Annotated in this window: 53 protein-coding genes and 3 tRNA genes (1 of these 56 only partly in view); 33 read left to right on the top strand and 23 right to left on the bottom strand. The window is 70.1% G+C overall.

Annotated elements, in window-relative coordinates:
- The 3 genes from ACS5PM_RS31505 to ACS5PM_RS31495 all read right to left on the bottom strand — a co-directional run.
- On the bottom strand, positions 1 to 2256 hold the 5' portion of the coding sequence (locus ACS5PM_RS31505; RefSeq protein WP_439392043.1) for an ATP-binding protein. The gene continues 51 nt to the left of window position 1, outside the view; only the first 2256 of its 2307 coding nucleotides appear in the window; its start codon is at positions 2254 to 2256; its stop codon lies off the left edge, out of view.
- 304 nt (positions 2257 to 2560) lie between these two features.
- Positions 2561 to 2845, bottom strand: a complete 285-nt coding sequence (locus ACS5PM_RS31500) for a BTH_I0359 family protein (RefSeq protein WP_439392042.1) — start codon at positions 2843 to 2845, stop codon at positions 2561 to 2563.
- A gap of 157 nt (positions 2846 to 3002) precedes the next feature.
- Positions 3003 to 4196, bottom strand: a complete 1194-nt coding sequence (locus ACS5PM_RS31495; protein ID WP_439392040.1) for a DUF3108 domain-containing protein — start codon at positions 4194 to 4196, stop codon at positions 3003 to 3005.
- A gap of 56 nt (positions 4197 to 4252) precedes the next feature.
- On the opposite strand from ACS5PM_RS31495, the gene ACS5PM_RS31490 reads away from it, so the two are divergent.
- The 6 genes from ACS5PM_RS31490 to glcF all read left to right on the top strand — a co-directional run bounded on the left by ACS5PM_RS31490 (position 4253) and on the right by glcF (position 11195).
- On the top strand, positions 4253 to 5239 hold the full coding sequence (locus ACS5PM_RS31490) for a fumarylacetoacetate hydrolase family protein (RefSeq protein WP_439392039.1): 987 nt from the start codon (positions 4253 to 4255) through the stop codon (positions 5237 to 5239).
- Complete coding sequence (locus ACS5PM_RS31485) at positions 5236 to 6228, top strand: TraB/GumN family protein (protein WP_439392038.1); 993 nt, start codon at positions 5236 to 5238, stop codon at positions 6226 to 6228. The genes ACS5PM_RS31490 and ACS5PM_RS31485 overlap by 4 nt, the downstream gene beginning before the upstream one ends.
- Before the next feature lie 95 nt (positions 6229 to 6323).
- The gene (locus ACS5PM_RS31480) at positions 6324 to 7037 is read left to right on the top strand and encodes a PhaM family polyhydroxyalkanoate granule multifunctional regulatory protein (RefSeq protein ID WP_439392037.1); all 714 of its coding nucleotides are present in this window, start codon (positions 6324 to 6326) and stop codon (positions 7035 to 7037) included.
- 239 nt (positions 7038 to 7276) lie between these two features.
- Positions 7277 to 8791 carry an FAD-linked oxidase C-terminal domain-containing protein gene (locus ACS5PM_RS31475; protein ID WP_439392036.1) on the top strand — a complete coding sequence of 505 codons (1515 nt, stop codon included), beginning with the start codon at positions 7277 to 7279 and terminating at the stop codon, positions 8789 to 8791.
- A 5-nt stretch (positions 8792 to 8796) separates the two neighbouring features.
- The gene (gene glcE / locus ACS5PM_RS31470) at positions 8797 to 9891 is read left to right on the top strand and encodes a glycolate oxidase subunit GlcE (RefSeq protein ID WP_439392052.1); all 1095 of its coding nucleotides are present in this window, start codon (positions 8797 to 8799) and stop codon (positions 9889 to 9891) included.
- Between the two features lie 8 nt (positions 9892 to 9899).
- Entirely contained in the window at positions 9900 to 11195 is a 1296-nt protein-coding gene (gene glcF, locus ACS5PM_RS31465) for a glycolate oxidase subunit GlcF (protein WP_439392035.1), read from the top strand.
- A gap of 3 nt (positions 11196 to 11198) precedes the next feature.
- Here the strand turns inward: glcF and aac(6') are convergent, their stop codons facing one another.
- Genes aac(6') through ACS5PM_RS31450 form a run of 3 tightly spaced genes read right to left on the bottom strand, consistent with a single transcriptional unit; the run spans position 11199 to position 12878 of the window.
- Positions 11199 to 11747, bottom strand: coding sequence for an aminoglycoside 6'-N-acetyltransferase (aac(6'), locus tag ACS5PM_RS31460; protein ID WP_439392034.1), 549 nt, complete (start codon positions 11745 to 11747; stop codon positions 11199 to 11201).
- Complete coding sequence (locus ACS5PM_RS31455; protein WP_439392033.1) at positions 11744 to 12145, bottom strand: MAPEG family protein; 402 nt, start codon at positions 12143 to 12145, stop codon at positions 11744 to 11746. Before ACS5PM_RS31455 ends, aac(6') begins: the two co-directional genes overlap by 4 nt.
- A 28-nt stretch (positions 12146 to 12173) precedes the next feature.
- Positions 12174 to 12878: a 5'-methylthioadenosine/adenosylhomocysteine nucleosidase gene (locus ACS5PM_RS31450; protein WP_439392032.1), complete on the bottom strand. Its 705-nt coding sequence runs from the start codon at positions 12876 to 12878 to the stop codon at positions 12174 to 12176.
- A 101-nt stretch (positions 12879 to 12979) separates the two neighbouring features.
- Here ACS5PM_RS31450 and ACS5PM_RS31445 point away from each other — a divergent pair, with 101 nt between their 5' ends.
- Complete coding sequence (locus tag ACS5PM_RS31445; RefSeq protein ID WP_439392031.1) at positions 12980 to 14143, top strand: outer membrane protein assembly factor BamB family protein; 1164 nt, start codon at positions 12980 to 12982, stop codon at positions 14141 to 14143.
- Positions 14144 to 14341: 198 nt separating this feature from the next.
- Positions 14342 to 15550 carry an alanine transaminase gene (gene alaC, locus ACS5PM_RS31440; RefSeq protein WP_439392030.1) on the top strand — a complete coding sequence of 403 codons (1209 nt, stop codon included), beginning with the start codon at positions 14342 to 14344 and terminating at the stop codon, positions 15548 to 15550.
- A gap of 54 nt (positions 15551 to 15604) precedes the next feature.
- Here alaC and ACS5PM_RS31435 read toward each other — a convergent pair whose 3' ends face one another.
- Both ACS5PM_RS31435 and ACS5PM_RS31430 read right to left on the bottom strand, forming a co-directional pair.
- Positions 15605 to 16984 carry an MATE family efflux transporter gene (locus ACS5PM_RS31435; RefSeq protein ID WP_439392029.1) on the bottom strand — a complete coding sequence of 460 codons (1380 nt, stop codon included), beginning with the start codon at positions 16982 to 16984 and terminating at the stop codon, positions 15605 to 15607.
- 57 nt (positions 16985 to 17041) lie between these two features.
- Entirely contained in the window at positions 17042 to 18277 is a 1236-nt protein-coding gene (locus ACS5PM_RS31430; protein WP_439392028.1) for a glycoside hydrolase family 5 protein, read from the bottom strand.
- A 158-nt stretch (positions 18278 to 18435) separates the two neighbouring features.
- Here ACS5PM_RS31430 and ACS5PM_RS31425 point away from each other — a divergent pair, with 158 nt between their 5' ends.
- Together ACS5PM_RS31425 and ACS5PM_RS31420 are read left to right on the top strand one after the other, a co-directional pair.
- Complete coding sequence (locus ACS5PM_RS31425) at positions 18436 to 19179, top strand: expansin EXLX1 family cellulose-binding protein (RefSeq protein WP_439392027.1); 744 nt, start codon at positions 18436 to 18438, stop codon at positions 19177 to 19179.
- Positions 19176 to 20786 carry a hypothetical protein gene (locus ACS5PM_RS31420; protein ID WP_439392026.1) on the top strand — a complete coding sequence of 537 codons (1611 nt, stop codon included), beginning with the start codon at positions 19176 to 19178 and terminating at the stop codon, positions 20784 to 20786. Before ACS5PM_RS31425 ends, ACS5PM_RS31420 begins: the two co-directional genes overlap by 4 nt.
- A gap of 7 nt (positions 20787 to 20793) precedes the next feature.
- Here ACS5PM_RS31420 and ACS5PM_RS31415 read toward each other — a convergent pair whose 3' ends face one another.
- From ACS5PM_RS31415 to ACS5PM_RS31405, 3 genes are read right to left on the bottom strand one after another with little or no spacing between them, the layout of a single operon-like run.
- Positions 20794 to 22065, bottom strand: a complete 1272-nt coding sequence (locus ACS5PM_RS31415; RefSeq protein WP_439392024.1) for an alanine racemase — start codon at positions 22063 to 22065, stop codon at positions 20794 to 20796.
- Between the two features lie 45 nt (positions 22066 to 22110).
- Entirely contained in the window at positions 22111 to 23079 is a 969-nt protein-coding gene (locus ACS5PM_RS31410) for a DMT family transporter (RefSeq protein ID WP_439392022.1), read from the bottom strand.
- 52 nt (positions 23080 to 23131) lie between these two features.
- The gene (locus tag ACS5PM_RS31405; RefSeq protein WP_439392021.1) at positions 23132 to 23785 is read right to left on the bottom strand and encodes a LysE/ArgO family amino acid transporter; all 654 of its coding nucleotides are present in this window, start codon (positions 23783 to 23785) and stop codon (positions 23132 to 23134) included.
- A 70-nt stretch (positions 23786 to 23855) separates the two neighbouring features.
- Between ACS5PM_RS31405 and ACS5PM_RS31400 the strand changes: the two genes are divergently transcribed.
- Together ACS5PM_RS31400 and ACS5PM_RS31395 are read left to right on the top strand one after the other, a co-directional pair.
- A complete protein-coding gene (locus ACS5PM_RS31400) occupies positions 23856 to 24767 on the top strand; it encodes a LysR family transcriptional regulator ArgP (RefSeq protein ID WP_439392020.1) in 912 nt (303 codons plus the stop codon).
- Positions 24768 to 25077: 310 nt separating this feature from the next.
- Positions 25078 to 25998, top strand: a complete 921-nt coding sequence (locus tag ACS5PM_RS31395) for a LysR substrate-binding domain-containing protein (RefSeq protein ID WP_439392019.1) — start codon at positions 25078 to 25080, stop codon at positions 25996 to 25998.
- Between the two features lie 201 nt (positions 25999 to 26199).
- Here the strand turns inward: ACS5PM_RS31395 and ACS5PM_RS31390 are convergent, their stop codons facing one another.
- The 7 genes from ACS5PM_RS31390 to ACS5PM_RS31360 all read right to left on the bottom strand — a co-directional run bounded on the left by ACS5PM_RS31390 (position 26200) and on the right by ACS5PM_RS31360 (position 34257).
- The gene (locus ACS5PM_RS31390) at positions 26200 to 27171 is read right to left on the bottom strand and encodes a DMT family transporter (protein WP_439392018.1); all 972 of its coding nucleotides are present in this window, start codon (positions 27169 to 27171) and stop codon (positions 26200 to 26202) included.
- Complete coding sequence (locus ACS5PM_RS31385) at positions 27153 to 27929, bottom strand: aspartate/glutamate racemase family protein (RefSeq protein ID WP_439392017.1); 777 nt, start codon at positions 27927 to 27929, stop codon at positions 27153 to 27155. Before ACS5PM_RS31385 ends, ACS5PM_RS31390 begins: the two co-directional genes overlap by 19 nt.
- Positions 27916 to 28833 carry an iron-containing redox enzyme family protein gene (locus tag ACS5PM_RS31380; RefSeq protein WP_439392016.1) on the bottom strand — a complete coding sequence of 306 codons (918 nt, stop codon included), beginning with the start codon at positions 28831 to 28833 and terminating at the stop codon, positions 27916 to 27918. The genes ACS5PM_RS31385 and ACS5PM_RS31380 overlap by 14 nt, the downstream gene beginning before the upstream one ends.
- 1 nt (position 28834) lies before the next feature.
- Positions 28835 to 29800 (bottom strand): fatty acid desaturase family protein, encoded by a 966-nt coding sequence (locus ACS5PM_RS31375; RefSeq protein ID WP_439392015.1) that lies wholly within the window; start codon positions 29798 to 29800, stop codon positions 28835 to 28837.
- A 178-nt stretch (positions 29801 to 29978) separates the two neighbouring features.
- Positions 29979 to 30821 (bottom strand): AraC family ligand binding domain-containing protein, encoded by an 843-nt coding sequence (locus ACS5PM_RS31370; RefSeq protein ID WP_439392014.1) that lies wholly within the window; start codon positions 30819 to 30821, stop codon positions 29979 to 29981.
- 9 nt (positions 30822 to 30830) lie between these two features.
- Entirely contained in the window at positions 30831 to 31460 is a 630-nt protein-coding gene (locus ACS5PM_RS31365; protein WP_439392051.1) for a pyridoxamine 5'-phosphate oxidase family protein, read from the bottom strand.
- A 67-nt stretch (positions 31461 to 31527) separates the two neighbouring features.
- Positions 31528 to 34257, bottom strand: a complete 2730-nt coding sequence (locus ACS5PM_RS31360) for a TonB-dependent receptor (protein WP_439392013.1) — start codon at positions 34255 to 34257, stop codon at positions 31528 to 31530.
- A gap of 190 nt (positions 34258 to 34447) precedes the next feature.
- Between ACS5PM_RS31360 and ACS5PM_RS31355 the strand changes: the two genes are divergently transcribed.
- The 8 genes from ACS5PM_RS31355 to ACS5PM_RS31320 are packed head-to-tail and all read left to right on the top strand — an operon-like array spanning position 34448 to position 41111.
- Complete coding sequence (locus tag ACS5PM_RS31355) at positions 34448 to 35806, top strand: cyanophycinase (RefSeq protein ID WP_439392012.1); 1359 nt, start codon at positions 34448 to 34450, stop codon at positions 35804 to 35806.
- Positions 35807 to 35865: 59 nt separating this feature from the next.
- A complete protein-coding gene (locus tag ACS5PM_RS31350) occupies positions 35866 to 36666 on the top strand; it encodes an ABC transporter substrate-binding protein (RefSeq protein ID WP_439392011.1) in 801 nt (266 codons plus the stop codon).
- 23 nt (positions 36667 to 36689) lie between these two features.
- Positions 36690 to 37376, top strand: coding sequence for an ABC transporter permease (locus ACS5PM_RS31345; RefSeq protein WP_439392009.1), 687 nt, complete (start codon positions 36690 to 36692; stop codon positions 37374 to 37376).
- Between the two features lie 4 nt (positions 37377 to 37380).
- Positions 37381 to 38070 (top strand): ABC transporter permease, encoded by a 690-nt coding sequence (locus ACS5PM_RS31340; RefSeq protein WP_439392007.1) that lies wholly within the window; start codon positions 37381 to 37383, stop codon positions 38068 to 38070.
- Positions 38071 to 38085: 15 nt separating this feature from the next.
- The gene (locus ACS5PM_RS31335) at positions 38086 to 39210 is read left to right on the top strand and encodes a succinylglutamate desuccinylase/aspartoacylase family protein (RefSeq protein WP_439392006.1); all 1125 of its coding nucleotides are present in this window, start codon (positions 38086 to 38088) and stop codon (positions 39208 to 39210) included.
- Between the two features lie 7 nt (positions 39211 to 39217).
- Positions 39218 to 40000, top strand: a complete 783-nt coding sequence (locus ACS5PM_RS31330; protein ID WP_439392004.1) for an ABC transporter ATP-binding protein — start codon at positions 39218 to 39220, stop codon at positions 39998 to 40000.
- A gap of 27 nt (positions 40001 to 40027) precedes the next feature.
- A complete protein-coding gene (locus ACS5PM_RS31325; RefSeq protein WP_439392002.1) occupies positions 40028 to 40489 on the top strand; it encodes a BON domain-containing protein in 462 nt (153 codons plus the stop codon).
- Between the two features lie 31 nt (positions 40490 to 40520).
- On the top strand, positions 40521 to 41111 hold the full coding sequence (locus tag ACS5PM_RS31320; protein ID WP_439392000.1) for a hypothetical protein: 591 nt from the start codon (positions 40521 to 40523) through the stop codon (positions 41109 to 41111).
- Between the two features lie 4 nt (positions 41112 to 41115).
- Here the strand turns inward: ACS5PM_RS31320 and mltA are convergent, their stop codons facing one another.
- Positions 41116 to 42321, bottom strand: coding sequence for a murein transglycosylase A (gene mltA, locus ACS5PM_RS31315; protein WP_439391998.1), 1206 nt, complete (start codon positions 42319 to 42321; stop codon positions 41116 to 41118).
- On the opposite strand from mltA, the gene ACS5PM_RS31310 reads away from it, so the two are divergent.
- The gene (locus ACS5PM_RS31310; RefSeq protein WP_439391997.1) at positions 42320 to 42472 is read left to right on the top strand and encodes a hypothetical protein; all 153 of its coding nucleotides are present in this window, start codon (positions 42320 to 42322) and stop codon (positions 42470 to 42472) included. The genes mltA and ACS5PM_RS31310 overlap by 2 nt on opposite strands.
- Before the next feature lies 1 nt (position 42473).
- Here the strand turns inward: ACS5PM_RS31310 and tlpB are convergent, their stop codons facing one another.
- The gene (tlpB, locus tag ACS5PM_RS31305) at positions 42474 to 44582 is read right to left on the bottom strand and encodes a transporter-like protein TlpB (RefSeq protein ID WP_439391995.1); all 2109 of its coding nucleotides are present in this window, start codon (positions 44580 to 44582) and stop codon (positions 42474 to 42476) included.
- A complete protein-coding gene (gene apaG / locus ACS5PM_RS31300; protein WP_439391993.1) occupies positions 44582 to 44956 on the bottom strand; it encodes a Co2+/Mg2+ efflux facilitator ApaG/CorD in 375 nt (124 codons plus the stop codon). The genes tlpB and apaG overlap by 1 nt, the downstream gene beginning before the upstream one ends.
- A gap of 83 nt (positions 44957 to 45039) precedes the next feature.
- Here apaG and rpe point away from each other — a divergent pair, with 83 nt between their 5' ends.
- A complete protein-coding gene (gene rpe, locus ACS5PM_RS31295; protein WP_439391992.1) occupies positions 45040 to 45723 on the top strand; it encodes a ribulose-phosphate 3-epimerase in 684 nt (227 codons plus the stop codon).
- A complete protein-coding gene (gene gph, locus ACS5PM_RS31290) occupies positions 45720 to 46367 on the top strand; it encodes a phosphoglycolate phosphatase (RefSeq protein ID WP_439391990.1) in 648 nt (215 codons plus the stop codon). Before rpe ends, gph begins: the two co-directional genes overlap by 4 nt.
- Before the next feature lie 13 nt (positions 46368 to 46380).
- On the opposite strand, the gene ACS5PM_RS31285 is transcribed toward gph, so the two are convergent.
- Positions 46381 to 47142 (bottom strand): energy transducer TonB, encoded by a 762-nt coding sequence (locus ACS5PM_RS31285; protein WP_439391989.1) that lies wholly within the window; start codon positions 47140 to 47142, stop codon positions 46381 to 46383.
- Between the two features lie 179 nt (positions 47143 to 47321).
- Positions 47322 to 47948 (bottom strand): chalcone isomerase family protein, encoded by a 627-nt coding sequence (locus ACS5PM_RS31280; protein ID WP_439391988.1) that lies wholly within the window; start codon positions 47946 to 47948, stop codon positions 47322 to 47324.
- A gap of 392 nt (positions 47949 to 48340) precedes the next feature.
- On the opposite strand from ACS5PM_RS31280, the gene trpE reads away from it, so the two are divergent.
- From trpE to ACS5PM_RS31230, 10 genes are all read left to right on the top strand, one after another.
- Entirely contained in the window at positions 48341 to 49828 is a 1488-nt protein-coding gene (gene trpE, locus ACS5PM_RS31275) for an anthranilate synthase component I (RefSeq protein WP_439391986.1), read from the top strand.
- Between the two features lie 11 nt (positions 49829 to 49839).
- Positions 49840 to 50439: an aminodeoxychorismate/anthranilate synthase component II gene (locus ACS5PM_RS31270; RefSeq protein ID WP_439391985.1), complete on the top strand. Its 600-nt coding sequence runs from the start codon at positions 49840 to 49842 to the stop codon at positions 50437 to 50439.
- Positions 50436 to 51497, top strand: a complete 1062-nt coding sequence (ltaE, locus tag ACS5PM_RS31265) for a low-specificity L-threonine aldolase (protein WP_439391984.1) — start codon at positions 50436 to 50438, stop codon at positions 51495 to 51497. The genes ACS5PM_RS31270 and ltaE overlap by 4 nt, the downstream gene beginning before the upstream one ends.
- 11 nt (positions 51498 to 51508) lie before the next feature.
- A complete protein-coding gene (gene trpD / locus ACS5PM_RS31260) occupies positions 51509 to 52546 on the top strand; it encodes an anthranilate phosphoribosyltransferase (protein ID WP_439391983.1) in 1038 nt (345 codons plus the stop codon).
- Between the two features lie 14 nt (positions 52547 to 52560).
- Positions 52561 to 53352 carry an indole-3-glycerol phosphate synthase TrpC gene (gene trpC / locus ACS5PM_RS31255; RefSeq protein WP_439392049.1) on the top strand — a complete coding sequence of 264 codons (792 nt, stop codon included), beginning with the start codon at positions 52561 to 52563 and terminating at the stop codon, positions 53350 to 53352.
- A complete protein-coding gene (locus tag ACS5PM_RS31250) occupies positions 53349 to 54128 on the top strand; it encodes a uracil-DNA glycosylase (protein ID WP_439391981.1) in 780 nt (259 codons plus the stop codon). Before trpC ends, ACS5PM_RS31250 begins: the two co-directional genes overlap by 4 nt.
- A 28-nt stretch (positions 54129 to 54156) precedes the next feature.
- Positions 54157 to 54242, top strand: a tRNA-Tyr gene (locus ACS5PM_RS31245).
- 58 nt (positions 54243 to 54300) lie between these two features.
- A tRNA-Gly gene (locus ACS5PM_RS31240) sits at positions 54301 to 54374 on the top strand.
- A gap of 85 nt (positions 54375 to 54459) precedes the next feature.
- Positions 54460 to 54534 (top strand) — tRNA-Thr (locus ACS5PM_RS31235).
- 54 nt (positions 54535 to 54588) lie between these two features.
- Positions 54589 to 54993, top strand: a 405-nt coding sequence (locus ACS5PM_RS31230; RefSeq protein ID WP_439391980.1) for a GTP-binding protein, incomplete at its 3' end; no start/stop codon positions are given.

Below are 54993 nucleotides of genomic sequence, written 5' to 3'. Positions count from 1 at the left end.
CACCCGGTGCTCGCTCTCGAGCTGGGCCAGGAACTCGTCCGGCTCGAAGCCCGCGCCCAGCACCTCGACCTGCCGTTGCACGGAGGCAAAGTCGCCGGGAGTCAGCTCGTCCAGTCCGGCCAGGCGCTGCCGTTGCTCGGCGGTCAGCGCGCTGTCGTCGCCGGCCAAAGCTTCGGCGATGAACATGGCGGCCCGCTGCTCCGGCCGCAGGGCCTTGAAGCGGATCTTGAAGGTGAAGCGGCGCAGGGCGGCCTCGTCCAGGTCCTCGAACAGATTGGTGGTGCAGATGAAGACGCCGGGGAATCGCTCCATGCCCTGGAGCATCTCGTTGACCTCGCTGACCTCGTAGTGCCGCTCGGCATAGCGGCGGCTGCGCAGGAAGCTGTCGGCCTCGTCCAGCAGGAGCACGGCCTCTTCCACGGCGGCCTCGTCGAACATGCGGGCCATGTTGGCCTCGGTCTCGCCGACGAACTTGCTCATCAGGTCGCTCGCCTGGCGCACCAGCAGCGGCCGGCCCAGCGATGCCGCGATGTGCTCGCCCAGGGCCGTCTTGCCGCTGCCGGGCGGGCCGAAGAAGCACAGCGCGCCATGCGGGCGCCGCTGCAGGGCCGAGACGATCTGAGGGATGCCGAAGCGCGACTCGACGTTCAGCAGGCCGAGGTCGTATCGGGTCACGGTGGCACGCGGGCCGCGCTCGCGAGCGCCGAAGCCGCCCAGGGCCAGGTCGGCATGGGCGAGCTGCCGCTCGATCAGGGACTCGGTCGCCTCGGCCGGGCCGGTCAGCTCGGCGAAGCGGACCGCGGTGCGGATCTGCGCCGGCGTCAACCCGCGTCGCGCGGCGAGCTTGGCGGCGAAACCCTCGCTGACCTGCGAACCCGCCAGCGCCCGCGTCACCAGCGCCTCGCGCGCGCCGGGCGGCGGCGACTTCAGCTCGAGGTGGTACTGGAAGCGGCGGCGGAAGGCCGGGTCGATCTGCTCGATGCGGTTGGTGATCCAGATCACCGGCACCGGGTTGGACTCCAGGATCTGGTTGACCCAGGCCTTGCCGCTCACGCTGGCCGAGGACGCGCCGTCGCCGGCGTCCAGCCGGGCCATGAGCTGGGCCGTGTCGTTGGGGATGGCTGGAAAGACGTCCTCCACCTCGTCGAACAGCAGAGCCACGTTGGTGCTGCCCTTGAGGAAGACCTGGCTGATCTGCAGCGAGCGATAGCGGTCTCGCCCGGTCAGCGAGTTGCCGTCGCGGTCGGCGTACTCGACCTCGTACAGCTCCAGCCCCGCCGCATGCGCGCAGACCTTGGCCAGCTCGGTCTTGCCGGTGCCCGGCGGGCCGTACAGCAGCACGTTGACGCCGGCGGCCTTGCGATCCACCGCGCTTTGCAGCAGCGCCTTCAGCACCTCCACCTCTTCGAGCACGAACTCGAAATCCGCCACGGCCAGCTGCGTGGGCGAGGCAGGACGGGTGAACACGGCCATCAGGTCGCTGGGGTCGCGGTACTCTCGCATCAGCACCGGCGGCAGCTGCTCGCTGACCTTCATCAGGTCGGCCAGGTCGGTGATGTTGTGCTCGGAGATCAGGTTCTCGACCATGCCGATGCGCTCGAGCCGCGAGCCCGCGCGCAGTGCGTCGGCCACCTCGCGCTCGTCGACGCCGGCCACCCGCGCGAGCATGGCGAAGGCCTCCTGCGCGTTCGAGACCTTGAACTCCACCAGCAGCCCGCGCAGCTCGCGCTGGTAGCGGGCGAGGGTGCCGTACAACAGCAGCGCGCGCTCGGCGGGGTTCAGCTGCAGCAGCTGGGCCAGCGCGTCGATGTTCTTCTCGACCAGCGTGGCGTGCTTGCGCAGGTCGCGCTCCAGCCACTCCGCGGTGGCGTTGAGCATGGCCAGCAGGTCCTTGGGCGCGTCCTTGATGTACTCGTCGATGTAGAAGAACAGCGAGCTTTCTTCATACGGCCCGCGCCAGGCCCCGTGGCGGTCCACGAAGGCCGCGTCCGACAGGCGCTCGTGGCCGGCCCAGTGCTCGTTGCTGGCACAGCGGCGGGCGAGGAACTCGCGCAGGCGGCGCAGGACTGGCAAGGGCCACACCAGGTGGCGACCGGTCAGGCCGAGCAGGCCGCTCCAGTCGCGGCGAGGATTGAAGCGCCCGGCCTGGGCGAGGGTGAGGGTGAGCACGAAGTGCGTGCACAGGCGATCCAGCACCGGCGCATCGGCCAGGCCGGGGGACAGCACGACGCGCACATCGGCTTGACGCTTGGCCACTTCGGCTCCTTGCCGGCGGCGGCGGGGAACGCGCGCCCGGTCCCTTCACCAGGCGGGGGCGATCTGCCGTCGCCGAAGTGGCGCCGATCTTGGCCCAGGCGCCGCGCCACGGCAAGCCCTGGAAGGAATGCGGCCCCTCGGCTGACGGGTACGTCAGCCGATCCCCCAAGGGGATGCGGGCCGGCTAGGGAGCGGCCCGTCGCTCGGCCCGAATGCGGCCCCTCGGCCGACGGGTACGTCAGCCGATCCCCCGAGGGGATGCGGGCCGGCCAGGGAGCGGCCCGTCGCTCGGCCCGCGGGTGGCTCAATGGACGATCAAAGGTTGCTGGCCCAGCTGCGTGTAGCCGGCGATGTAGTCGTCGATTTCCTCGACGCTGGGCTCGTGTCCCTCGGACAGGGCCTGTACGCCCTGGCGAAAGCTCTGGGCCAGCGCGCCGTCGAGGTAGATGCCCTTCTTGGCCAGTTTGTCGACGATCTCGAAGCCGGTGATCGGCGGTCGGGGGCCGGTGTCGACCGGCGTGGGAGTGTCTTCGCCATCGAACGTGATCTGCACGACAGCAAAGGCGTCGGAGTTGTAAACCAGGTTCATCGCGTCATGCCTCCTGCGCATTGCGGGGGGCCGGATGACCCCATGGGATGCATCTGGGGCGCTTGAGGTCGATTGCAAGCTCCTGGATCCATGGGGTTCGCCACTTGACTCCACCTCATTGGGGGTGGCCCGGACGGCGGCCAGCCCTGGGGCGCAGTCAGGGGCGGGAAGCGGCGGCCGAGGCCGCCTCCGGGGCCGGCAGCGGGCTCGACAGCCAGAACGCCTCGGATGCCCGCCCGGGCACCTGGGTGAAGCGCAGGCCGACCGGCAGGTGGCCGGCCTCCGGCGCCAGCCAGACCTCGACCCGCTGGTCGTAGGGCTGCGTCGGCTCGCGCTGCAGGTGGACCGCCCTGAGCGGCGTGCCGTGGGGCTCGACGCGCTCCTCGCCCAGCACCTCGAACACCCATTCGGTGGCCTGGCCGCGCGCATTGGCCACCTGCAGGCGCAGCGACTGTCCGGCCTGCAGGCCGCCCGGCTGGGCCTGGGCGATGGCCGCCAGCTGCAACAGCAGGCTGACCCGGTCCTGCGCGCCGGCGAACAGGGACAGGGCCCGGGTCGAGCCGGAGAAGCTGATGACGCCCTTGTCGCGCTGGAAGTTCACAGCCCGCACCTCCACGCCGCGCTGGCGCTCGACCATGCGCAGGGGCGCGATGCCGGCCGCGTCGACCCGCCCGCGCGACACCCAGTCCATCAGCGCCTTGTTGCCGATGGCGCCGGCGAGCCGGGCGCGGTACTCGCCGTCGGGCAGGAACTCGAGACTGAAGCTGCCGGTGCCGGCCTCGTCCCCGCGTTCGATCCGGTACTCGAGCTTGAAGGCCCGGGTGGGCGGCTGGCTGGTGTAGAGCGGCGGGTGCCCGCCGCCATCTTCCGGCGCCTGGGCGCTGGCGACGGGGCCGGGCACCGGCGCAGCAGGGGCCGAGGCCGCGTCTTCGGCCGGGGCCGGCTCGGTGCCGGCCACGGCTTCCGGGGCCAGTGCGCCGGCGGTCCAGTCGATCGGTTGGTCCGGGGGCGGGTGCCGGGTGGGGGGAATGGTGGGCGTGCCTTGAGGCAAGGGCTCGGGCGCCGTGAGCAACGCGGGTGGCTCGGGCGGCGTCTGCGGTGCCACCGGCTCCGGCCCGGCCCTATCGGGGGCCGGCTGCGGCGCGGCTGGCGGGGGCAGCGTCACCACCTCGATCGCCGGCGCGCGGGCCGGCGCGTGGCCCAGCGGTTCGCGCATCGGGCCGATCAGCCAGGCATGCACCAGCAGCACGCCGAGTGCCACCGAGGCCAGCTGGCCTCGCCGCCGCCAGTCGGGCCGGTGCGGATCGCGGGATGGATCACCGGGTGTGTGGCCAGGGGCGGGCGAGGGCATCGGACGACAATGGTGCCATCAGTCATGGGCGGTCCGCCCTCGAACACCTCCACCGAATGAAGCTCGCCACCTACAAGGACGGCTCGCGCGACGGCCAGCTGGTCGTCGTCTCGCGCGACCTCTCGACGGCCCATTACGCCAACGGCATCGCCACCCGCCTGCAGCAGGTGCTGGACGACTGGAACTTCCTGTCGCCGCAGCTCGAAGACCTCTACACCACGCTCAACCACGGCAAGGCGCGCCACGCCTTCGCCTTCGACCCGGCGATGTGCATGGCGCCGCTGCCGCGCGCCTTCTGCTGGGCCGACGCCTCGGCCTACCTGAACCACGTCGAGCTGGTGCGCAAGGCCCGCGGGGCGGAAATGCCGGAGTCCTTCCGCGCCGACCCGCTGGTCTACCAGGGCGGCAGCGACGACTTCCTCGGCCCGCTCGACGACGTCTACTTCGCCAGCGCAGAGCACGGCATCGACTTCGAGGCCGAGGTGGCCGTCATCACCGGCGACGTGCCCATGGGCGCCACCCCGGCGCAGGGGCTGGAGAGCATCCGCCTGCTCCTGCTGGCCAACGACTGGACCTTGCGCAACCTGGTGCCGGCCGAGCTGGCCAAGGGCTTCGGCTTCTTCCAGAGCAAGCCGGCGACGGGCTTCAGCCCGGTGGCCGTCACGCCCGACGAGCTGGGCGATGCCTGGGCCGGCGGGCGCGTCCACCTCACGCTGCAGACCAGCTGGAACGGGCGCAAGGTCGGGATGGTCGAGGCGGGGCCCGAGATGCACTTCCACTTCGGCCAGCTCATCACCCACCTGTGCAAGACGCGGCGGCTGCGGGCCGGCGCGATCGTCGGCTCGGGCACGGTCAGCAATGCCGATGCCGCCAAGGGCTACAGCTGCATCGCCGAGAAGCGGGCCCTGGAGATGATCGAGCACGGCGAGGCCAGGACCGCCTTCATGCAATTCGGCGACGTGGTGCGCATCGAGATGAAGGGCCCGGACGGCCAGTCGATCTTCGGCGCGATCGAGCAGGCGGTGGTGGAGGCTGGGACATGAGGCGGCTGCTGGGTGTGATGGCGAGCGCCCTGGCGATCGCGCTGGCCATGTGGGGGAGCGTCTCGGCCGCTGAACCCTGCCCCCCGCAGCCCGCGCCGCTCACGGCGGCGACGGTGGAGCAGGGCCTGCGCAGCGCGGTCGACCGCGGCCTGCTCTGGCGCATCAGCAAGGGCGGTCGCGTTTCGTGGCTGTATGGCACGCTGCACGTCGGCCGCCAGCCGTGGATGTTCCCCGGCCCGCAGGTGCGCGAAGCGATGCAATCGGCCGATCAGGTTGCGCTGGAGCTGGACCTGCTGGATCCCGCCGTCATGGGCAAGGTGACGACGCTGATGCTGGCCGGAACGCAACCCGTGCCGCTGCCCGAGGCCCTGGACCGGCGTCTGAAGACGCTCGCCGACAGCTCGTGCGCCGGGCCCGAGCTGGCGATGCTCCGGCCCGAACTGCAGGCCGTTTCGTTGACGATCGCCGCGGCTAGGCGCGCCGGCCTGGAGGCGGCGTACGGGGCCGACCTCTTCCTGGCGCTGCAGGCCCGGCGCGTCGGCAAGCCTGTCCTTTCGCTGGAGACGCCCGAGTCGCAGATCGGGCTGCTGCTGCAGGACACGCCGGCCGAGACGGCGCGCTTCGTCGACCATGCGCTGGGCGAGCTGGAGAGCGGCCAGGCGCTGCCGACGCTCGAGCGCCTGGCCGAGGCCTGGGCCCGCGGCGACTGGAACGAGCTCAGCCACTACGCCGATTGGTGCCGCTGCCTGGACACCGAAGAGGACCGCGCGCTGATGCGCAAGATCAACGACGAACGCAACCTCGCCATGGCAGCCAAGGTGGCGGCGCGCCACGAGGCCGGCGAGCGGCTGTTCGTGGCGGTCGGGGCGCTGCACATGATCGGGCCCGAGGGACTGCCCTCCCTGCTCGCCGCGCGGGGCTTCGAGGTGCGAAGGATGGAGCCCGGCGCGGCCCCCTCCGCCGCGCCGCCGAAGCTGGTGTCGCCCTGAGCCGACAGGCGGGCCGCGCGCGGGTTCGCCCGACCCAGGCCGGGCCGGGGCCCGTCGTACCATCGCCGCCATCCGAGGCAAGCAAGGGGCGGGCGATGGCAGATGCGGCAGCCAGTTTCACCAAGATGGTTCCGGGCTTCGATTTCCTGCAGGGCCTGGTCAAGAACGCCGGCGCAGCCCTGCCGAACATGGGCCAGTGGATAGCGCCGACGCTGAATCCGGAAGAACTCGAGAAGCGCATCGAGGAGCTGCGCACGGTGCAGTTCTGGCTCGAGCAGAACGCCCGCATGCTGGGCGCGACCATCCAGGCGCTGGAGGTTCAGCGCATGACGCTGTCGACGCTCAAGACGATGAATGTGCAGATGGGCGAGTTGCGCGACTCGATCAAGCTGACCGTGCCCGGCATGGAGCCGGCGGCCGCGCCCGAGCCGCCGCCCGAAGAGCCCGCGCCCGCCGCGGCCCCGCCCAGGGCGCCGGCGAAGAAGGCCGCCGCCAAGACCAGCGTCGACACGCCCATGGGCACGGTCGATCCGATGCAATGGTGGGGGGCGCTGACCAAGCAGTTCACCACCCTGGCGGCCAGCGCGATGAAGGACACCGCCACCGACGCAGCCAAGAACCTGGCCGGGGCGATGGTCAAGCAGAGCTTCGACGCCGCGGGCGAGACGATCAAGCGCGCGGTCGAGCTGGGCGCGCAGGTGCCTGTGAAGGCCACGAAGGTGGCGGCCAAGGCGGTCGGCGGGGGCGTGAAGGCCGCTTCGCGTGCCGCGGGCACGAAACGCTCGTCGCCACCCCGCAAGCGCAGCTAGTCTGCGCTCGAAGCGCGAACACGCGGGACCGCCGGGCGGTCGCGCCGGTTTGTCAAGACATGCTGGAGCCTCCCTCGCGGAGGGAGGCTGGAGGGAGCGGTCTGACTGGCTGGAGCCCCTTCGTGGAGGGGGCTCGGGGGAGCCCAACATTCGTCAACCGGCAGGCGCCCGCTCGGCAGAAGCCGAGCGGGCGCCTGCCGGTTCAGCGTGGATTCAGCGCCGCTTGCTACAGTGTTCCGATGTCCGCGCTGCCCGCCTCGACCCCGCCGGCCACCGATGAAGAGCGGGCCCGCCGCTCGGCGCGCCAGCGCGAGGTGATCGCAACGCTCGGGGCCGTCCTGCCCCCGCATGCGCTGCTGTGGCAGGCCGAGGACACCACCCCCTACGAATGCGACGGCCTGACGGCCTACCGCCAGCGCCCCATGGCCGTGGCCCTGCCCGAGACCGAGGCGCAGGTCAGCGCGGTGCTGCGGGCCTGTTCGGCCTTGAAGGTGCCGGTGGTCGCACGCGGCGCCGGCACGGGCCTGTCGGGCGGTGCCATGCCGCACGGCGAGGGCGTGACGCTGGGGTTGGCCAAGTTCAACCGCATCCTGAAGGTCGATCCGATGAGCCGCACGGCGGTCGTGCAGTGCGGCGTCCGCAACCTGGCCATCAGCGAGGCGGCGGCGGTGCACGGGCTGTACTACGCGCCCGACCCTTCCAGCCAGATCGCCTGCACCATAGGCGGCAACGTGGCCGAGAACTCCGGCGGCGTGCACTGCCTGAAGTACGGCCTGACGCTGCACAACGTGCTCAAGCTGCGCGGCTTCACCGTCGACGGCGAGGCGGTGGAGTTCGGCGGCGACGCGCTGGATGCGCCGGGCCTGGACCTGCTGCCGCTCATCGTCGGCAGCGAGGGCATGCTGGCGGTGGTCACCGAGGTGACCGTCAGGCTCACCCCCAAGCCGCTGCTGGCGCGCTGCATCATGGCGAGCTTCGACGACATCCGCCGAGCCGGCGACGCGGTGGCCGAAATCATCGCCGCCGGCATCATCCCCGCCGGCCTGGAGATGATGGACAAGCCCATGACGGCGGCCGTCGAGGCCTTCGTCCATGCGGGCTACGACCTGAACGCCGCGGCCATCCTGCTGTGCGAGAGCGACGGCACGCCGGAGGAGGTGGACGAGGAGATCCGCCGCATGATGGACGTGCTCACCGGCTGCGGCGCCACGCGCATGGAGGTCTCGGCCAACGAGGCCCAGCGGCTGAAGTTCTGGAGCGGCCGCAAGAACGCCTTCCCCGCCTCCGGCCGCATCAGCCCCGACTACATGTGCATGGATTCGACCATCCCGCGCAAGCGCCTGGCCGACATCCTGATCGCCATCGCGGGCATGGAATCGACCTACGGCCTGCGCTGCTGCAACGTCTTCCATGCCGGCGACGGCAACCTGCACCCGCTCATCCTGTTCGACGCCAACGATGCCGACCAGCTGCACCGGGCCGAGCTCTTCGGGGCCGACATCCTCGAGACCAGCGTCGCCATGGGCGGCACGGTGACCGGCGAGCATGGCGTGGGCGTGGAGAAGCTCAACTCGATGTGCGTGCAGTTCAGCGGCGAGGAGATCGCGCAGATGCAGGCCCTGAAGAGCGCCTTCGATCCGCCCGGCCTGCTGAACCCGGGCAAGGTGCTGCCCACGCTGCAGCGCTGCGCCGAGTACGGGAAGATGCACGTGCGGCGCGGTCTGCTGCCCTTTCCCGAGCTGGAGCGGTTTTGAGCGCCGTGGTCGAGGACATCGCGCTGCAGCAGGTCGCCGATGCCGTGCGGCAGGCCGCGGGGCGGCGGCGCCCGCTGCGCCTGGTCGGCGGCGGCACCAAGGATTTCTACGGCGGAGCGCTGCAGGGCGAGCCGCTGGACTTGAAGCCGCTCGCCGGCATCAGCGCCTACGAACCCAGCGAGCTGGTGGTGACGGTGCGTGCGGGCACGCCTTTGGCCGAGCTGGAGGCAGCGCTGGCCGAGAAGTCGCAGTGCCTGCCTTTCGAGCCGCCGCGCTTCGGGCCGGCCAGCACGGTCGGCGGCATGGTCGCGGCGGGCCTCGCCGGGCCGGCTCGCGCAGCGGTGGGCGGCGTGCGCGACTACGTGCTCGGCGCGACCATCGTCAACGGCCGCGGCGAGGTGCTCTGCTTCGGCGGCCAGGTGATGAAGAACGTGGCGGGCTACGACGTCTCTCGCGCGCTCGCCGGCTCGATGGGGCAACTGGGCGTGATCGCCGAGGTCTCGCTCAAGGTCCTGCCCATCGCGCCGGGCCGGCTCACGCTGCGTTTCGACATGGACCAGGGCAATGCCCTGCGCCACCTGAACGAGTGGGCCGGCCAGCCGCTGCCCCTGTCCGCCAGCGCCTGGTGGGACGGCGCGCTGATCGTGCGGCTGCAGGGTGCCGAGGCGGCGGTGGCCGCCGCGTCCAGGCGCCTGGGCGGCGAGCCGATCCCGCCCGAGCTGGCCGACCGTTTCTGGGATGAACTGCGCGACCAGCGCGACGAATTCTTCCGCCTGGCCGGGCAGGCCATCGGCGAGGGCGCCCGGCTGTGGCGGCTTTCGGTGGCCTCCACGGCGCCACGAATCGAGCTCGCCGGCGACCAGCTCGTCGAGTGGGGTGGCGGCCTGCGCTGGCTGGTGAGCGATGCGCCTCCGGCCACGGTGCGCGCCGCCGCCGTCGAGGCCCTCGGCCATGCGACCGTCTGGCACGGCGACAAGTCCTGTGGCGCCTTCCACCCCCTGCCGGCGGTGCAGCAGCGGTTGCAGCGCGCGCTGAAGGCCGCGTTCGATCCCGAGGGCGTGTTCAACCCGGGCCGCCTGGACAACCTGGCCGCGGCCTGAAGCCCCCGATGCAGACCCATCTCGCTCCCGAATTCCAGGGCACGCCCGACGGCGATGCGGCCGAGGCCATCCTGCGCGCCTGCGTGCATTGCGGCTTCTGCACGGCCACCTGCCCCACCTACCAGCTGCTGGGCGACGAGCTGGACGGCCCGCGCGGCCGCATCTACCTGATCAAGCAGGTGCTCGAAGGCGCCGAGCCCACGCCGGCCACGCAGCTGCATCTGGACCGCTGCCTCACCTGCCGCAACTGCGAGTCCACCTGCCCGAGCGGCGTGCGCTACGGCGAGCTGGTGGACATCGGCCGGCGCGTCGTCGAGGCCAAGGTCGAGCGCCCGGCGGGCGAGCGCGCGCGACGCTGGCTGCTGAAGGAGGGCCTGACTTCGCCGCTGTTCGCACCGGCGATGAAGCTCGGGCAGCTGGTGCGGCCCTTGCTGCCGGCTTCGCTCAAGGCCAAGGTGCCCGCCCGCGCAGGGGCCGGAGCCCACCGCTGGCCGACGCGCACGCACCCGCGCAAGGTGCTCATGCTGCTGGGCTGCGTGCAGCCGGCGATGATGCCCAACATCAACTCGGCCACCGCGCGCGTGCTCGACGCCGCCGGCATCCAGACCCTGGTCGCCGACGAGGCCGGCTGCTGCGGCGCGATCCGCCTGCACCTGGCCGACCACGAAGGCGGCCTGGCCGACATGCGACGCAACATCGATGCGTGGTGGCCGCTGGTCGAGGGACTGACCGATGCGGGGCGCGTCGAGGCCATCGTGATGAACGCCTCCGGCTGCGGCGTGACGGTGAAGGAATACGGCCTGGCGCTGGCGCACGACGCCGAGTACGCCGACAAGGCCCGGCGCATCAGCGAGCTGACGAAGGACCTGAGCGAGCTGCTGCCGGACATCGTGCCGGCCCTGCGTGCGAAGTTGCAGGCTCTCCCCCGCTCGGCGGGGGAGCGGGGAGGGGGTGCCACGGACGCACCCGCCCAGCGGATGAAACGCTTGGCGTTTCATCCGCCCTGCACGCTGCAGCACGGGCAGCAACTGCGCGGCGGCGTGGAGAGCCAGCTCGCCGAACTGGGCTTCGACGTGCAGACCGCGCCGGCGGAAAGCCACCTCTGCTGCGGCTCGGCCGGCACCTACTCGGTGCTGCAGCCCGAGCTCTCGCTGCAGTTGCGCGACCGCAAGCTCAAGGCCCTGGCCCCGGTCCAGGCCGACACCATCGTCTCGGCCAACATCGGCTGCATCCAGCATCTGCAGTCGGGCAGCCAGCGCCCGGTGCGGCACTGGGTCGAGGTGCTGGACGAGGCGCTGGGCTGAAGCTCAGTGGCCGCGCGAACGCTCGCACAGCATGTACAGCGCCGGCCCATCCGGCGTGACGATCTCGCGCAAGGCGCGAAAGCCCGCCTTCTCGTAGCAGCGGATGGCGCGTGCGTTGGCCGGATGGGGGTCGGTCTGGACGGCGGTGACCTCGGGATCTTCGAAGAGCCGTTGGACCAGTGCGGCAACCAGGCGCGTGCCCAAGCCTTGCCCCAGGTCGGCCTCGTCGCCGAGGGACTGGTCGATGCCCCGCACACCGGGGTCGGTCACGTCCTCCCACCAGCCTTCGCCGCTGCCCATGGCGACATAGGACTGCGCATAGCCGATCGGCCGGCCATCGAGCATGGCGATGTAGGGCGTCACCCCCTCTTCGGCCAGGATCCGCGGCAGGTAGTTGGCGCGGGTCTCGGCCAGGCTCTTCGGGCGTTCCGCCTCGCCACCCCACCATTGCACGATGTGCGGCCGCTGCAGCCAGGCATGCAGCAGCGGGAGGTCGCCCTCGGTCATCGGGCGCAGCTCGACGACCGCTGCTTCGAAGCGGCCCGGCGTCATGCTGCCAGCAGCGCGAGCGCCATCATGCCCAGCCCGACCACGCCGACCAGCCAGACGGCCGTGCGCAGGTAGGTGATGCCGGCCCAATACACGGGCAGGTAGGCGACACGGGCCCAGAAGAAGATCTGGGCGCCCAGCATGACGGCAGAGCGCTGTCGGCCTATGGCCATGGCCGTCAGCGCCAATGCGGCGAAGAAGACGAAGTTCTCCATCGTGTTCTTCGCGGCACGGTCCGCCCGGCCGGCGAGCGGTGTCGGCTCGGGCAGGTCGTCGCGGTTGCCGAAGGCCAGCGCCATCCCGCGGGGTGTGATGCCGCCGGTGCGCAGCAGGCTGGCGACCATCAGGCTCGCCCAGGTCAGCAGGGCGGTGTAGACGAGCAGGTGCGGCAGGTCGTTCATCGGCAAGCCTTTCAGTCGAGGCAGGAGCCTACGGCGCGAGCGCCCGCTGCACGATCTCGAGCCCCAGCGGGCCGGCCACCTCGCGCAGGAAGCGGCCGAAGTCGACGTGGGCGGTGTCGTCGGCGCGGTCCGAGATGCTGCGCACCACGGCCAGTGGCGTGCCGAAGGCGTGGCAGACCTGCGCCACGGCGGCGCCTTCCATCTCCACCGCCAGCGCGGCCGGCAGCGCCTCGCGCAGCGCGCGGCTCTCGTGGGCGGTCGAGACGAAGCGGTCGCCGCTCACGATGAGGCCACGGTGCACCCGTGCCTGCGAGCCAGCCAGCGCCGCGCGCGCCCCGCGGGCCGCCGCCTCGCTGAACGCCGTGTCGACCGGGAAGCGCGACATCCCGGTCAGCGGCACCTCGTGTTTCGGGAACAGCGGCGAGGCATCCATGTCGTGCTGCAGCAGTGCATCGGCCACCACCACGTCCCCCACCTTGACGCCCTCGCCGAGGCCGCCGGCCACGCCGAGGAAGAGCATGCGGTCGACCTGGTAGTGGTCGATCAGCAGCGTGGCCGTGATGGCCGCGGCGACCTTGCCGATGCCCGACAGCACGGCGACCACCGGCTCGCCGGCGAACTGGCCGAGCCAGAACTCGCGGCCACCGCAGTGGCCGGTGGTGGCTCCTTCGATGGCCGGCAGCAGGGCGGCCAGTTCTTCATTCATCGCGGCGATCAGGGCGGTGCGGGGCATGGTGTCGATTCTGGGGGGTGGTCGTTGGCGGGCGTGAAGCATTTGCGCAGAATCGTCCGGCTTCGTCACGGACCCTGGCTTCCACAGCCGAGGAGGCATCGATGAGCGTCTCGCGCCGGCAGATCCTGGCCGCCACCGCGGCCACCGCCCTGAGCTCCTGGCCCGTCGCCTCCAGCGCCGGCTTCGCCTCGCCGATGTGGCGCCAATGCAAGGGCGACGCACGCCGCACCGGCCGCTCGCGCTTCCACGTGCCGCTGCACCACAAGCCGCTTTGGAACACCAATCGGACCCACACGCTGCAATCGTCCATGAGCGTAGGCGCCGACGGCTTGATCTACACGGCCGGCGACAACGGCATCCTGCGCGCATTCGAGCCGACGGGCGAAGTGCGATGGCTCGTCGGACTGGGCGCCTACGTCACCGCAGGGACGGCCATCCTGCTCGACGGTTCGATACTGGCGCTGCCCGAGAGCGGCGTGGCCCAGTGCTTCCGCCGCAGCGGCGCCTTTCGCTGGACATTCGACACCGGAGACTACACCGGGCCTCATTCCGCCCCGCTTGTCGCCGGCGACGGCAGCATCTACATCGGTCACCGCTCCGCGCTGCTGTCCTTGCGGCCCAACGGCCATCTCCGTTGGCGCCTCGACGGGCTGCCGGTGGACGGGCCACCGGCGGAGGGGCCCGACGGCACGATCTATCTCCCTTCGCGCGAGGACCTGGTCGCCGTCTCGCCCGCGGGCAAGGTGCTGTGGCGCTGCGACAGCGGGGTGGGGACCTATGGACTCGCCTCGGCACCGGCCGTGGGCGACGACGGCACGATCTACGTCAACGGCCGCCAAGGCCAGCTGCTCGCGGTGAACCCGGATGGCACCCAGCGCTGGAAGGCTGGCGAGCCGGGGCAGGCGGCGGACGTCCCGGCCTCGCCGGCGCTCGGGCTGGATGGCACGATCTACCACTGCTCGAGCTACCAGCACATCAACGCCGTCGACCCCGATGGAACGCTCCGCTGGCGCTACAGCAGCGACAAGGACGACCGCTTCTCTTCGCCCACGGTGTGCGCGGACGGAGCGATGCTCGTCGGCACCTGGCACTCCAGCAAGGTGATCGCGCTGTCTGCCGCCGGCGAGCTGTTGTGGGAGCAGGTCATCGACGCCAAGGAAGGCATCAACTATGTCCGCACGGCGCCGGTACCGATGAAGCACCACCGGCTGCTGGTGGGCAGCTTCGAGGGCATGTTCGTGCTGGGGCCCCGCAACAATCCCTGAGTCCTCACGCCAGCAGGCACTCGCGGGCCTGGGTGCCGACATGGCGCCCGCCCTCGCAAGAGGCGCCGATGCGACGAACGGATTCGCGGCGCTCGAAAAAATCCCGGACGTCTTCTAAGATGCCCCGGCCGGCGCGCAAGCCGCCGGCCCACGTCGCTCGGACGGTTCCGGGCGCTCACGTTGAAAAGGACTTCTCCCATGGCCACGGGCTCCTCGGGTCAGCGCCGCTTCGCGCGCATCGACCGCCTGCCTCCCTACGTCTTCAACATCACGGCCGAGCTGCGCGCAGCCGCCCGCCGTCGCGGTGAAGACATCATCGACCTGTCGATGGGCAACCCCGATGGCGCGACGCCGCCGCACATCGTGGCCAAGCTGTGCGAGGTGGCGCAGCGGCCCGATACCCACGGCTACTCGACCAGCAAGGGCATCCCGCGCCTGCGCCGGGCGATCAGCCACTGGTACCGCGACCGCTACGGCGTCGAGATCGACCCCGAGCGCGAGGCCATCGTCACCATAGGTTCCAAGGAAGGCCTGGCGCACTTGATGCTCGCCACGCTGGACCGTGGCGACACGGTGCTGGTGCCCGACCCCAGCTACCCCATCCACATCTACGGCGCGGTGATCGCGGGGGCGGACATCCGCTCGGTGCCCAACGTGCCGGGCGTGGACTTCTTCGCCGAGCTGGAGCGCACCATCCGCGGCAGCTACCCCAAGCCCAAGATGATGGTGCTGGGCTTCCCGAGCAACCCGACGGCGCAGTGCGTGGAACTCGACTTCTTCCACAAGGTGATCGCGCTGGCGAAGAAGCACGACATCTTCGTGGTGCACGACCTGGCCTATGCCGACATCGTCTTCGACGGCTGGAAGGCGCCGAGCATCATGCAGGTGCCGGGCGCCAAGGACATCGCGGTCGAGTTCTTCACGCTCAGCAAGAGCTACAACATGGCGGGCTGGCGCTTCGGCTTCATGGTCGGCAACCCGGACCTGGTGGCCGCGCTGGCCCGCATCAAGAGCTATCACGACTACGGCACCTTCACGCCGCTGCAGGTGGCGGCCATCGCGGCGCTCGAAGGCGATCAGCAGTGCGTGAAGGACATCGCCGCCACCTACCAGAAGCGGCGCGACGTGCTGGCCAAGGGCCTGATCGAGGCCGGCTGGCCGGTCGAGGTGCCCAAGGCCTCGATGTACATCTGGGCCAAGATCCCGCCGGCCTACGCCCACCTCGGTTCGCTCGAGTTCGCCAAGCAGCTGCTCGAGAAGGCCAAGGTCTGCGTGAGCCCCGGCATCGGCTTCGGCGACCACGGCGACGACCACGTCCGCTTCGCGCTGATCGAGAACGAAAGCCGCATCCGCCAGGCGGTGCGCGGCATCAAGGCGATGTTCCGGGCGGACGGGGTGGTGGGGTGAGCGTAGGCGTGAGGCGCGGCCGCTGACTTGGCGGTGGCCGAGGGCTGATGTCCGTCAGGTCGCGGCGGGCACCGTGCCTTCGCGCGCCAGCACGTCGAAGGCCTGCAGGCGCTGGCGCAGCTGCCAGCGCACCAGCAGTCCGCTGACCAGTGCCTGCAGCAGCACGGTGGCGACCGAGAGGAACCACACCTGCCGCAGTGCGAAGCCGGGCCGCTGCGAGAGCCACACCGCCGGCCCGACGAAGGTCACCAGGCGCGTGGCCGTGCTGGCCATGGCCGGCCAGGTGTTGCCCATGGCCTGGAACAGGCCCGAGCACGCGAAGACGAAGCCCATGGCGACGAAGTTGGTCGAGATGATGGTCAGGAAGCCCACGCCCACCTCGGCCACGGCCGGGTCGCTGGTGAAGGCGCCGATCATGGATTCGGGCACCAGGTGGCAGGCGATGGCCAGCAGCAGCATGAGGCTGCACTCGATGATCACGCCCTGCTTCAGGGTCTCGCGCACGCGGTCGGCGCGGCGGGCGCCGAAGTTCTGCCCGGCCACGGCCGGCAGCGCGAACGAGATCGCCATCGCCGGCAGGAACACCGCCTGCATCACCCGCAGGCCGATGCCGAAGCCGGCCTGCGCCGCCGGGCCGAAACCGCGGATGAGCCAGTAGATCGCCGAGGTGTAGAGAAACATCAGGAAGAATTCGCCGCCGGCCGGCACGCCGATGCGCAGCAGCGGTTTCCACACGTTCCACCGCGGCAGCATCTGCATGGGCCGCACCGAGACATAACTCTCCAGCCGGACGAAGTAGACGACCATCATCAACACCCCGGCGGCCACCGCCAGGCTGCTGGCCAGGCCTGCGCCCATCACGCCCATCGGATGCCCGGTGCCCCAGCCGGCGATGAGGATGGGCGCCAGCACGATGTTGACCAGCACGGTGAGCATCTGCACCACCATGCCGGGCTTGGCCACGCCCGTGCCGCGCATGGCCGAGCCCATCGCCGCCAGCGGGAACTGCAGCGCCAGGCCGGGCAGGTACCAGAGCAGGTAGGTGCGGCCCGCTTCGGCGATGCCCTCGGTGGCGCCGACGGCGCTCATGTAGGCCTGGATGCCCGCCAGCCCGAGCGCGAGCGCGAACAGCGTGCAGGCGATGGCCAGCCCCAGCGACTGGTTGAAGGCCAGCTCGGCGCGGGCATGCTCCCTGGCCCCCACCGCATGCGAGATCAGCGCCACCGTGCCGACGCTGAGCATCTGCGTCAGCGCGATCACGATCATCACCGCATTGCCGCCTTGCGAGACACCGGCGATCGCCTCCGGGCCGAGACGGGAGACGAAGTACAGGTCCACCAGGAAGTACAGCGTCTGCACCAGCATGCCGACCGCTATCGGCGTGGCCATCGCGACGATATGGCCCCGGATGGGGCCTTGGGTCAGGTCTTTCATGGGCCGGGATTCTGCGGCGGTGGTGCCGAGCCGGCCATCCCGCGGACCCTCGGGCGCTCAGGGCAGGTAGGGCGTCAGCCAACCCATCTGCGGTGCATCGCTGCCGTCGCCGCGCGGCTCGATGGAGAACATGTAGCCGCCCCACCACGGGCCGGCCGCCCACCAGGTCCAGCCGGACCAGACGTCGCGGTTGCTGCCGAGGTAGGCGAGCATCTTGTCGACGGCCGCGTGGCAGGTGGAGTTGTCGCCCCAGGCGAACTCGCCGAGGAAGCCGCGCTTCGCGTGGCTGCGCAGCCAGGCCGTGAAGCCCGTCAGGCGCTCCACGCCTATGGTCTGGCTCACACAGCTGGGCGAGCCGCCGGAGCTGTCGCCGTCGAGGTACTGGTGCACCTCGTAGGCGTAGCGGTTCGCGCTGTCGACGACGCCCAGCATCACCTGCGCGTTGGGGCTGCCGTACCAGCTGTCGCTCCAGCTGTGGGCGCCCGTCCAGCCGTTGCCGGGCACGAGGACGAGGTTGTTGGCGCCCGCGCTGCGGATGGCGGCGATCGCCGCGTTGGCGGCCGCGAGCCACTGCTCGGTCGGCATGTCGTGTGGCTCGTTCATCAGCGCGAAGATCACGCGGTTCGGCCGGCCCTTGTAGGCCGTGGCCAGGCGCGACCAGAAATCGGCGAAGGCGGCGTTCGACACGCCTGCGCCGACGACGTTGGTGTGCCAGCGGGCGTAGTTGTGCGGGTCCAGCACGACGGTCATGCCGCCGTCCAGCGCGGTCTTGACGAAGCCGTCCAGCCGCGCCCACTCGGCCGAATCGAAGGGCGCCTGCAGCGTGGGCTGCAGCCGCTCCCAGCGGAAGGGCACGCGCACGGTGTTCATCTTCTTGCCGGCGAAGTAGCTCACCTCGCCGGCGTTGGGATAGATGTAGTCGACGCCATACTGGCCGGGCAGGGCGCCGTTGCCCCAGGGGTCGGCGCCGAACTCCGCGCCGGCCAGGCTCACGCCGCGGAAGGCCGGCACCGGGCTGGACATGTCGATGGCCTTGTTCGCGAAGGAGCAGACCTTCTTCGGCACGTCCGGGTTCGGATCCACCCCGCCGAAGTTGGCCAGCGTGCAGCCCACGCTGCCCTGGTAGATGCCGTAGGCGTACTTGCCCTGGGCGCCGTAGGCCACCTGGCGCGCCCCGGTGAAGCTGCAGGTGCCGCCTTCGACGGCGCACTTGGTGTAGTTCCCGGGCACGTTGCCGGCCCAGGCGGAAGGGCCGGTCAGCAGCAGCGCGGTGGCGAAGATCAAAGCACGCATTGGAGTCTCCCTGGATCGTCGAGCGAAGCCCATTGTTCGACTCGTCGAGCGTTTGCGCAGCGGGCGGATACATGCGGTCGCGATTCTTTCGTCGGACAGCGAACGCGTCATTCAGCGCCCTGCCCACAATCGGCGCCGTCGACTCCAGGGAGATCCGAATGACACAGCTCGGGACGCTGACCGCGTGCCTGCTCGCACTGGCTGCGGGCGGTGCGCAGGCGAAGGGCGGCTACGACCAGCCGCATGAAGGCGAGGCCACGTTCTACGGCTACGGAGGAGGCGGCAATTGCAGCTTCCCCTTGCCCGACCGGCTCACCGCCGCGATGAACCACGACGACTACGACGGCTCGCAGGCCTGCGGCGCCTGCATCCTCGTCACCAACCCGGCCAACGGCCGGAGCGTGGAAGTTCGCATCGACGACCAGTGCCCCGAGTGCGCGGTGGGCGACGTCGACCTGGACCAGGAGGCGTTCGAACAGATCGCCGACCTGGCGCAGGGCCGCATCCCGGTCCGGTGGTCCTACGTGGCCTGCACGCCGCCGACGATGTCGCTGTACTTCAAGGAAGGCTCCAGCAAGTGGTGGACGGCTGTGCAGGTGCGAGACCACCGCTACCCGGTGGCGAAGCTGGCCTGGCGCACGAGCGGCACGACGGATGCCTTCAAGCCGGTGCCGCGCGAGACCTACAACTATTTCGTCGCCGGCAGCGGCATGGGGCCCGGGCCCTACGACTTCAAGATCACCGACGTGTTCGGCCACGTGGTGAAGATCAACAAGGTCGCGCTGAAGGTCGGCGTGGAGATCCCGACGAAGAAGCAGTTCGAGGCGCTGGGGGGCGAGCGTGCGTCTCGCCGAACGCTGCTGCAAGGTGCGACCTCGCCCGCCACCGAGGGGCCGAGATGAGTGCCTGGCTGCGTCGTTGGGTGCTGCCCTTGGCTGCGTGCCTGCTCGCGGCGCTGCCGGCGGCGCGTGCCGACTGGACGCCGGTCGACGGCATCTATGGCGTGCCCTCGCTGAGCTTCACGCTGCCGGCCAGCCTGCCGGGCAAGATCACCTCCGATTCGATCTACCTGGCCGACATCCAGGCCACGTTCCCCGAGGTCGACTGGGCCCACCTGGACCGGCTGTACCTGCGCCCCGGCCACTACAGGTTCATCTACATCGGCAACCTGCCGCAACGCAGCGCAGAGCGCCGGCTGGTCATCACCAACCAGGGCGGGCAGGTGCGCGTCGGCGGCCTGGGCCACTACTACCTGCTCAAGCTGGCGGGTGGTTCGAACTGGGTCCTGACCGGCCGCTACGACCCCGTCTCGCTGACCGGCGATGCCGCCTACCCGGGCCACCGGGGCGGCGCCTTCGCGAACAGCCAGGGCCGCTACGGCATCGGCATCGATGACGAGTTCGCACTCAGCGGCAACTCGGGGCTGGCGATAGGCGGCGGTGCCACCGCCTTCGAGCTGGATCATCTCGAGATTGCCCGCGTGGGCTTTGCCGGCGTGCTGGCGAAAACGGACAACGACGGCCAGGCGACGATGGCCGACGTGTCGGTGCATGACCTTTACATCCACGACACCGGCAGCGAGGGCCTGTACATCGGCAGCCGCGGGACCCAGCCGCAGCATGCCATCCGCAATTGGCGGATCTATGGCAACCGCGTGCTGCGCACGGGCACCGAGGCGATCCAGATCAGCCAGCTCAAGGGCTTGACGGACGTGCACCACAACGTCTTCGGCCCGGCGGCGATCGACTGGCGCGCGGCGTTCCAGGACTACCAGGACAACAACCTGCAGATCGGCCTGCGCGAAGGCGAGCTCAAGGTTCGCGACAACGTCTTCATCGGCGCGGCCGGCAACATGATCTCGATGTTCATGGAGCCGGTCGCCGGTGACGCGTTGGACGGCAACCGCGACGTGCGCTTCGAGAGCAACTACTTCTCGGACATGCGCAACCTCGGCCTGTATCTCAACAGCGTGGCGATCCCGGGCATCGGCTTTCGCTTCAACCGCAACACCTGGCGTGCCTGGCGCTTCGAGCGCGACCAGGTCTACACCGATGCGGTGCCGTATGACTACCTGCTGCGCCTGACGAACACGAGTTCGCCGATCCGCCTGGCCGGCAACGAATGGAACGGCCCGGAGCAGTTCGCCAACCTGCTGCCCACCGGCTCGGGCACCAACGGCAACGTGAGCGGCGAGCGCAACCGGCGGGTCGAGGCGAAGCCGGTGCGCTTCGTGGCGGCGGGCCTGCCCGACGGCTTCGACTACCTGCGCCTGGAGATGTGGACCGACGTCGCCACGCGGGGCAACGGCCAGCCGGTGAGCTATGGCCGGGGCTTCGTCGTGACCCACCTCGGACGGCCCTACCGCTGCCGGCTGGAGTCGTGTCCGGCCGGGGCTGTGCCCCCTGAGCGGCCCGACGCCTGGGAACCGTTGGCGGCGTTCGTGGACGACGTGCGCGTGAGGCCGGGCAGCCGCTACGAGGCGCTGGGCCTGCAGCCCGATCCGAAGTGAAGCGCGCTCAGAACGCGGTGGTGATGGCGTCGACGATGGCGTAGCGCTCGTCCACCACCGGCATCCAGCGCCACTTGTCGAAGGTGGTGCAGGGATGCGAGATGCCGAGCGCGACGCGGTCGCCCACGTGCAGCGCGACGCCGCCGTCGTTCAGCCGGAGGTAGGCGTGCTGGTCGTTGAGCTTGTCGATGACCCAGGAGGCGGGGGCCGGTTGCGGCTCACGGCTGCCCGCCGGGCAGACCTTCAACGCGACCGGCAATCCCCAGTCGGTGGACACGTCGCGCTTGCCCGCATTGAGCACCGCGAGGCCCGCTTCGGGGCAGGACTGCACGACGGCCCAGACCTCGAGCGCCGCATGCAGCCCGCTGGCGTCGCTGCAGCCCATGCGCCGGTTCACCGTCTGCACATAACGGCGGTAGGCGCCGTCATCGTGCGTGACGTAGCAGCCCGAGCGCAGCAGCGCCAGGAGCCGGGTGCCGCCAGTGATGCCGGCCAGGCCGTCGGCGACGAAGTCGAACACCGCCGAGCCGCCGGCGGTGACGAGAGGCTGCGGGACCTCGAACAGCCGCTCGGTTTCGCAGCCGGCGACGAGGCGCTGCAGCCGGCCCATGAGGCCCTCGACGAGGGCACGGTCGGCCTCGTCCTCGCCGGTGGCCCAGAGGCCCTCGTAGAGTTCGATGCCGGCGAGCTTGAGCGCCGGGCTGGCGCGCACCCGGCGAGCCAGTTGCAACGCCGCCTCGTCGTCGCGCACGCCGGTGCGGCCGCCGGGCAGGCCCAGCTCGACGAGAACTTCGAAGACCACGCCCATGTTGGCCTGTTCGATCAGGGCGATCTGCTCGGCCGAGTCGACGAGGAAGGGCGCTCTCAGGCCCGGCTCCCGCTGTAGCAGCGCGGCAAGCGAGGCCAGGTCGCTGGCCTGCAGCACCTGGTTGGCGATCACCGCGCGCCGCACCCCCGAGGCCACACCGAGCGCCAGCTGCTGCACGTTGGCGAACGTGATGCCCCAGGCGCCGGCCACCAGCTGCTGGTTGAACAGCTGCGGCGACATCGTCGTCTTGCCGTGGGGCGCGAAGCCTATGCCGGCTTCGTCCACCAGGCGCTGCATCCAGGCCAGGTTGTGGACCAGCGCCTCGCGGCGTATCACCGCCAGCGGCAAGGGGCAGCGGCCGTCGAACAGGTGCCAGCCTTGCGCGCCGATCAGGCTGCGGCGCAGGGGCGGCGCCGTGCCCGGATAGCCCTTGAAGCGGCCATCCAGCAAAGGGTCGAGGAGCTCATCCATCGCCGGATTCGACCATGCGGGCGGTTCGCCGCCAAGGCGGCGCGTTCAGCCCGGATGGCCGTCGGCGGCCACCGGCTCGGGCTCCACCCGCAAGGCCCAGGCGACGCCGGCCACCAGCATCGCGATGCCGGCGAGCGTCGTGCTGCCGGGCCATTGGCCGCGCAGCATGAAGGCGTAGCCCAGGGCCGCCAGCGTCTCGAAGACGATCAGCTGGCCCGCCAGGTTGGTGGGCAGGCGCTGGCTGGCCTCGTTCCAGCACAGGGTGCCCAGCCAGGACGAGAACAGGCCGATGGCCAGCATCAGGCCGACATAGGCTTCCGGGCGGGGGCCGAAGGGCATGGCCCACGGGGCGCCGGTGAGGGCGAACCACGTCCAGGTCAGGGCGAAGCCGAGGGCCGCCAGCGGTAGCGTGGCCACGCCCTGGGCGGTGGCCCAGCTGCGCGGACTGCGGCCGGGGTGGGCGCGGAGCCAGTCCGCATTGCGCAAGGGGTACCAGGTCCAGCAGGCGACAGCGCCCACGGCCAGCACGGCACCCAGGGCATAGCGCGAAAGGTCGGCGTCCGGGTTGGCACGCCATTGCACCCATTCGGCCTGGTTCACCAGGCCTATGCCCAGGGCGATCAGGCCCAGCGAAGGCGCGAGCCGCCGCCAGGGCAGGTGGCCGTCGCGATCGGCGTTGCGCAGGTTGGCGCAAGTGGCGATGACGACGGGCAGCGTGCCGATGATCATGGTCGGCAGCGGCGCCCCGGCGCGCTGGATGGCCGAAGACAGGAACAGGTAATAGACGACGTTGCCGACCAGCGCGAGCTTGAGCGCCTCGACCCAGTCGGAACGGGAGAGCTGCCGCAGGTTGGCCCGGTCCAGCCAGGCCAGGGGCAGCGCGATGAGGCCGAAGGCCAGGTAGCGGCCGAAGGACAGCATCACCGCCGGATAGTCGTCCAGCATCAGGGGGCCGACGAACACCAGGCCCCACATGAGGCCGGCCGCGAACGCGAACATCACACCAATTGCCATGGCGGGATGATGCCCGCGGCCTTCGGGGCGGTCTTGTACGACGTTGCTGTGCTCAGGCCGCAGGCCAGGCCATGGGGGCCACTTTCCACGCCAGCACCAGCATGGTCAGGCCGACCAGCCCGTCCATCACCTGCCAGGCCCGTGGGCGGGCGAAAAGGGGTGCCAGCCGGGCCGCGCCGAAGCCCAGGGTGCTGAACCAGGCCAGGCTGCCGAAGGAGGCGCCGGCCACGAACGCCGCCTGCGATGCGGGGCCGGGTTGCTGGGCTCCCAGCGACCCCACCAGCAGCACCGTGTCGAGGTAGACGTGCGGATTGAGCAGGGTGAAGGCCGCCACCTGGGCGAGCGCCTGCGGGCGCGAGAGCGCTCGCGTGTCGCTCGCATGCAGCGCGCCAGGCGCACGGGCTCGCCACAGCGCGATCAGGCCGTAGGCGCCCAGGAAGACGGCGCCTGCGCCCGCCAGCACCCGGGCCACGGCTGGGTGTTCGCTGACGAGGCCGGCCAGGCCCGCCACGCCGGCGGCCATCAACACCGCGTCGGCCATCGTGCAGAACAGCACGATGGAGCCGACGTGTTCGCGTCGCAAGCCCTGGCGCAGCACGAAGGCGTTCTGGGCCCCGATCGCCACGATCAGGCCGAAGGTCAAGAGCAGGCCCTGCAGCGCAGGGGCGAGGAGGGAGGCGGTGGCGGGGACGGCGTCATCGAGCATGGCGCGCAGCATGCCGGCGCCGCTGCCAGCCCGCCAGTTAGACTTTCTTCACCGGATGAAGTAACGCTGCATGCTCGATTACGCCTTGCTCGATGCGCTGGCCGCGGTGCTGCGAGAGGGCAGTTTCGAGCGCGCCGCCCGGGCGCTGCACCTCACGCCTTCGGCAGTTTCGCAACGCGTGCGCCTGCTGGAGGAGCGCCTGGGCCAGGTGCTCGTCGTGCGTGCCAACCCCACAAGAGCCACCGCCGCGGGCCAGGCGCTGGCGCGGCACGCGGAGCAGGTCGGCCTGCTGGAGCACGAGCTTCTCGCCGAGCTGCCGGTGCTGGCTCAAGGGGTGCGAGGCCGCGTGACCTTGCCGGTGGCCGTCAACGCCGACAGCCTGGCGACCTGGTTCATCGCGGCCGCGGCCGAGGCGACCGCCGAAGCACCGCTGCTGCTGGACCTGAGCCTGGACGACCAGGACCACACGGCCGAGTGGCTGCGCAGCGGCGAGGTGGTGGCTGCGGTCACGGCCCTGGCGGATGCCGTGCCAGGCTGCCGCAGCGTGCCCCTCGGCCTTCTTCGCTATGGCGCCACGGCCAGCCCTGACTTCATGCGGCGCCACTTCAACGATGGCGTCAACGCCGAGTCGTTGGCGCAGGCTCCGACGCTCACCTTCAACCGGCGCGACAGGCTGCAGGCCCAGTGGGTCGAGCAGGTGCTGGGGCGGGAGCTGGCGGTCCCGACGCACTGGCTGCCCTCCAGCCAGGCGTTCGTCGACGGGTGCCGGGCGGGGCTGGGGTGGGGCATGAACGTCCAGGCCCTCGTGCAGCCGCTGCTGGCCAGCGGCGAGCTGGTCGAGCTGGTGCCCGGGAAGACGCTGGCCGTGCCGCTGTACTGGCAACACCGTCGGCGGGGTCTGGCGGCCCTGGAGGTGCTGAGCCGCGCCGTGCAGAGGGCGGCCGCCGCGGTGCTCGAGCCGCTGGACGAGCCGGTGCGCTGAGAGCGGGCGGGGTGCGCTGAACGATGCACTGGGCGGTGCGGATAGGAGATGCGGATGGGGCGGTGCGCCGAACGATGCGAGGGGCTGAGCGCGTGGTGGTGCGCGTAGCGGCGCGCGTGGTGCTGAGACGGGGCGGTGCGACGGGGCGGTGCGTACGACCGTGGGATGGCGGGGTGCGCAGAGTGATGCGCTGAGTGCTTCGACGCTGCAATGGGCAGGTGATGCCGCATAGCTTGACGGTTATGTTCTACCATCCGCCCCGGCGCGCCCACAACAAGGACGACCCGCGCCGTCGAAGGGGCCCTGGTTCATGCGTCTGCAAGTGCTGCCGTCTGTCGATCTTCTGCGAACCTTCGAGGCGGCGGCCCGCTCCCTGAGCTTCACCAAGGCCGCGCAGGAGCTCTTCGTCACGCCGTCGGCCGTCAGCCGCCAGATCAGGATGCTCGAAGAAAACCTGGGCGTCCCCTTGTACCTGCGCGGGGCGCGCGGCCTGCGTCTCACAGACGCGGGGCTGCGCCTGCAACAGGCCGTTTCGGGCGCGTGGCATCAGCTGGAAGCGGCGCTGCTCACGCTGAAGCAGACCCAACCCTCCCGCGTGCTGAGCATCGGCACCACCGTGTCTTTCGCCGCCCTGTGGCTGGTGCCACGCCTGCCGGCGTTTCGACTTCGGCATCCGGACATCGACATCCGCGTCAACGCCAGCAGCGAGGTGCAGGACACCCGGCGAGAGCGGCTCGACGTGGTGATCCGCTACGCGCGCCCGGGGCTCGTCCCGCAACGGGAGCGGGTGCTCTTTCATGAGAGCGTGGTGGCGGTGTGCAGCCCCGGCCTGTGCCAGGGCCTTGGGCGAGGGTTGGTGGCGCCGGCCGATCTGGCGCAGCAGGTGCTTCTGCATCTGGACGACGCCTGCGGCGACCTGAGCTGGTATCGGTGGGGCCATTGGCTGGAATCCGTCGGTCTGGCGAACCTGGTGACGGCCCGTGCCCTGCGCTTCAGCCACTACGACCAGCTGATCCAGGCAGCGCTCGATGGCCAAGGCGTCGCGCTGGGTCGGCTGCCCTTGATCGATCGCCTGCTGAGCCAGGGGCGGCTCGTGGCGCCCTTCTCGGAGACTCCGTTGGACTCTGGGGCGTACTACGTGATGACCCACCCGGCGCCGATGGCGCACCCCGATGCAGAGTTGTTCGCGTCCTGGTTGCTGGAGTCGGCCGCCTCGGGCGATGCAGCCTGAGGCTCCAGCGCGGCGGCGGGAACGCCCGGCTAGAGGCTCGGGAGCTGCGGGAGCTGCGGGAGCTGCGGGAGCTGCGGGGAGTTGGGACTTGCGACTTGGGGACTTGGGGACTTGGGGACTTGGGAATTGGAGGACTGGGGGAGCTCAGGCGAGGGCACATCGGCAGCTGCGGTGCAGCGCGCCCTGCGCTCAGGCCCAAGCTCACCTGGAGGTCTGCGGCGCCACGAGCTCGCCTTCCGAGGCGGGGGCCTCCGGCTCCTCTCGCTTCGCCATCGCGGCGGTGGCCGCCACGAGGAACACGCCTGCGATCACCAGCGCCATGCCGAGCAGGTGATGAGCGTGCAGGGATTCGCCGAGAAAGACCATCGCCAAGACCGTGCCGCTGACCGGCGTCAGCGCGGTGAAGGCACCCGCCACGGTGGCATCCACCTGCCCCATGCTGTCGTAGATGAGCACGGCCGCGACGCCGTTGATGGCGACGCCGGTGTAGGCCATCAGCGCCCAGGTGCGCCAGGAGTATTCGGCATGCATGAGGCCCTGCGGCTCGATCGCGGCAGGTACGACGAACATCAGTGCGCCCAAGCCGGCGACGACGAGCGAGAGACGATCCGGCGGAAGGGGCCGCGAAAGAAAGCGCCCGAAGGTCAGGAAGACCGCCTCGCAGCCGACTGCGCACAGCAGCAGCGCGATGCCCCACCAGGCGCCCTCTGACGAAGCCCCATCCGCCGCCGCGGCGGGGGCGCCGTGCGTGGCCAACGCGCTGATCACGGCCGCACCGGTCACCGAGAGCAGGATGCCCAGGCTGCGTCGCGTCGTCAGCCTCTCGCCCAGGAACAGCACGGCCACCAGGCTGACGGCGATGGGCACCAGGCTCAGGATCACGCCCGATTCGATCCCGCCCGTCAGGCGCACGCCTTGCATGGCGCAGAGGCTGAAAAGGAAGACGCCCACGCCGCTCTGCGCCAGCAGGAGCGCGGCGTCGCGAGCGCTGGGCGCGCGCCAGGGAGGGCCGCGTCGCAGGCCCACCACCAGGGCGAGGAAGAGGGCCGCACTGGCCAGGCGCACCAGCGTGGCGGTGAAGACCGGCGCCTCGCGAAGGATGAGCTTGCTGGCCACCAGGTAGGAGCCGAAGAGCAAGGTGGCCAGCGTCATCTTCACGAAGGCACTGCGCATGGGACGTTCCTTTCCGGCGGCAAGGGTTGGGCGAAGGCGGCCTGGACAATGGCGGCGCAGTGCAGCTCCACGGTGTCTATCACCGGCACATCGACATCGCCGGCTCGCAGCACCAGCGGGATCTCGGTGCAGGCGAGCACGAGCGCTTCGGCGCCGTGGCCGCAGAGCTCCTGCGCTATGGCCACGAAGCGATCGCGCGTCGTGACGGGAACGTTGCCGACGCTCAGCTCGCTCTCGATCGCCCGCTGCATGAAGAGGCGATCTGCGGCGCTGGGCACGACGGCGTTCACGCCGAAGCGGGCGAAACGGTCGCGATAGAAGGGTTCTTCCATGGTGAAGGCCGAGCCCATCAGCGCGACCTTTCCGTAGCCGTGTTCCGCGCAGTGCTGCGCCGTGCATTGGCAGATGTTGATCAGCGGCACACGCAAGCCGGCTTCGATCGCCGGCGCGAACTTGTGGACGGTGTTGCAGCACAGGGCCACCACTTCGGCCCCGGCTTCGACCAGGCGCCTGGCCGCCGCCTGCAGCGTGCCGATGACAGCGAGGTCCTCCCGGGTGGCCAGCTGTTGCGCGATGGGTTGGAAGTCCAGGCTCTCGAGCACGATCCTGGCGGAGTGCGCGCGGCCCAGGCGCTGGTTGACGCGCTGGTTCAGCCGCGCGTAGTAGGTGAGGGTGGAGGGATAGCTCAGGCCGCCGATGAGGCCGATCTTGCGTGGCAGGTGGACGTTCAAGGGGCGCACCTCTTCAGACAGGCTCAAGCGACACCGCGCCGTCGGCCGGTGCCCCCAGCCGCAGCCTTTGCATCGTTTGGGACAGGCTGGCGTAGTAGTCGAGCGCGATGTTGAAGCGCACGAGGCAGCCGATGCAGATCTCGCGCAGTGTCTCGGGCGAGCGGGCGGCGAGAGGCTGCAGGACGCGCTCGAACAACTGTCGCCCGTGGTGGGCGTCGACCTCGATGTGCAACTCGTGGAAGTGGATGACATCCTGCGGCACGCCGAGCCGGCGCAGGCCGCGGACGGTGCGGGAGAAGCGGAAGGGGGCGGTGTGCTCCAGGATCGCCAGGGCGCCCAGCAGGCGTGCCGCATGGCGCCTGTCCAGGGCGTACATCAGCAGCAGGTTGCCGTTCGCGAGGGCCTGTGCGGGCACCAGCGCCGCGACGTCCACCCCGCCCAGGTAGCGCCTCAGGTGGTTCGCCGAGTGGCTGAACAGCCGGGTGTGCATGTGCTCGAGCCGGCCGCCGCCCATCTCGTCCCAGAAGTTCTCTGCCAGCGCCAGCTTCATGGTGCCCGTCATGCCCAGCTGCGCCAGGGCGATGACGTCGTCGAAGCGGCCGTCGACCTGCTCTTCCATCCCTATGTACAGCGCCAGGTCCTGCAGCGTCGCCTGGCGGGCCAGGTGGTCGAAGAAGGGCTCGACCTGCTCGCGGTGGCGGCGATGCAGGGCGCCGTACCAGGCGGCGAACGAGACGGCAGACCCGGGGAGGCGGGTGAGGTCGAGCCGGCTCTCTTCGTGGCGGTTCCATGCCAGCTCTATCGCCGCGATGGCCGCGCGCTCGTTGGCATCGGGAACCTGTTGGAACTTCGATGGAGGCGCCAGCAGTCGCAGGTAGTGTTCGTTCAGCCGCTGTTGGCCCTCGCGGGTACGGAAGTCGTGGATCACCATCTCAGGTCTCCTTCGGCCCGCTTTGGCCGACACGGTTGCGAAGCACGTCCGCATAGAAGGCGCGGTACGAGGGGTAGCAGTGGCAGAGGTCTTCTGCGATCACGGCGTGCAGGTCATGCAGGCGGTCGATCGGCAGGCCCGGCATCAGGTGGTGCTCGACGTGGTAGTTGTTGCCGTTGGTCAGCCACGTCATGAAGGCGTTGGTCCTGATCGTTCGGGTGTTGCGCAGCACGTCGGGGCACTCGACCTCGCATCGATAGTGCTCGGGCATCTCTATCAAGGCGTGCAAGGGCGACGCCACGAGCAACAGGGGCACGAGCCAGGCGAGCGCGATGATCGGCACTTGCTCGACGGCCGAGGCGGCCGCCAGTGCGCCGATGGCGACCAGCATGGCGAGGTGGTCGCGCCGGATGCGCCGAGCGACCTCTTCGCTTTCGCCCGGGACGGGCCAGCCCAGGAGGGCTCGCCAGGCCAGTTGGCAGAACGACAGGTAGTGCGCCGGCATGAGCAGGCGCCTAGCCCACAGGGCCAGCGTGCCCACGGGGCTGGCGCCGTATTGGTCACCGTAGTCGAAGAACTCGCGGTTGTTCGGCGTGCCCAGGTGGCGGTGATGACGCAGGTGGCTGGCCTGGTAGCCGGCAAACGAGACCAGCATCGGCAGGCCGAGCAGGACCCCGAAGAACTCGTTGACCCCCCGCTGCCGGAAGCCCTGCCCGTGCAGCGCCTGGTGCTGCAGTTCGACGCCATGGGCGAACATCACGCCGAGCAGCACGACACCGAGTGCCTGCAGTGCCGGCGAATCGGCGAGGCTCGCCACCACGCCACACCACAGGCAGGCGGCATAGATGGCGAGCTTCATGCCGAAGGTGGCGTCACTGGCGCGGCTCTTCAGCTCGCGCTCGAACTTTCTGCCCTCGGCGGGCAGCGTGGTCTGGATCACGTTGGTCGTCTCCCCTGGTCTGGTCACGAAAGGACTTGCCGATGCGCGGATGACAGCGCGGTCGGCAGTCTTCCCAGGGCAGGGGAGGCTGACAAACGATGATTTGGAATAGAACGTGTGCGGCCGCCGCAACAGGGCACGCAAGAACAAAGCGCACGCCGACCCGGGCCCGGCCAGGACGTGCCGGCGGATCGCGGGCCTCGGGTCAGGCCGCGCGAAGCTGCCGCTGGTAGCGCGCCGGCGTCACGCCGTACATGCCGGCGAAACGGCGCGTCAGGTGGGCCTGGTCGGCCAGGCCCACGGCAGCGGCCACCTCCGCCGGCGACTCGCCAGCCGCCAGGCGCCGCTTGGCCTCGGCCAGGCGCAGCGCCATCCGCCACTGGTGCGGGCTGATGCCGTGCGCCGCCTTGAAGGCCCGCTGGAAGTGGAACGGGCTCAAGCCGGACAGCGCCGCGAGCTCCGCCAGCCGCCACTCGCGGGCGAGGTCGCTGTGCAAGGCATCCACCACCCGCTCAAAGGGCCGTGCTCCGGCGGAGACGGCGCTCGCCTCGGCGCGGTGACCGGCTGCCAGCGGGGCGAGCAGGGCCAGCGCATCGGCCAGGGCCGCATCCGCCTCGGCCCCGTCGTTGGCGCTCCACAGCGCGGCCAACGCCCGGGCCATCCCGCCGGCGCGAGCCGCATCACCCTGCCTTACCGCCTCATCGAAACGCCACAGACGCCCCTGGCCCAGGTGCTCGGCCAGCACGGGCTCCTCGAGGTAGAGCATGCGGTAGCGCCATCCCTGGGGCGCCGCCGGCCCGCCCGTATGAAGCTCGCCCGGCTGCATCAGCACGATGGCCCCGGCCGGCGCCAAGTGCTCCCGGCCCCGGTAGTGGAAGCGCTCCTGCCCGGCCTCGATCACCCCGAGGCCGTAGCCGTCGTGGATGTGCGGCGCGAACCGGTGGTGGACGATGTGCGCCCGGTACAGCTCGACGCCCTCCTGACCGGGCGGTCGCCGGAACTCGGCGCGGTCGCCGGGCTGTTCGAACCGTTCGGGAACGCCTTGCACCTGTGATCTTCAGTACAGCGTCGCCGCCTGGCGCGCCTGCAGCGCCGAGTCGTAGGCCCGGCCGTCCACGCCCGACGAGCTCAGGATTTCGAGGATCTCGCCGGGTGAAGGCAGCGAACTGCGCTCGATGTGTCGCGCCGGATCCCACAGCGCCGAGCGCTTGATCGCACGGGCGCATTGGAAGAACACGCAGTCGACCGTGATGACCAGGACCGAGGCGGGCGCCTTGCCGTCCACCGAGAAGCGTTCGCGCAATGCTGGCGTCGCAGAAATCCGCGCCGTTCCCTCGACCCGCAAGGTCTCGCCCACCCCGGGGATGAGGAACAGCAACGCCACGTGCGGGTCGTGCAGGATGTTGCGCAGGCTGTCGATGCGCTGGTTGCCGCGCCGGTCCGGCAGCAGCAGGGTCTTGTCGTCGGCGATGGCGACGAAGCCCGGGCGGTCACCGCGCGGCGAGGCGTCCAGCCCATGCGGCCCCCGCGTGGCCAGGACTGCGAAGGGCGAGGCCTCGATATAGGGCCGGTACAGCGGATGCAGGTGATCGCAGGACTTGGCCAGCGAGGTCTCGGCGGGGCCGGGGCTGTAGGCGGCGCGCAGGGCTTGTTCAGTCGCGAGGTCGTGGCTGCGGTCGGCAACCAGCTCGGCCAGGGGGAGGGTGTCGGCCATGCCCGTCAGCATAGGGCATGGCCGGTGCGCCGCCGCGTGGCTACTGGAAGCGGTACTGCGCGCTCAGGTAGTAGAAGCGGCCGCGCGGGTCGGTGTAGCTCGGGTCGTAGCCCGAGAGGTAGAAGTAGGCCTGGTTGGAGAAAGGCGGCGGCGTGTCGAGCAGGTTCTTCACCCCGGCGCGCAGCGTCAGCGCCGGCGTGGCCTGCCACGAGCCTTGCACATCCCACAGCGAATAGGCCTTCACCCGGTTGAACTTGACGTACTGCTCGGCGTTCTCGTCGGGGGCGTTGTTCTGGTCCACGTAGCTGGAAAGGTAGCTGTTCGACAGCGACGCGGCGAAGGCCCCGTACTCCCAGTCCACCCCGACCGTGTGGCGCCAGCGTTGCACGGCGCCGTCCTCGACGAACTTGCCGAGGTTGCTGACGAAGGGGTCGCCATCGCCGAGCTGCTCCTTCGAGGTGAGCGTCAGCGTGCCGTTCAGGTGCGCACCCCAGGTGCCCCAGTCCGTCTTCAGGCCGCTCCAGGCGAGCGAGATGTCGATGCCCGAGGCCTTCTGCTTGCCGCGGTTGTCCTTGCGCAGCTCGATGTACTCGATGTAGCCGTCCTCGTCGCGGTGCACCAGGTCGCCGTACTTGTCGAGGTTGGCCAGGATGACGTCAGATCCCAGTTTGCTGATCAAGTCGCGCTTCTCGATGTTCCAGTAGTCGAGGCTGGCGTTGAAGCCCTTGCTCGGCTCGAAGACCGCGCCGAAGGAGAACTGGCGCGACTTCTCCGGCTTGAGGTTCGGGTTGCTGTAGGTGCGAACGCGCCAGGTGTCGGTGCAGCTGATGAAGTCATCCGGGCAGCCCGGGTCGAACAGCAGAGCCCCGTCGTACTCGGTGGTGGGCCGGTACAGGTCGGTCATCGACGGCGCGTGGAAGCCGGCGCCGGCGGAGGCCCGCAGCACCAGCGACGAGGTCGGCTGATACCGCAGGCCGACCTTCGGGCTGGTGGCGCCGCCGGTGCGCTGGTAGCGCTCGTAGCGCACCGCGAACTGCAGGTCCAGCTCCTTGGTGACCGGTGCGTCCAGCTCCGACCAGACGGCGGCCACCTTGCGCGAGTAGCTGAAGTCGGCGTCCGGACCCTGGCTGATCTCGCCCAGGATGAGATCGTCGGCCAGCGCCTGGGACTGGTGATAGCTCTGCTTCTCGGTGCGGTATTCGCCGCCCAGGGCCAGGCCCAGGTCGCCGCCGCCCAGGCGCGTGAGCGAGCGGCTGAGCTTGAAGTCGACGGCGTTCATCTCGCCGGTGGCCCGGCGCACCTCGCCGGTGATCTGGGCCTGCGCGATCAGGGCCTGACCCTCGGCGCTGGAAGGGCCGAAGGGGTTGATCCGCCCGTCGGCCAGGCCCTCGTCGATCATGGCCTCGTTGAGGTAGCCGTGGAACGCCCGGTCCGACACGGTGCTGCTGCTGTGGTTCAGCGCGGCTTCGTAATCCCAGGCGCCGAAACTTCCGTTCGCGCCCACCAGGTAGCGCTGGCCCGTGGACACCAGTTCGCTGGATTGGCGGCCGGCTTCGGTGAAGCGCAGGCGGGCCGAGATGATCGGGTCGGTCTGTTCGAGGCCGAAGCCGGACAGGCCGTCGACGTGGGTGACGCTGAGATCGATGTCCGGCGTGAACGGGGCGGGCAAGGCCACGTAGTAACTCGTGGCCTGGCTGTACGAAGCTTCACCGAAGAGCTGGTGGCCGCCGCCCAGGTTGAACACGCCGCGCGTCAGCAGGGATTGCTTGTCGGTCTTGGGATACAGCTCCACGTCGCCCATGAAGTTGTAGGTGCAGCCTTGCGCGCCGCCGATGCCGCCCGGCAGGTTCAGGTTGGCCGGCGGATTGCAGTCGGGCCAGCTGAGGTTGAAGCGGGTCTCGGTGAGGGCATGGCCGTTGAGCAGGAAGCCGTGGTCGTTCAGCGTCTGCAACTGCTCGTCGCTGATGTCGATGTTGGCCGGGAACGTCCGGCTCAGCAGCAGGTAGGGCAGGCGCCCCGGGATGTCCAGCTTCTGGATGAACTTGCGCTGCGGCGAGGCCAGGCGATCGGTCTTCTGGATGTCGAGCACCGCCATCAGGTTGTAGCCGTCGGCGCCGTAGTCGCCTATGCCCGCGGCAACCGACGCGGTGCGCTTGCCGCCCCCGCCCTCCTGCGTGTCGCCGTAGTACGCGTCGAGCTCCACGCCCTGGAAATCGCGCCGGGTGATGAAGTTGATGACGCCGGCGATGGCGTCGCTGCCGTAGATGGCCGAAGCGCCGTCGAGCAGCACCTCGACCTTCTCGATGGCCGCGGCCGGGATGTTGTTCAGGTCGACGCCGGCGTCGTCTCCCGGCGAGGCGAAGTTGGCCATGCGCCGGCCGTTGAGCAGGACCAGCGTCGACGAGACACCGACCCCGCGCAGGTTGGCCGCATTGAAGCCCATCTGGTCCCGGTAGCCTCCCGCGGCGATGCTGATGCCGTCGGTCAGGTTCGTGGCGGCGGCGCTCAGGCGCCCGACGATTTCTGCCGCCGTCGTGACGCCGGCCTTGACGATGTCCTCGCGCGTGAGCACCTGGACAGGCAGCGCCGTCTCGCCCGGCAGCCGCTTGATGGCCGAGCCCGTGATCTCGATCCGCTGGGGCTTGCCCGGCTCGGGCTCATCGCTCGAAGCGGGCGTCTGCGCCTGGCTCAGCGGCGAAAGCGCCAGCGCGAGCCAGGCGGCATGGGCGAGGCGGTGGAAGGCGGGACGTGGACCACGGACTGCGCGCATGCAAGACTCCCTGAAGGTGTGGCGCAGTCTATGAACCGACACCCGGTTCGCACAATCGGGCTCGCGATCTGCGTGGCAGCAGCGCAACTGCCGGTCAAAATCCCGGTCCATCCCTCGTTCTTGGTGCCGGCTCCCCGGAGCGGATGCCAAGATCGCGCCGAAGCAAAAGAACGTCGTTGCACTTCTTGCCATGCATGCACGCCTGATCGCCCTCCTCGCTGGCCTGGCCCTGGCCGCCGGCAGCCCGTTCGCGGCGCCGTCCGCGCCGGCCGCCGTCCCGCCGGCGGCGCCCGCCGCGACCGCGAGCAGCCCGGTGGTGCCCAGCGCCGGGTCGCGGGCAGGCGCAGGCTCGCGGGAGGTCAAGGTCGGCGAGCCGGTCAAGGGCTACGCCGTGATCATCGGCGGCGCCTTGAAGGCCGACAACGACGAGGTCTGGGGCCGCATGGTGGCCCTGTCCGGCGGCAAGGGCGCGCGCTGGGTGGTCTTCAGCACCGCCTCCGAGACGCCCGATCGAACCGGCCGCCGGGCGGCGGAGCTGCTCGAAAAGCGCGGCGCGATCGCCGAGACCATGCCTGTCGCCCCGCAGCTGAAATGGGTCGATCTCGACAAGGCGGTGCGCGACGAGCGCCTGCTCGAGCTGGTCCGCAGTGCCGACGGCGTGTTCTTCACCGGCGGCGCGCAGGAGCGCATCGTCGACACCTTCCGCCCCGGCGGCCGCAACACGCCGATGCTCAACGTCATCTGGGAGGTCTACCGCCGCGGCGGCGTGGTGGCCGGCACCTCGGCCGGCGCGGCCATCATGAGCACCATCATGTTCCGCGACGCCCTGAGCGTGCTCAACGTGATGAAGGGCCAGCTGCGCGAGGGCAAGGAGATCGACCACGGCCTGGGCTTCGTCGGCCCCAACCTGTTCGTCGACCAGCACTTCCTCAAGCGCGGGCGCTTCGGCCGCATGATCCCGCTGATGCTGGCCAAGGGCTACAAGCTGGGCCTGGGCATCGAGGAGAACTCGGCCGCCATCGTGCAGGGCGACATGGTCGAGGTGATAGGCGGCAAGGGCGCGCTGCTGATCGACCTGAACGACGTCAAGACCGACCCCAACATCGGCGCGCTCAACGCCAGCGGCGTGCGGCTGACCTACCTCGACCGAGGCGACCGATTCGACCTCGGCCTGCGCCGCATCGAGCCTTCCGAGCGCAAGCAGCGCGGCCAGCAGCTCGACCCGAACTCCGCCGGCTACAAGCCCGAGTACACGACCGAGCCCTACTACATCGACATGCTGGGCGACTCCACGCTGTCCAACGCGATGGGCTACCTGATCGACAGCTCCCAGAAGGAGGTCAAGGGCCTGAGCTTCGACCCCAAGGCTCAAGGCTCGGACCCGCTGGACAACCTCGGGTTTTCCTTCCGCCTCTACAAGGGCAAGGACAGCATCGGCTGGTACTCTGACGAGTCCGGCGGCGAGGAGTACTCCGTCGCCAACCTGTACCTGGACATCGCGCCGGTGCGCATCAGCCGCCCGCTCTACACGCCCTGGGTTGCGCGCTGAGGGCACCCACCCCCGATCCATCTTCCTCGAATCCACACGTCGCCTGGAGGCCCTCCGCCATGACCCGTCGCCGCCCGTTCGCCCTGTTCGCCACCGTCCTGGCCGCCGGCCTGACGCTCGCCGCCGCCAGCGGCGCCAGCGCCCAGTCGCCCGACTGGAAGAAGGTCCGCATCGCCGTGGAAGGCGCCTACCCGCCGTTCTCAGAGGTGGGCACCGACGGCAAGATCAAGGGCTTCGACATCGACATCGCCAATGCGCTGTGTGCCGAGATGAAGGCCGAGTGCACGCTGGTGCCGCAGGAGTGGGACGGCATGATCCCGGCCCTGCAGGCGCGCAAGTTCGATGCGATCGTGGCCCAGATGTCGATCACCGAGGAGCGGCAGCGCTCGGTGCTGTTCACCGACAAGTACTCCAACACGCCCGCCTGGCTGGTCGCCAAGACGGGCACGCCGGCCGATCAATCGGCCGCGGCATGGAAGGGCAAGAAGATCGGCGTGCAGCGCACGACCACCCACGACCGCTTCGCGACCCAGCATTTCAAGGACAGCGAGATCGTCCGCTACGCCAAGCAGGACGAGGTCTTCCTCGACCTCGCCGCTGGCCGCATCGACGCCGTGCTGTGCGACTCGGTGGCCGCCGACCTGGGCTTCATGAAGACGCCGGCCGGCAAGGGCTTCTCGCGCGTCGGCGCCCCGATCGACGACCCGAAGATCTTCGGCATCGGCGCCGGCATCGCGGTGCGCAAGACGGACACGGCCCTGGCCCAGAAGCTCAACGCCGCGATCAAGGCCATCCGCGCCAACGGCACCTACAAGAAGATCCAGGACAAGTACTTCAACTTCGACATCTACGGGTCCTGATCCGATCGAGGGGCTGAAGGGCGATGCTGCATGGATACGGTGCCAGCCTGCTGGAAGGCTCGCTGCTGACGCTGGCGGTGGCCTTCTCCTCGCTGGCGATCGCGCTGGTGCTGGGCCTGTTCGGCGCCATTGCCAAGCTCTCGCGAGTCCGGCCGCTGCGCTGGCTCGCCACGGCCTACACGACGCTGATCCGCGGCGTGCCGGATCTCGTGATGATGCTGCTCATCTTCTATGGCGGCCAGGTCCTCATCAACAAGCTGGGCGATCGCTTCGGCTGGGACTATCTCGACATCGATCCCTTCGTCGCCGGCACATTGACGATAGGCTTCATCTTCGGCGCCTACATCACCGAGGTGCTGCGCGGCGCCATCCTCGCGGTGCCGGCGGGGCAGAAGGAGGCGGCGCTGGCCTTCGGCATGACGCCGCGCCAGGTGCTGGTGCGCATCGTCGGCCCGCAGATGCTGAGGCACGCGTTGCCGGGCCTGTCGAACAACTGGCTGGTGATGGTCAAGAGCACGGCCATCGTGTCGGTCATCGGCTTGTCGGACCTGATGAACCGGGCCGGCCAGGCCGCGGGCGCCACCCACGAGCCATTCATGTTCTACCTGGCCGCGGCCGGCATGTACCTGCTGTTCACCTCCGTTTCCGAATGGGCCTTCGCGGCCCTGCAGCGGCGGCTGGCGATGGGCGTGCGGCACGTGGCAGTTTGAGGCGATGAATTTCGAAGTCATCCTCGAGAGCCTGCCGATGTACGGCCACGGCGCGCTGGTGACGCTGGCGCTGCTGGTGCTTTCGCTGGCCATCGGCCTGGCCATCGCGCTGCCACTCGCCATGCTGCGCAGCCTGCCGTCGCCCTGGGCATGGCGGCCGGTCTGGGCCTTCACCTACGTGATGCGCGGCACGCCGCTGCTGGTCCAGATCTTCCTGCTGTACTACGGGTTGGCGCAGTTCGAGCTCGTGCGCGAGAGCGTGCTGTGGCCCCTGCTGCGTTCGGCCGGTTTCTGCGCGGTGGCGGCCTTCGTGCTCAACACCGGCGCCTACACCACCGAGATCCTTCACGGCGCGATGCGGGCCGTGCCGGGCGGCGAGATCGAGGCGGCCAAGTCGCTCGGCATGTCGCGCTGGACGGTGTTTCGCCGCATCGTGCTGCCTTCCGCCTTTCGCCGCTCGCTGCCGGCCTACGGCAACGAAGTGGTGCTGATGCTGCACGCCACCTCGCTGGCCAGCGTCGTCACGCTGTACGACCTGACCGGTGCTGCGCGCGAGGTCAACTCGCGCTACTACATGCCCTTCGAGGCCTTCATCACCGCGGGCGTCTGCTACCTGCTGCTGACCTTCGTGCTGGTGGCGCTGTTCCGCGCCGCCGAGCGACGCTGGCTGGCACCGCTGAGCGGCCGCAGCTGAACCTGTCTCCTGCCCATGCGCATCGAACACCATCCCCTGATCCCCGCCGCGCCGGGCGCCCAGCTCGAGCTCGTCAGCCTGCACCACGGCACGCCGGGTCGCGGGCCCAAGGTCTTCATCCAGGCCTCGCTGCATGCCGACGAGGTGCCGGGCATGCTGGTCGCGCATCACCTGCGCCAGCGGCTGGCCACGCTGGATGCCGAAGGCCGTGTCACCGGCGAGGTGGTGCTGGTGCCGGCGGCCAATCCGATCGGCCTGAACCAGTGGATGCTGCGCGCGCCGCAGGGCCGCTTCGAGTGGGCCAGCGGCGAGAACTTCAACCGCCAGTTCGCCGACCTGACCCAGGCCGTTCTCGATCGGGTGGGCGACCGGCTCGGTGCCGATGCGGCGGCCAACGTGCTGCTGGTGCGCGGCGCCCTGCGTGAAGCGGTGGCCGCGCTGCCGGCCACCACGCCGCTGGAGCAGATGCGCCGCACGCTGCTGGGCCTGGCCATCGATGCCGACACCGTGCTCGACCTGCACTGCGACGGCGAGGCCCTGCTGCACCTGTACACCACGAACGCCACCTGGGCGCCGCACGGCGAGCTGCTCGCCCGCAGCCTCGGCGCCGAGGTGGCGCTGCTGGCCGGCCGCTCGGGCGGCGACCCGTTCGACGAGGCCTGCTCCATGGTCTGGACGGACCTGTCCGGGCGCCTCGGCCCGCAGCGCCCGCTGCCGCCGTCCTGCATGGCGGCGACCATCGAGCTGCGCGGCGAGCACGACGTCGACCACGCGCTGGCCGCGCGAGACGCCGAGGCCATCGTCCACTACCTGCACCACCGCGGCGCGGTGCGGCTGGATCCCGCGCCGGCGCTGCCCGCCACCTGCTGCGAGCCCACGCCGCTCGCCGGCTCCATGCCCATGCATGCGCCGCACGGCGGCGTGCTCGTGTTCCTGCGCGCAATAGGCGAGCGGGTGAACAAGGGCGACGCGCTGGCCGAGGTGATCGACCCGATCAGCGGCGTGGCGACACCTGTCGTGGCGCCGGTGGACGGCCTGTTCTTCGCGCGCGAGTGCAAGCGCTTCGCGGTGGCCGGCATGAACATCGGCAAGGTCGCGGGCCGCGAGGCGCTGCGCACTGGTTCGCTGTTGTCGGCATGAGGCCCGCATGACGCAACCCGTCTCGCATCTAGGGCTCGTCGTCGACAACCTGCACAAGCGCTTCGGCGAGCGCGAGGTGCTGCGCGGCGTGTCGCTCGCCGCCAGGCCGGGCGACGTGGTGGCCATCATCGGCGCCAGCGGCTCGGGCAAGAGCACGCTGCTGCGCTGCCTGAACCTGCTCGAGCAGCCGCACGAAGGCACGCTCAAGCTCGGTGCCGAGCAACTGGCGCTCAAGCGCGATCGCGACGGCAGCCTCACCGCAGCCGACCCGGCGCAGCTGCGCCACTGGCGATCGCGCCTGGCCTTCGTCTTCCAGAGCTTCAACCTCTGGCAGCACCGCACGGCGATCGAGAACGTCACCGAAGCGCCGATCCATGTGCTCGGCCAGAAGCCGGATGCGGCACGCGCGAGGGCGCGCGAGCTGCTGGCGCGAGTCGGTCTTTCGCACCGCGAGAACAACTATCCGGCGCAGCTCTCCGGCGGCGAGCAGCAGCGCGTGGCCATCGCCCGCGCACTGGCGGTCGATCCCGAGGTGATGTTGTTCGACGAGCCGACCTCGGCGCTGGACCCGGAGCTGGTCGGCGAGGTGCTGCGCGTGATGCGCGGCCTGGCCGGCGAGGGCCGGACCATGCTGGTGGTGACGCACGAGATGGAGTTCGCGCGCGAGGTGGCCGGGCACGCCATCTTCCTGCACCAGGGCCTGATCGAGGAGCAGGGGCCGCCGCGCGAGGTGCTGGTGCGGCCGCAGAGCGAGCGGCTGAAGCAGTTCCTGTCGGGCGGATTGAAGTAGCGCCGCTCGGCGGGGCATCATCACGCGATGCGTTGCCTGCCTCTTGTCGCGCTGCTGGCCGTGCCGGGGATGGCCATGGCTGCCGACGAAGCTCGGCGCAATGTCTTCGACGACCCGTTCGTCCAGCTCACCCACGGCCTGCCCGCCTGCGCTGCACCAACGGGGCCGTTGCTGACGGAGGCCGAAGCCCGCGCCCAGGGCCATGGCCGCATCGAGCGCGGCACCAGCTGCTACCGCGCCGGCCGTTGCCGCCTGCCGAACAGCTACCTCTACGACAAGGAAATCATGCCGCGCGTGCAGAAGGCCGTCGATGCCGACGGCCGATTCGACCGCACGACCAGCGTCTGGGCCACCGGCCAGAGGCGCTGGATCTGGCTGCAGGGCTGCGTGAGCGAGGTGGGCGAAGCCGCCTCGCTGGAGGCGCTGGTGCGCGGCATCGATGACGTAGAGGGCGTGGTCAACGAACTGACCGTGCAGCCTGCACGCTGAAGCTTCGAAGGGCGGTGCTAAGGTCCCCCGCATGCGCTGCCCCGGCATTTCCAGACGCGGCCTGCTGATCCTGGCAGGGACGTTCGCAGGCTCGGCCCGGGCGGCGGCGCCGGCTGCCAACTTCAGCCTGCAATGGCGCGTGGTGCCCTGGCCGCCCGCCCCTGTCGCTTCGCCCGCGCCCGGCTCGGTGACGGTGTCGACCACCGGGAGCATCGCGTCGACCGGCGACTTGACCACTCGCACGGCCACGTCCGAGCCCGCACCTCAACGCCTGCTGCTGCGCAACGGCGGCCAGGCGCAGATCACGCAGCTGCGCGACACCGCCAACGATCCACCCGACCTGGTGTGGACGCCGCAAGGGCAGGGCGTCGAGAGCGCCCGCGCGCGCGCCGCACGGCGCGGCTCGCTGTGGGTGCAGGTGCAATGGCCAGGCGGCCACGCACCGGCCACGCTGGGCTATCGCTTCGAGCAGCCGCTGCCCGACTCCGGCCGCGCCGATGCCAGGCAGCAACTCGACGGCGAGCTGCTGATCCCCTTCGACCAGTGGGTGCCCGTCGGGCATTGGGCCGGGCTCGACGGCAACGGCCAGGCCCTGGAGTTGCGGCTCAGCCGCCTGCCCTAGCGGATCACCGGGGCCACAGAACCCAGGCCCGCAGCGGCTGCTTCATCCGCCCCGCCTGGGCCTCGGCCTCGTCGCCCCAGCCCCAGAAGTAGTCCCCGCGCACCGCGCCGACGATCGCGCTGCCGGTGTCTTGCGCAACCACCAGCCGCTGCAGCGGCCGGGCGGACAGCGGCTCCGTCGTGTCGAGCCACACCGGCGTGCCGTAGGGAATGGCGAGCGGATCGACGGCGATCGAGCGGCCGGGCGTCAGGGGCACGCCCTGGGCGCCCTTGGGGCCCAGCGCCGGATCGGGCAAGGGCTCCTCGCGGAAGAAGACGGTGCGCGGGTTCTGCCACAGCGCCTCGTTGATGCGGCGCGGGTTGCGCCGCGCCCAGTCCTTGATGGCCGGCCAGTTGGCCTCGGTGGCGCCCAGCTCGCCCTGGTCGATCAGCCAGCGGCCGACCGAGCGGTAGGGCTGGTCGTTGTGGGCCGCGAAGGCCAGGCGGATCAGCCGGGTGCTGCCGTCGGCCTCGGTCATGCGCAGCCGGCCGGATCCCTGGATCTGCAGCAGCAGCGCATCCATCGGATCCTCCACCCAGGCGATCTCGCGGCCCTTCAACCCGGCCTGGGCCGACGGCAGGGTGTCCAGCTCCTGCCGGGTCCAGTAGGGCTTGCGCTGGGCCAGGTCGGCCGGCGGGCCGTACAGCGGCACGCGCTTGCTCTTGGTCGGCCTGCGGCTGGCTTCGACCAGGGGCTCGAAATAGCCGGTCATCAGCCCGGCCGCGTCGCCCTGGAGGGATTCGAGGCGGTAGACCTTCAGACGCTGCTCCAGCCATTGCCGCGCCTGGGCATCGTCGGCCGGAAAGAACTGGCGGGCCTGGGCGCACACCGAAGCCCAGGGCGTTGCAGCGGCCGCGCCGCCGGCCGCGCAACTCAGCCGCAATGCCGGCCACAGCTCGCTGACGCGGTCCTGGCCCCAGCCCGGCAGCTCCTCGAACCCGGCAGGCACCCACCTGGCGTGGGCGCGCTCCAGCGTGCCCGGTGCCGCCGAAGCAGCGGCGGACGCGGCGCTCGCCGGTGCCGCAGGCGCGCCGATGCCGCGCTCCTCCACCGGTACCGGCGCCTGGCGCTGCAGGAGCGAACAGGCTGCCAGCAGGCCCGTCGCGAGCAGCGGAGCCAGCGCGCGAGACAATGGCCGACGGGCGCCGGTAGGGCGCAGGACGGGGCTCATGGGCTGGTTGATCTTCGAGGCGCTCGCCGCCGCCGGCGTGCTGGTGTTCATGGTGTGGTGGACGATGTTCTCGGGCCGCCGGGGCGGGGAGCCTCCGTCCCCGGAAGAGTCCACCGAACCCGCGCCACCGGCGGACGACGACAAGCGCTGACTCACCGCGTCGTCGCCGTGGGTGGCGTCGGTGCGGGGACGGCCTCGCGCGGCGGCACCAGGAAGCTCGCCGGCCGCTGGCGCCAGCGCCGCCGCAGCGCCGCGTACAACTGCCCGCGCTCGCGAACGCGCAGCCCGCGCGAGGCCAGCGCCACGCGAAAGGCCAGGGTGAAGCTCACGCCGAGGTTCAGCAGCCCGACGATGGGGATGGAGGCCAGGCACCACCAGAACTCGGGCTCGCTGAAAAGCGAGGGACCGATCGCGCCGACGGCCGCTGCCAGCTGTCCCATCGACAGCGTCACGTGGCGGACCTCCAGCGGCAGGCCGAAGAACGCACCTATCGCCGGCACCAGGCCCAGCATGAAGCCGAGCGAGACGTTCGCCGTCAGGCCCGAGATGTTGCGGCGCCACCAGCTCGCCCAGCGCCCGGCACGCTCCGGCCCCAGCGCGTCGCGCAGTCGCGGGTTCCAGGCGATGGCGCTGTCGAGCCGGTGGAAGACGAACCAGTTCTCCACCCAGCCCGCGATCAGGCTGGAGGCGAACAGCAGCACGCCGGTGAAGGCGGCATACAGCGGCGTCGGCCCGAGCAGGTGCAGGGTCTGCAGGACGTGCTCGGCCGAGTGCTTGCCTACCATGGGCGCGCCGGCCGTCGCCCATGCCAGCCCCTGCGCCAGCAGCACCACCGGCACGACCATCGCCAGGTTGCCGATGATGCCGGCCACCTGGGAGCGAAGGAGGTTCGCAACCTCGTCGACGAAGCCTTCGGACGCCGCTTCGCTGGCCGAGACGCCCTCCAGCTTGGCCGCCATCGCCGGCGCGGTCATCGCCGGCTGCTTGGTCGCGACCGTCCAGTGCGCCAGGTAGATCAGCGCAAAGCTGACGGCGTAGTTGAGGCCGGCCGCGAAGCCGCCCCAGAAGGCCGACAGGGCCAGCGCCGCCAGCGCGAACTTGAGCAGCGTGGTCACGCCAATCACCGCGCCGCCGCCGGCCGCCTGGGCCAGCATCGCGCGGTATTCCTCTCGTGTGCGGGTGATGTAGTGCTCGCCCGTCTCCGCGCTGCGCTCGGTCACCTTGCGCGCGAGCAGGGCGTAGTGGCGTCGGTACAGGGCCGCCAACGAGCGCCGCTGCTCGCCGCAACGCACCAGCTCGACCAGCAGGTGCCTCAGCTCGGCGATGCCCACCAGCCGCGTGCCGGCGTCGGCATCGGCGGCCAGGTCGCTGACCAGGCAGGCCAGCAGGGCCTCGATGCGTTCGCCGCGCTCGCGCATCTGCTCGATCTGGAACACCAGGTCCACCGAGACGCCGTACTCGTCGAGGTGGCCGCGCACGCTGGTTGCGGCCTCCCGGCAGGCCTCCAGCACGGCGCGCAGGTAGCTCGCCTGGCGCAGGCGCGCCGCGGCGTCGTCGCCATCGAGGTGCCCGGCACGCAGGGCCTCGGCCGCCTGCACGACCTGGTGGAACGGACGATCTGCCAGCAAGGCGACGTCCATCCGCTGTCGCATCGGGCCGGACAGGCCGGCGCCGCGCATCTGGCTGGCCAGCAGCTGGATCGACTCCACCATAGCCATGCGCCAGGGCTCTTGGCCCGGCGCCGCATCCGGCGGGGTGGCGAGCGCCAGGACGCGGGCGATCGTCGCGTCGTCGATCGCGGCGATCCACTCGGCATCGTTGGCGCCGCTGAACAACTGCGGGAACAGGGCCCCGAGATCATCGGTCTGGGGCGTGGCCGGCAGCCAGCCCAGTCGCACGCGCTCGGCCAGTTCGCTGAGAAAACCCTGGCGTGGCGCGAACCCGTAGTCCGCCAGCAAGCCGGTGGCGTCGAGCCGGCCGAAAATCGCGCGCCACAGGGCGCCGACGCGCTGCCCGTGTTCGGGGTGACGCTCCACCACGCCGAGGAACAGGCGCAGGCGCCGCAAGGGCCAGGGCGTGGCGGCGTCAGGGGCCTCGGGCAGGTCGGCCTCGCTGGCCGGCGAGCCATCGGCCGGCCCGGGCGAGCGCAGCCACTGGAGGAATCGCAGCAGCCACAGGTGCTGCTCGACGGCGGGGGCACGCGGGTCCGCCGCGTTCAGCAGCGCACTCAGGTCCCAGTGCGCTCGGGTGCGGCCCGCCATCAGTGCAGGGCCTGCGCCTGCGCCAGCTCGAAGGCGGGCACGGGCGTCTCGAACCAGTGCGCGTCCTCGGTGATGCAGAAGAAGGTGCCCTGCATGCGGCCGCGCGGCGTGGCGATGCGCGCCCAGCTGCTGTACTCGAACTGCTCGCCCGGCCGCAGCAAGGGCTGGTGGCCCACGACGGCCAGGCCGCGCACCTCCTCGACCTTGCCGGCCATGTCCGAAATGATCCAGTGGCGGGCGATCAACTGGCCGGTGACTGGACCGGTGTTGCGAATGGTGACCGTGTAGGCGAAGGCGTAGACGTCGTCAGTGGCCGAGGAGCGCTCGGGCAGGTACTGGGCGACGACCGAGACGGTGAATTGAGGCTTGCTCATCCCGGCATTCTAGGAACCCGGGGCGGGAATACCCCGACTCGTAAAATGCGACCCTTTCGCCGCCGCCTCGCGCGGGCCCTCTCATGAGCCGCACCTACCGCATCGCCCCCAGCATTCTTTCGGCCGATTTCGCGCGCCTGGGCGAGGAGGTGCGCAGCGTGCTGGCCGCCGGCGCCGACTGGATCCACTTCGACGTGATGGACAACCATTACGTGCCGAATCTCACCTTCGGACCCATGGTCTGCCAGGCGCTCAGGCCCCATGCGGTCAAGCCCGACGGCACCCGGGCGCCGATCGACGTGCACCTCATGGTCCAGCCGGTGGACGCCCTGGCCCAGGCCTTCGCCAAGGCCGGCGCCGACCTGGTCAGCTTCCACCCCGATGCCAGCACCCACGTCGACCGCACGCTGCAGCTGATCAAGGCCGAGGGCGCGCAGGCGGGGCTGGTGTTCAACCCGGCTTCATCGGTGGACGTGCTGGAGTGGGTGATCGAAAAGGTCGACCTCGTGCTCATCATGAGCGTCAACCCGGGCTTCGGCGGCCAGAGCTTCATCGACAGCGCGCTGCGCAAGACCGAGAAGGTCCGCAGGATCATCGAAGCCAGCGGGCGAGACCTCCGGCTGGAGGTCGACGGCGGCATCAAGGTCGACAACATCCGCCGCGTGGCCGATGCCGGCGCCGACACCTTCGTGGCCGGCAGCGCGATCTTCGGCCAGAAGGACTACCGCCAGGTGATCGACGCGATGCGCGCCGAACTGGCGAAGTGACGCTGGCCAAGCTCCAGGCGGTGCTTGTCGACCTCGACGGCACGCTGGTCGACACCGTAGGCGACTTCGAGGTGGCGTTGGGCCGCATGCTGGCCGACCTCGGGCTGCCGCCGGTCGGCCGGGCCTTCATCGAGCGCACCGTAGGGCAGGGCTCCGAGCACCTGATCCGCCGGACGCTGGCCGAAGCGGGCGGCCCGGCCCAGGCCTACGAACAGGCATGGCGCCGCTACCAGGCGCACTACCGAGAGATCAACGGTCGCTATTCAGCGGTCTATCCCGGCGTGGGGGAGGGCCTGGCGCGTCTGCGCGAAGGCGGGCTGCAGCTGGTCTGCCTGACCAACAAGCCCGTTGCCTTCGCGGCAGAGCTGCTGGCGGTCAAGGGACTGGATGGCGCTTTTGCGCACTGCTTCGGCGGCGACTCCTTCGCCCGCAGGAAGCCGGATCCGATGCCGCTCGTCGAGGCCTGCAGGGCGTTGGGGACAGCGCCTGGCCAGACGCTCATGGTGGGCGATTCGCGCAACGACGTGCTGGCCGCCCGTGGTGCCGGTTGTCCGGTCGTGCTGGTGAGCTACGGCTACAACCATGGCGAGCCGGCCGAGGCCGCCGGCGCCGACCGGGTGATCGACAGCCTCGTCGAGATCTGACGCGGCCGGGGCCTCAGCTGTCGAGGTCGAAGCCCAGGTCCACGATCGCGCTGCGAGTCGACGACACGGGCTTGAACTGCCATGTGCGCACGGCCTCGAGCGCCGCTTCGTTCAGGGCGCGCGCGCTCGTCTGCACCACCGTGACGTTGGCCACGCCGCCGTTGGGCTGGACGTCGAAGCGGACCTGGACGTTGCCCTTGCGGAGCCGGCGCATCACGATGATCGGGAAATCGGGCTCCTCGGCCTTCACGAGGGAGAGCGGCTCCTCGGCTTCTGCCGCCGCGGCCGCGCGGGCCGCCGCTGGCGATGCGGACGGTGCGGCCATGCCGGCGCCCACGGTGCCCCCCAGGCTTGCTGCCGAGGGATTCGCAGCCGCCAGCGAAGCCGGTGCCGCCAGGATCCCGGTGGCCTCGTTGGTGCTCGCCACAGCGCCGTTGGAAGGTGCGGCTGCACCGCTGCTCGCCGTCGTCGTGGTGTTGCCCGCGGCGGCGGGCGCCTGCGCCGACGCCGCCGGTTTCGACGGTGTGGGCGTTGGCCGGATCTCGGCGATACGAGGTGCGGCCTTGGCGGCCGGCGCGGTGGCGTCGCCCTTCTGCGCGTTGAGCCGGATCCAATACAGGGGGCTGGCGGCGTCCTTCTTGACCCGGTCGCTGACGCTCGGCTCGGTCGTGCCCGCCGGCGGGGCCGTCTGCGCCTGTGCGACAGGGCTGATCAGCAAGGCTGCGAGGCACCACAGCGCGATGCCTGGGTTCGGGCGGCGGACAAGGTTGGTCATCGGCGTCAACTGCATGAGAAGATGGACCGCGGCCTGCCGTATGCAGCTCGCGTCGATCAACCGCCGTATTCCGGAGCCCTCACGCGCCGGAGCGGCACTTCAGCCACGGAGCCTGGCGGCGGCGCCAAAGAGTAGCGAACCCGGGCAGCCGTGGTGCATTCCATCAGCACCGAACTGCGTCATTGGTCACTGTTGCCGAACCTGCCGCCACGGCCCTTGCCCAGGAGCGCGTCCTTGAGCTGCGAGTCGGCGGGCGAGGGCCCCAGCCAGATGCTCATGAGCGCCGTGTAGAACTCCGGCTCCTTGATGGGCTCGGCCTCGACCTTGCCGTTGACCATGATCACGGTGCCCGAGCCCGGCACCCAGTCGACACTGAACGACTCGCCGGCGGAAAGCTTCTTGCGCCGGGAGAACAGGTCGGCCATCTTGATGGTGCCGTTGATCGATTTGGCGAAGACTTCGCGCGGCGAGTTCTTCTCCATCCCCTGGGTGAAGAGCTTGCCGAGCTCGTTGCCGTCGATCTCACGCAGCATCACGATATGGATGCGCCTCGGCGCGGTGGAGGCGGCATAGATCGCCTCCGGACTGCTCATCTTGCCCGGCAGGTACAGGCCGGCGGTGTAGACCTTGAAGATGGCCTTGTAGCGGATGCCCGCGCCGTTCAGATGCAGCTTGGTGCCGCCAACCTGCTCCGTCTCCTCGTACTTGATGCCGGCCAGGTCCACCGGCTCCGCCTGCGCAACGGCCATGCCGCCAAGCGCAAGCACACATCCGAGCATCACGCCCGAACCCAAACGACGCCACATGGGCTACCACCTTTTTTGAAGTCAGCTTTCTGGCCGGGGAAGCGCGCGGTAACGCGCAGGTAGGGCCCGGATAGGGGTGCAAAGTGTGAACTGGTGTTACCGCGCTTGTCCATGAGGCAAGCCCGAGAAAGCAGCCCGGACTGATACACTTTCCACATCATGTTCACTTCGCGCAAACGGGAAGCGTCGTCGCACGACCGGGGAGCCTGGCCCTGGCGTCGCTGGCCTGCCTGACCGTTGCGCCGACGGCGTCGCCCGGGCTGAGCCCGCGCGGGCCGCGGAATCCCCCGCGGGATGAGGCCGCCCGGCCCGCCCGAACACCCGAACCGGCCCGCTGACCCGCCATCCACTGCACGCGCTGCAGCGTCAGCAGGCCCCGGAGGACCCGTCAAGTGATCACTGAACTCGAGTTCCAGAGCCTCGCCGCCGAGGGCTACAACCGCATCCCGCTCATCGCCGAGGCCTTCGCCGACCTCGAGACGCCGCTGTCGCTGTACCTGAAGCTGGTCGGCGGCGCGAAGCACGGCTTCCTCCTCGAATCCGTCGTCGGCGGCGAGCGTTTCGGCCGCTATTCCTTCATCGGGCTGCCCGCGCGCACCCTGGTCCGTGCCACCGGCTCGCGCAACGAGGTCGTCACCGATGGCCGAGTGGTCGAGACGCACGAGGGCAATCCGCTCGAATTCGTCGCCGCGTACCAGCAGCGCTTCAAGCCGGCGCTGCGCCCGGGCCTGCCACGCTTCTGCGGCGGCCTGGCGGGCTACTTCGGCTACGACACCGTGCGCTTCATGGAGCCGCGGCTGGCCGCCACCAGCAAGCCCGGCGGCATCGGCACGCCGGACCTGATGCTGCTGCAGACGGAGGAACTCGCAGTCATCGACAACCTGTCGGGGCGGCTTTACCTCATCGTCTGGGCCGACCCGGCACAGGCCGAGGCCTACTTCAAGGGCAAGAAGCGCCTGGCCGAGCTGGCCGACAAGCTGCGCTACAGCGTCACCGCGCCGCAGGTCCGCCGGGGCCCGAGCCATGCGGTCGAGCGCGAGTTCGGCAAGGAGCACTTCGAGGCCGCGGTGAGGCGGGCCAAGGAATACATCGCGGCCGGCGACTGCATGCAGGTGGTGATAGGCCAGCGCCTGAAGAAGCGCTTCACCGAGAGTCCGCTGAGCCTGTATCGCGCGTTGCGTTCGCTGAACCCCTCGCCCTACATGTACTACTACGACATGGGCGAGTTCCAGATCGTCGGCGCCTCGCCCGAGATCCTGGTGCGGCAGGAGATCCGCACCGAAAACGGCAGCCCGCAGCAGGTCGTCACCATCCGCCCCATCGCCGGCACGCGGCCGCGCGGCGCGACACCCGAGACCGACAAGCACAACGAGCAGGAGCTGCTGGCCGATCCGAAGGAGCGCGCCGAGCACGTGATGCTGATCGACCTCGCGCGCAACGACATCGGCCGCATCGCCCAGACGGGCACGGTGCAGGTGACCGAGGCCTTCGGCATCGAGCGCTACTCGCACGTCATGCACATCGTCAGCAACGTCGAGGGTCTTCTGCAGCCCGGACTGACGAGCCTGGACGTGCTGAAGGCCAGCTTCCCGGCCGGCACCCTGAGCGGCGCGCCCAAGATCCGGGCGATGGAGATCATCGACGAGCTCGAGCCAGCCCAGCGCGGCATCTACGGCGGCGCCTGCGGCTACCTCAGCTTTGCCGGCGACATGGACGTGGCGATCGCCATCCGCACCGGGGTGGTCAAGGACAACACCCTGTACGTCCAGGCGGGCGCGGGCGTGGTGGCCGACTCCGTGCCCGAGATGGAATGGAAAGAAACCGAGGCCAAGGCGCGCGCGGTCATCCGCGCCGCCGAGCTGGTCGAGGAAGGCTTCTGAAGGAGACCGCGATGCTGCTCATGATCGACAACTACGACTCCTTCACCTACAACCTCGTCCAGTACTTCGGTGAACTCGGCGAAGAGGTGCGGGTCTTCCGCAACGACGAGATCACGCTCGAAGGCATCGCCGGCCTGCAGCCCGACCAGCTGGTGCTTTCCCCCGGCCCATGCTCTCCGGCGGAGGCGGGCATCTGCGTGTCGGCCATCCGCGAATTCATGGGCAAGCTGCCCATCCTCGGCGTGTGCCTGGGGCACCAGAGCATCGGCGCGGCGCTCGGCGGCCGCATCGTGCGCGCCCGGACGCAGATGCACGGCAAGACCAGCCGCATCCAGACCGATGGCCGCGGCGTCTACAGCGACCTGCCGCAGCACTTCACCGTGATCCGCTACCACTCGCTGGCGATCGAGCGCGAGACCATGCCGGCCGCGCTGGAGGTCAGCGCCACGGCCGAGGATGGCGAGATCATGGGCGTGCGCCACAAGGATCTCGCGGGTACCGCGGCGCCGCTGGAGGGCGTGCAGTTCCACCCTGAATCCATCCTCTCTGAGCACGGCCACGCGATGCTGCGCAACTTCATCACGATGAGCCGGAAGGAGGCGTTGGCATGAGCTCGGTCAACTACGCCAATGCCGCGCGGCGCGCTTCGGGCGAGCGTGTCGTCGATCTTCGCAGCGACACGGTGACACAGCCCACGCCGGCGATGCGTGAAGCGATGATGGCCGCTGCGCTGGGCGACGATGTCTTCGGCGACGACCCGACCGTGAATGCCCTGCAGGAGCGCATCGCCGGCATGCTGGGTTTCGAGGCGGCGCTTTTCATGTCCAGCGGCACGCAAAGCAACCTGTGCGCGCTTCTGGCCCACTGCGGCCGTGGCGACGAATACATCGTCGGCCAGTTGGCCCACACCTACCGCTACGAGGCCGGCGGCGCCGCGGTGTTCGGCAGCATCCAGCCGCAACCCCTTCCCAACCAGCCGGACGGCACGCTGCTGCTGGGCGACATCGAAGCGGCCATCAAGCCCGACGACGCCCACTTCGCGAAGAGCCGGCTGCTGTGCCTGGAGAACACCTGGAACGGCAACGCGCTGCCGCTGGCCTACCTGGATGAGGCGACGGCGCTGGCTCGCCGCCGCGGGCTCGCCACCCATCTGGACGGCGCCCGGCTGTTCAACGCGGCGGTCGCCTCGGGAGTGCCGGCCCGCGAGATCACCCGTCACTTTGACAGCGTCTCGGTCTGCTTCAGCAAGGGCCTGGGTGCGCCCATCGGTTCCGCGTTGTGCGGCTCGCGAGAGCTGATCACAAGGGCACACCGGGTGCGCAAGATGGCCGGCGGCGGCCTGCGGCAGGCTGGCCTGCTGGCGGCCGCGGCCGACCATGCGCTCAGCCACCACGTCGAGCGCCTGGCCGAAGACCATGCGCTGGCTCGTCGCCTGGCGGAGGGCCTGTCCGGCATTCCCGGGCTGGCGGTGACCCCGCCCCAGACCAACATCGTCTTCGCACAGGTCGAAGGCGGCCGCGGCGCGGCGCTGCTGGAGCACCTGAAGTCGCGCGGCGTGCTGGCCACCGGCCTCATCGGCCTGCGCTTCGTGACCCACCTGGACGTCGATGCCGCCGGCATCGACCGCGCCGTCGCGGCGACCCGCGAATTCTTTGCCCACCCCGCCTGAATCGAGCCGCCATGACGATCAGCAACACCGACGCGCTGGTGCGCGTCATCGAACACCGCGAGATCTTCCACGACGAGATGCTGGCGCTGATGCGGCGCATCATGAGCGGCGAGATGTCCCCGGTGATGATCGCCGCGCTGGCCATCGGGCTGCGGGTCAAGAAGGAGTCGATCGGCGAGATCGCGGCGGCCGCGCAAGTCATGCGCGAGTTCGCCACGCCGGTCGTGGTGGCCGACAAATCGAACCTGGTGGACCTGTGCGGCACCGGCGGCGACTCGGCGCACACCTTCAACATCTCGACCGCCGCGATGATCGTCGCCGCGGCGGGCGGTGCGCGCATCGCCAAGCACGGCGGGCGCAGCGTGTCGTCGAGCTCCGGCAGCGCCGACGTGCTCGAGGCGCTAGGCGTCTACATCGGCCTGAATGCCGAGCAGGTCGCGCAGTGCCTGGCCGAGTCCGGCATCGCCTTCATGTTCGCGCCGAACCATCACGCGTCCATGAAGCACGCGGCACCGGTGCGCAAGGAGCTGGGCGTGCGCACCATCTTCAACATCCTGGGCCCCTTGACCAACCCGGCCGGCGCACCCAACCAGCTGATGGGCGTGTTCCATCCGGATCTGGTGGGTATCCAGGTGCGCGTGCTGCAGCGCCTGGGCTCCGAGCATGTGATGGTGGTCTATGGCATGAACGGCATGGACGAGATCTCGCTGTCCGGCGAAACGATGATCGGCGAGCTGAAAAACGGCGAAGTGCGCGAGTACGTCGTCCACCCAAGCGATTTCGGCTTGCCTGTGTACGACTCGCGTGTGCTCAGGGTAGCGAACCAGCAGGAGTCGGTGCAGTGCATCCAGCGCGCGCTGGCGAACGAGGACGGCCCGGTGCGCGACATCGTGCTGCTCAATGCCGGGGCGGCGCTGTACTGCGCCAATGTCGCCGCCAGCGTGGCCGAGGGCGTCAAGCGGGCGCGCGAAGCCATCGCCTCGGGCGCCGCGCTGGCCAAGCTGAGCCAGTTCGTCACGGTGACCAACCGCTTCCGTCCCGCCGCCTGATCCCGATGACCGACATTCCCGACATCCTGCGCCGCATCGTCGAGGTCAAGCACGAGGAGATTGCCCGTGCGCGCGTCGCGCGGCCGCTGGCGAGCCTGCGTGCCGAAGCCGAAGCCCGGCGCGACACCCGGGGCTTCGCGGCCGCCCTGCGAGCCAAGCTGGCGGCCGGCCGGCCTGCGGTCATTGCCGAGGTCAAGAAGGCCAGTCCGAGCAAAGGCGTGCTGCGCGAGCATTTCGTGCCGGCCGAGATCGCCTCCAGCTACGAGCGCCACGGCGCAGCCGCGCTGAGCGTTCTGACCGACGAGCCGTTCTTCCAGGGCTCACCCGAGTACCTGCGCCAAGCCCGCGGGGCCTGCTCGCTGCCGGTGCTGCGCAAGGACTTCATGGTGGATGCCTATCAGGTCGTCGAGGCGCGGGCGATGGGGGCCGACTGCATCCTGCTGATCGCCGCCTGCCTGGACGATGCCCAGATGGCCGAGCTGGAGGCCGAGGCCTTCGGGCTGGGCCTGGACGTGCTCGTGGAGGTGCACGACGCGGCCGAGCTGGAGCGGGCGCTGAAGCTGAAGACACCGTTGCTGGGCATCAACAACCGCGACCTGCGCAGCTTCGAGGTGACTCTCGACACGACGCTCGGGTTGCTGGGCCAGGTGCCGGCCGACCGCTTGCTGGTCACCGAATCGGGCGTGCTGGTGCCGGCAGACGTGGACCGCCTGCGCGCGGCCGGCGTCAATGCCTTCCTGGTGGGCGAGGCCTTCATGCGTGCGCCCGACCCGGGCCAGGCGCTCCAGAGCCTGTTCGGGGCATGACCGACCTGTTCGATTCGAACCCGGCCGAAAACCGGCTGCGCACTCCGCTGCCCGAATTGCTCGACCGGGTGCCGGGCGACTGGCGGCCGATCGTCGAATCCTGGCGTTCCAGCCCGACCGGCCGGGCGCTGGTGGAGCATGTCGAACGCCGCCGCGAGGCGGGAGCCGTCATCTACCCCGCGGACCCTCTGCGGGCGCTCTCGCTCACCCCCTTTGCCAGCGTGCGGGTCGTGATCCTCGGCCAGGATCCCTACCACGGCGCGGGCCAGGCGGAGGGACTGGCCTTTTCGGTGCCCGCCGGGGTCAAGCTGCCGCCCAGCCTGCGCAACATCTTCGTCGAGCTGCAAAGGGACCTGGGGCTGCCGGCACCGGCCAGCGGCCACCTGGGGGGCTGGGCCCGCCAAGGGGTGCTGCTGCTCAATACCAGCCTGACGGTCGAGGAAGGCCAGGCGGCCAGCCACGCCGGGCGGGGCTGGGAGGGGCTGACCGATGCCCTGATCGAGGCGGTCGCCGCCCAGCCGCGCCGGATCGCCTTCCTGCTTTGGGGCGCCCACGCCCAGGCCAAGGCGCCGCTCATCGAACGCATGGCGCCGGGCCGACACGTGCTGTTGCGCGCCAACCACCCGTCGCCGCTGTCGGCGCGAAGGCCGCCGGAGCCCTTCATCGGCTGCGGACATTTCGGCGTCCTGCGCGCCGAGCGCTTCGAAATCGACTGGCTGGGGGGTGGTGCGGTCGACGCAACGGCCGATGTGGCGGGGGCTCGCGCGCAATCTTGACCCCGTGCTATACTCTCAGGCTCGCTGCGGAGGGGTGCCCGAGTGGTTAAAGGGGGCAGACTGTAAATCTGTTGGCTTACGCCTACGCTGGTTCGAATCCAGCCTCCTCCACCACAGCGACACAGTGCAAGAGACAGAACCGAGAGTGAGCGAGTCCCGGGCACGAGCCTGAGCGGGAGTAGTTCAATGGTAGAACCTTAGCCTTCCAAGCTAATGACGCGGGTTCGATTCCCGTCTCCCGCTCCAGCAAGGTTGGTCGAGGACTGGAAGTGAGTGGTGGCAGTCGCCAGAGGTCTGAGCAGGCGCGCAGCGTGCCCAGACCTGTGTCGATGCCCATGTGGCTCAGTGGTAGAGCACTCCCTTGGTAAGGGAGAGGTCGCGCGTTCGATCCGCGCCATGGGCACCACCACCTCACAGGTGGTCAGACTTTTTTGATATCCGACGCGTGTAGGAGCGCAAGATGGCAAAGGGCAAGTTTGAACGGACCAAGCCGCACGTGAACGTGGGCACGATTGGTCACGTGGACCATGGCAAGACGACGCTGACGGCGGCGATCACGACGGTGCTGTCGACCAAGTTCGGCGGCGAAGCCAAGGCCTACGACCAGATCGACGCGGCGCCGGAAGAAAAGGCTCGCGGCATCACGATCAACACCGCCCACGTCGAGTACGAGACGGCCAACCGGCACTACGCGCACGTGGACTGCCCGGGCCACGCCGACTATGTGAAGAACATGATCACTGGCGCCGCCCAGATGGACGGCGCGATCCTGGTGTGCTCGGCCGCCGACGGCCCGATGCCCCAGACGCGCGAGCACATCCTGCTGGCGCGCCAGGTGGGCGTGCCGTACATCATCGTGTTCCTG

The sequence above is a fragment of the Ideonella flava genome (genome assembly GCF_051857595.1).
Classification (GTDB): domain Bacteria; phylum Pseudomonadota; class Gammaproteobacteria; order Burkholderiales; family Burkholderiaceae_C; genus Ideonella.
This window is presented reverse-complemented; position numbering and strand designations above follow the sequence as displayed.

What these genes read in the sequence shown, in the direction of transcription:
- ACS5PM_RS31500 (WP_439392042.1), bottom strand. Translation starts at nt 2,845, where the DNA reads ATGAACCTGGTTTACAACTCCGACGCCTTTGCTGTCGTGCAGATCACG.
- ACS5PM_RS31495 (WP_439392040.1), bottom strand. Translation starts at nt 4,196, where the DNA reads ATGCCCTCGCCCGCCCCTGGCCACACACCCGGTGATCCATCCCGCGAT.
- ACS5PM_RS31490 (WP_439392039.1), top strand. Translation starts at nt 4,253, where the DNA reads ATGAAGCTCGCCACCTACAAGGACGGCTCGCGCGACGGCCAGCTGGTC.
- ACS5PM_RS31485 (WP_439392038.1), top strand. Translation starts at nt 5,236, where the DNA reads ATGAGGCGGCTGCTGGGTGTGATGGCGAGCGCCCTGGCGATCGCGCTG.
- ACS5PM_RS31480 (WP_439392037.1), top strand. Translation starts at nt 6,324, where the DNA reads ATGGCAGATGCGGCAGCCAGTTTCACCAAGATGGTTCCGGGCTTCGAT.
- ACS5PM_RS31475 (WP_439392036.1), top strand. Translation starts at nt 7,277, where the DNA reads ATGTCCGCGCTGCCCGCCTCGACCCCGCCGGCCACCGATGAAGAGCGG.
- glcF (WP_439392035.1), top strand. Translation starts at nt 9,900, where the DNA reads ATGCAGACCCATCTCGCTCCCGAATTCCAGGGCACGCCCGACGGCGAT.
- ACS5PM_RS31455 (WP_439392033.1), bottom strand. Translation starts at nt 12,145, where the DNA reads ATGAACGACCTGCCGCACCTGCTCGTCTACACCGCCCTGCTGACCTGG.
- ACS5PM_RS31450 (WP_439392032.1), bottom strand. Translation starts at nt 12,878, where the DNA reads ATGCCCCGCACCGCCCTGATCGCCGCGATGAATGAAGAACTGGCCGCC.
- ACS5PM_RS31445 (WP_439392031.1), top strand. Translation starts at nt 12,980, where the DNA reads ATGAGCGTCTCGCGCCGGCAGATCCTGGCCGCCACCGCGGCCACCGCC.
- alaC (WP_439392030.1), top strand. Translation starts at nt 14,342, where the DNA reads ATGGCCACGGGCTCCTCGGGTCAGCGCCGCTTCGCGCGCATCGACCGC.
- ACS5PM_RS31435 (WP_439392029.1), bottom strand. Translation starts at nt 16,984, where the DNA reads ATGAAAGACCTGACCCAAGGCCCCATCCGGGGCCATATCGTCGCGATG.
- ACS5PM_RS31430 (WP_439392028.1), bottom strand. Translation starts at nt 18,277, where the DNA reads ATGCGTGCTTTGATCTTCGCCACCGCGCTGCTGCTGACCGGCCCTTCC.
- ACS5PM_RS31425 (WP_439392027.1), top strand. Translation starts at nt 18,436, where the DNA reads ATGACACAGCTCGGGACGCTGACCGCGTGCCTGCTCGCACTGGCTGCG.
- ACS5PM_RS31420 (WP_439392026.1), top strand. Translation starts at nt 19,176, where the DNA reads ATGAGTGCCTGGCTGCGTCGTTGGGTGCTGCCCTTGGCTGCGTGCCTG.
- ACS5PM_RS31415 (WP_439392024.1), bottom strand. Translation starts at nt 22,065, where the DNA reads ATGGATGAGCTCCTCGACCCTTTGCTGGATGGCCGCTTCAAGGGCTAT.
- ACS5PM_RS31410 (WP_439392022.1), bottom strand. Translation starts at nt 23,079, where the DNA reads ATGGCAATTGGTGTGATGTTCGCGTTCGCGGCCGGCCTCATGTGGGGC.
- ACS5PM_RS31405 (WP_439392021.1), bottom strand. Translation starts at nt 23,785, where the DNA reads ATGCTCGATGACGCCGTCCCCGCCACCGCCTCCCTCCTCGCCCCTGCG.
- ACS5PM_RS31400 (WP_439392020.1), top strand. Translation starts at nt 23,856, where the DNA reads ATGCTCGATTACGCCTTGCTCGATGCGCTGGCCGCGGTGCTGCGAGAG.
- ACS5PM_RS31395 (WP_439392019.1), top strand. Translation starts at nt 25,078, where the DNA reads ATGCGTCTGCAAGTGCTGCCGTCTGTCGATCTTCTGCGAACCTTCGAG.
- ACS5PM_RS31390 (WP_439392018.1), bottom strand. Translation starts at nt 27,171, where the DNA reads ATGCGCAGTGCCTTCGTGAAGATGACGCTGGCCACCTTGCTCTTCGGC.
- ACS5PM_RS31380 (WP_439392016.1), bottom strand. Translation starts at nt 28,833, where the DNA reads ATGGTGATCCACGACTTCCGTACCCGCGAGGGCCAACAGCGGCTGAAC.
- ACS5PM_RS31360 (WP_439392013.1), bottom strand. Translation starts at nt 34,257, where the DNA reads ATGCGCGCAGTCCGTGGTCCACGTCCCGCCTTCCACCGCCTCGCCCAT.
- ACS5PM_RS31355 (WP_439392012.1), top strand. Translation starts at nt 34,448, where the DNA reads ATGCATGCACGCCTGATCGCCCTCCTCGCTGGCCTGGCCCTGGCCGCC.
- ACS5PM_RS31350 (WP_439392011.1), top strand. Translation starts at nt 35,866, where the DNA reads ATGACCCGTCGCCGCCCGTTCGCCCTGTTCGCCACCGTCCTGGCCGCC.
- ACS5PM_RS31345 (WP_439392009.1), top strand. Translation starts at nt 36,690, where the DNA reads ATGCTGCATGGATACGGTGCCAGCCTGCTGGAAGGCTCGCTGCTGACG.
- ACS5PM_RS31340 (WP_439392007.1), top strand. Translation starts at nt 37,381, where the DNA reads ATGAATTTCGAAGTCATCCTCGAGAGCCTGCCGATGTACGGCCACGGC.
- ACS5PM_RS31335 (WP_439392006.1), top strand. Translation starts at nt 38,086, where the DNA reads ATGCGCATCGAACACCATCCCCTGATCCCCGCCGCGCCGGGCGCCCAG.
- ACS5PM_RS31330 (WP_439392004.1), top strand. Translation starts at nt 39,218, where the DNA reads ATGACGCAACCCGTCTCGCATCTAGGGCTCGTCGTCGACAACCTGCAC.
- ACS5PM_RS31325 (WP_439392002.1), top strand. Translation starts at nt 40,028, where the DNA reads ATGCGTTGCCTGCCTCTTGTCGCGCTGCTGGCCGTGCCGGGGATGGCC.
- ACS5PM_RS31320 (WP_439392000.1), top strand. Translation starts at nt 40,521, where the DNA reads ATGCGCTGCCCCGGCATTTCCAGACGCGGCCTGCTGATCCTGGCAGGG.
- ACS5PM_RS31310 (WP_439391997.1), top strand. Translation starts at nt 42,320, where the DNA reads ATGGGCTGGTTGATCTTCGAGGCGCTCGCCGCCGCCGGCGTGCTGGTG.
- mltA (WP_439391998.1), bottom strand. Translation starts at nt 42,321, where the DNA reads ATGAGCCCCGTCCTGCGCCCTACCGGCGCCCGTCGGCCATTGTCTCGC.
- tlpB (WP_439391995.1), bottom strand. Translation starts at nt 44,582, where the DNA reads ATGGCGGGCCGCACCCGAGCGCACTGGGACCTGAGTGCGCTGCTGAAC.
- apaG (WP_439391993.1), bottom strand. Translation starts at nt 44,956, where the DNA reads ATGAGCAAGCCTCAATTCACCGTCTCGGTCGTCGCCCAGTACCTGCCC.
- rpe (WP_439391992.1), top strand. Translation starts at nt 45,040, where the DNA reads ATGAGCCGCACCTACCGCATCGCCCCCAGCATTCTTTCGGCCGATTTC.
- ACS5PM_RS31285 (WP_439391989.1), bottom strand. Translation starts at nt 47,142, where the DNA reads ATGACCAACCTTGTCCGCCGCCCGAACCCAGGCATCGCGCTGTGGTGC.
- ACS5PM_RS31280 (WP_439391988.1), bottom strand. Translation starts at nt 47,948, where the DNA reads ATGTGGCGTCGTTTGGGTTCGGGCGTGATGCTCGGATGTGTGCTTGCG.
- ACS5PM_RS31270 (WP_439391985.1), top strand. Translation starts at nt 49,840, where the DNA reads ATGCTGCTCATGATCGACAACTACGACTCCTTCACCTACAACCTCGTC.
- ltaE (WP_439391984.1), top strand. Translation starts at nt 50,436, where the DNA reads ATGAGCTCGGTCAACTACGCCAATGCCGCGCGGCGCGCTTCGGGCGAG.
- trpD (WP_439391983.1), top strand. Translation starts at nt 51,509, where the DNA reads ATGACGATCAGCAACACCGACGCGCTGGTGCGCGTCATCGAACACCGC.
- ACS5PM_RS31250 (WP_439391981.1), top strand. Translation starts at nt 53,349, where the DNA reads ATGACCGACCTGTTCGATTCGAACCCGGCCGAAAACCGGCTGCGCACT.